The organism is Neobacillus pocheonensis, from assembly GCF_050477905.1.
Classification (GTDB): domain Bacteria; phylum Bacillota; class Bacilli; order Bacillales; family Cytobacillaceae; genus Neobacillus; species Neobacillus pocheonensis_A.
In genome coordinates, this window is record NZ_JBCNAD010000035.1 from 1 (window position 1) to 55,616 (window position 55,616).

A 55,616-nucleotide genomic window follows, 5' to 3' on the forward strand; every position below is an offset into this window, starting at 1 on the left:
TGATTGTTGTTAAACTAACCTGCTACCGTTACTTGAAGAAGAAAAAAGCATTACTGTTGCTCCTGTAATGCCCCGTTAGTTCAATTAAATTAAGATTTAGTCGTTTCCCATAATTAAGATTTGCTTGCTAATATGATGCTCCATATGGTTAAGGTAGTCCTGTATAAGCCATTGTAATGTTTTTTGGGTATTCCCAATATCACAAAGATAGGTTAATTTCTCGGCAGGAATATTCATAATGATATTTATCACTTGCTTATTAAGGATTTGAAAAAGAGTCAGTATTTCATCAAGCGGTCTTTCTTGATAATTCTGAACTGCTACCCATTGTTCTTGATTATACGATTGGATGACATAAGGTTGTTCCGTATATTGAATTTTTACAAACCTCTCAATATTATTTATTGCAGAGTCACAAAGATGTCCTAATATCTCTTTTTTAGACCATTTATTTGGTAATGGGCGATTTGATATTTCTGTATCTGACATAGAGTTGTATTTCTTTGGTAATGCTTGTATCCAGTGGTTTATTGCATTAATTATATCCTCCACACTCATACACCCCTTCAATATGTATCTAAAAATCAATATTAGTCTAAAGTCATTAATATCCCTTCTTAAACTAAACTGCCATTTAGTTGAATAAGAAAAAAAACGCCAACCACGTAAGGTTGACGCAATTCGTAATGTCCGCTTAATTAACGACCTTCACTCCGACAACACTATCAAATGCCACCCGCTCAAACTCTCCGTCACTTACTTCTATCCGCAGTTCCTTAGTCAATGGATCGACGAAGTGTATCCGACCAGTTATCTCCGAAGTGTATCCGTCCTCCCATATCGTCAGCTTTATATTGTGGCCGTATTCCATTGCGTAAGCTATCCGCAAGTCAAACTCCTCCGCCTCATGCTCGTCGATAATCGGCTTCCTCATCCGTTCAGTATCCCGCCAAAAGTCACGCTGAGTCTTCGCCAATTCTGGCAACTGAAAAGCGGCTTGCCATTTCGTCATACCACGATCACGTAACGCCATTTCGAATCATCTCCTTTGTTACTATTATATACGAACAAAAGTTCTGTTTGTATATAAAGAGATTATTAAACCACAATATTAATACAGGACTTCCAGAATTCCTCCTCTGGATTGAAAATCATCCTTCTAAGCTAAGGGTGGTTTTTCGCTTTTCATAAAAAAGAACGCCAACCATAAAGGTGACGCACTGGTTATCGTTATAAATATTTACGTAAGTTCTCCGCAACTTCTTCTTTATCTAGGTGTAGGTATTGCGTTGTAACAGCGAGGTTACTATGACCTAACGCCTTAGATATTTCAGCGATGTTTGCTCCCTTATTTAGCAGAGATTTTGCAAATCCACGTCTGAGAGCATGCGGATTAATATTGCGTAATCCAAATTCTTTAGAATACTTATTTAATCGCTTCTGTATGTTATTATGCGTTGGGCTATTGGATATGACTCCGCCTTGTTTCGTAATAAATACGTAATTATTTACTACACCGTATTCTTGTCTTATCGCATCATTCTGACGCACTAGTACTCTTATTAATCGGTGCAGTGTATCATCAAATGGTAGTAGTAACTGATCGTGATTTTTCATGATAGCACCATCAAGTCTTAGTAATTTTTCGTTAAAGTCTATATGCCTATTCTCCAGGTGAACTATTGTATTTATTCGTATCCCCGTTTTAAACATCAATAGAGCAGCTGTAGCGTCTCGTAATTGTACGAAGTCACCTAAGTCTAGCAAGGACAATAACGTTCGAATTTCACGCTCTGTGGCGCCTTCCTTAACGTTACTATCGACTCGAATTGTAATTGGTTTCCAAAACTGCGTATCAATCCATCCATTACTAAAACAGCGTGACAAAAACGCCTTCAAACATTTTAGGCGAGTTAACTTAGTTTGATTACTTACGTCCATTGCGGCCAACCATTCATAAATGGCATCCGCCGTAATTTCGTTCAGATAGGTAACGCCCATTGTTTCAGTGAAATGATGCACGTAGACAGAATAATCGCTAATAGTTCGTGGACGATTTCCACTGATCTCCATTTGGCGAGTAATCGTTGTGAGAGCCTTTTCGATGGTTAATCGATTGGGCTCCGGTTTCCTATGCGATGGCCGCTCGATAAATAAATCGCTCAGGTCCTCCGTGATGGTTAAAACGTTTTTCTTTTTCGACATAAAAAAATCCTCCTAGCATACGCCTAATTTCGAGTCGTTTTCGGATTTGACCGATGCACTGACCGTTTCATTTGGCGTCCTAGAAGGCTTATATATAGCGATATTTTGGTATGTAGTATGGCGTCCCAGGAGAGATTCGAACTCCCGACCGACGGCTTAGCTTACCACTATGACTTTCGTCACCAACAAACGTTGTTTGTAGTCTGGACTATATCTTCACCATTTCAGGTGCGACACGTGTAGTCTCTACGGAACCTCACGATAATCTTAAAAGATTATTTTTCAAAATTCTTACCACTAACAATTGTCAGTCATTCAGAATTTCTTTTCCTTCGGAAAGGCGTAAGTTTCCTCGGTATTACCATCAGCATTATCTGTTAAGGCTTCACCGATATAGTGTCGTCCACTTTATAGGTTCTTGTTTCCCTATAAAGGCTCCTAATTTACTTGAAGGCCGTTGCTCTATCCTGCTGAGCTACTGGGACGTATTTAATTATCAAAGACAAGATTTATTATATTATCCTAATATCTAAAAGTCAACAGGTTTTGTTTATTTTTTTATTTTAAAATAAATAAATTTGTTTAATGCCCGTGGAACCTCTTTTTCTGGTTCACGGGCATTATGAGCTGCCCATAGTGACCACGGGAGATCCTTCCCCCCAGCACGGGCACTATGAACGGCATGATAGTCATTTTTTCGGCAAATTAAATTCCCTGGATAGATCCACTAACTGCCGACCGCTTAATTCAAACACGGACATTTTAATTTTATCATCCAATAAATCTAGGATAACATATGTTTTTTCCAATCGCTCTCGAGGGAGTCGGACGCTGCCTGGGTTTAAGAATAAGGTTCCGTCAATCACTTCGGCCCCTAATACGTGTGAGTGCCCAAAACAAACGATATCGGCATTAACTTCTTGTGCCTTATACTTCAAGTTCATCAAGGAAGTCTTCACAGAATACCGATGTCCATGAGTGATAAAAAATTTCCTCCCTGCAACCTCCGTGGTCGTATCTAATGGGTACCCGCCGCTAAAATCACAGTTTCCCATTACGGTCAAATACCCGGAAATGGATTTATCATCAGGCATTAATTGTGAATCACCGCAATGAATTAGCAAGTCTACCTCATTTATATGTCTTTCCCGTAACACTCCAAGCTCCTTCGTCAAACCATGACTATCGGATACAATTAACACCCTGCTCATCACTTGTCAGGTCTTTCTAAAATACTATCAAGCACGGCATCTAGTTTCTTCAATGCGTTAGCTCGGTGACTAAGACTATTTTTTTCATCAGAAGATAGCTCAGCCATAGCCAGACCCTTTTCAGGCACATAAAAAACCGGATCATAGCCAAATCCATTCGTACCTCGCTTCTCTTCTAAAATACGACCTTCACAAGTGCCAGACACTGTAAAGGTTTCTTGCCCTGGAACCGCAACAGCTAAAGCACAATAAAAGCGGGCTGTTCGCTCAGCTTCTGGTACACCTTTTAATTCGGAAAGCACTTTGTTCGTATTGTTCTGATCATTCTTTGGCTCACCCGCATAGCGTGCGGAGTAGATTCCTGGCCGTCCTTCTAGGGCATCCACTATTAAGCCAGAATCGTCGCCAATGACCATTTTATTTAATGCCTGCGAAACTGCCTCCGCTTTCAAAATAGCATTTTCCTCAAAAGTTGATCCGGTTTCTTCGACCTCAGGGATTTCTGGAAAATCAAGTAGCGTCCGTACCACAATCCCCCTAGGGGCAAAAATATGCTCAAATTCTTTTGCTTTTCCTGGATTTTTAGTAGCTATTATAACTTCTTTCATCTAAATCTCCTCTTTAACAATAAAATTATCATTATTGATTCAAACTCAGCATTGCTTATCTGCGAAAATTTCCACTTTATCTGCGGAACTAGACATTTTATCTGCGAAAAAACATACTTTATCTGCGAAATAAAAGCCGCTCAATAAATCGGTCTATTTTTTTCTCCGACTTTCAATTTTCTTCGTAATCTCTTCTCCGAGTGCCGCTTTTTGGTGTTCAAACAGTTCCATTAGACCTTCTTGCGCTGCACCCAGCAAGCCTTGTAGCTGTTCATAAGAAAAAGTCGATTCCTCGCCAGTCCCTTGTAATTCCACAAACTCACCGTTGCCTGTCATTACGACATTCATATCGACATGTGCCTTGGAATCTTCAGCATAGTTTAAGTCGAGTACAGTTTTTTCGCCCTGTAAAATTCCTACACTCGTGGCCGCTAAAAAATCGGTAATCGCGAACTTTGAGGAAGACTTTTTCTCGGATAAAGCATTCAAGGCATGTGCCATCGCAACAAATGCACCTGTAATTGAGGCAGTTCGGGTACCACCGTCCGCCTGAATGACATCACAATCAATCCAGACTGTTTTTTCTCCCAGTGCATGGAGGTCAACTACCGCACGCAGTGCCCTTCCAATTAACCGCTGTATTTCCATCGTCCGTCCGGAAACCTTTCCTTTAGAAGACTCCCTGATGTTTCTTGTTTCCGTTGCTCTTGGGAGCATCGAGTATTCGGCGGTAATCCAGCCCTTCCCTTCGCCTCTCATAAAGGGTGGTACACGATCTTCGATGCTGGCCGTACAAATCACCTTTGTATTGCCAACAGAGATAAGAACAGAACCTTCTGGATGCATTAAATAGTTTGTTTCAATATGTATCGGCCTAAGCTGTAATGGCTCCCTGCCATCAACACGCATAATAAACGCCTCCTTCATTTACTACTATACCAAATAAAGAAGAGGCGGCCTAAAAGCCAACCTCTTTCATTGTCACTATATAGTATAACAAAAATTATTTTTTAAAAACTACCTGTATTGACTTTTTCTGGACGAGTTACCGGTTCAGATAATTTTTTGCCTTTATCATTTTTTAATTCTGCCTTGCCTTTAACTTGGATGGCTACTTTTTGAATATTCTTTTGTTCTGTTAAGGAAAGAACGAGCGCATTTAATAGTGATTGTGAAATTTCTTTTTCTTCAAAGCTGCCGTAAATATTTTCATTGAAGTTTAAGGTAACCTGACCATTGACATTTTTAGGATCCTCTAGAAGCTTCACATCAGACATAAATTCAGAAACAAGGTTGGATTTTTCGCTAGGGCCTTGGATCAATTCATTCACAACTGCAACAATATTATTCTTTTCCTTATTGCTAACACGGCGAGTAACCGGAACGTAGTAATAAGAACCTTCTTCCCCGCCAATGTAATAGACAGTTACTGGTTTGGTGTTAGTAATATCTACTACATCTGTTGTATCAATATTAATGCCTGATGCTCTAGAAAGATGCTCACTGATCGGAGTTCCTTTTACAGGCATTTTTGTAAGTGGGGTCCCATTCATCTTAAGCGCAACGGATTTAACATTGTCAAATTGAGTTAGTGTCCAAGTGACTGATTGAAGAATCTTCATTTCATCTTCAGCCTTATAATTCTTAAATTCTTTTGAAAAATTAACCGTTGCGACGCCGTCTTTATCAATATTAACTGAAATATCTGTGTCCTCAGGAATGACAGCCCGGAAATCATTAGGCAGCATGTCAGTTACAGGACCGTTAACGACTAAATATTCAAGCGCCAGCTTGGCCACTCCTGGTTCTTTTGGAAGCGCTAGTGTTTGCGGTACGACATAGCCATTTTTATCAATTAAATATAATTCTGTTTGAACAGTATTTTTCGCATTTTCCTTCTTAGCAGCGGTTGTTTCCTTAGCTTCTTTTTTATCCACAACCGTTGTTGTTTTTGGCGGATCAATTTTCTTTTGTGTTTCTCCGCCAAACAAGCCGCAGCCGGAAAGCAGCACAGTTGAAGTGAGCACAGTTATTCCAAGTATCTTTGCTTTATTTTTAAACAAATAAATTCCCCCCTAAGACTGTTTGTACTAATATGTATACGAGCCTAGGAAAAAATTAGACCGTCTTAGGGCAGAAAAATAGAACATCTATTAAAAATTTTTCATAAAAAAATAGAGTTCTCTAATTGAGAACCCTAAAGTTTGATTTTTTTCACTTCGGTTATTGGGATTCCCAGCCATTGCGAAGCAATTTTTGAAAAAATCCGCCTTGAACCAGTTGTGCAAAATTCATGCTCTGGTTCTTCCTCACTCGTTTCTAGCAAGCCGTTATATTGTAGAATTGCACTTATCTCCCTTGCAGTTTCATCGCCTGAACTAATCACACTTACACTGTCACCCATCACATTTTTAATGAGTGGTTCAAGCAAAGGGTAATGGGTGCACCCTAATATTAACGTGTCTAATTGTTGATTCTGAAGCGGTTTTAAGGCCTCATCGATTATTTTTTCCGCGATGGGTCCGTCAAACTCACTACTCTCAACAAGAGGGACAAATTTTGGGCAAGCCTGACTGGTCACAAAAAGTCGGCTGTTCAGTGATTTTAGTGCTTTTTCATATGCCCCACTTCGGACCGTCCCCTCTGTACCGATAATGCCAACCCGGTAATTTTTCGTTCTCTTGATGGCAGCACGAGCTCCAGGATTAATGACACCTAGAACCGGAATCGATAATTCCTTACGAATTTCATCAAGAGCGGCAGCGGTTGCGGTATTACAAGCGATAACAAGCATTTTAATATTTTTTTGTAATAAAAAGGTGGTCAATTCCCACGTGAATCTTTTTACCTCTCTGGTTGTCCGAGGACCATATGGGCAGCGGGCAGTATCCCCCAAATAGATGATTTTTTCATTAGGAAGCTGCCTCATGACCTCTTTGGCTACGGTTAAGCCTCCCACTCCAGAATCAATGACACCAATTGGTTGTTTCAAATTTCTCGCCTCTTTTAACGCATTTCCTGATGCAGTTTTATCAAGCTTTTGTGAAGGAATTGAATTTCTTCGTTCGAGAAATCAACTAGTACGTCTTCCAAATACACTTGACGCTTTTTAATCACTTCATCGATAATTCTTTTGCCTTCTTCAAGCAAATGAATTCGGACAACGCGGCGATCGCTTGGATCTTTGACCCGTTCAACAAGGAGATTTTTCTCCATGCGGTCAACGAGATCTGTAGTGGTGCTGCAAGCCAGATACATTTTATTCGATAGGTCACCGATGGTCATGTCCCCATCTTCAAACAACCATTGTAAGGCAACAAATTGCGGGGGAGTTATTTTATAATTGCTAAGCATTTCTCTCCCTTTTTGTTTAATGATTCCAGATATATAACGTAAATCCTTTTCGATATTGGCGACAATTTCCCCGTTTATTTTTTCGGTATTTTCGAGTTTCATTATCATACACTCCTATAAAAAAGCTTCTCCTCAAGACAGGATTCTATATATTTACATTTACATAACATAATAACGTTTTAATGCTTGTACTTATTTTCTACTTTTTTTAAAAAAATTTCAAGTTGTAATCATTATGAGACCAATGATTTTCATTTTCTAATAAATAATGAACCGGCCTCCATTACGGATGCCGGTCATTTTTAAAGTTCTAGCTCTCCCATTCGAAGGAGCTCTACAACAGCTTGTGAACGCCCCTTTACACCAAGCTTTTGCATGGCATTCGAAATATGGTTCCGAACCGTTTTTTCGCTTATAAAAAGTTCACCAGCGATTTCCTTAGTGGTTTTGTCCTGTACTAACAGTTCGAATACTTCTCTTTCGCGTTTGGTGAGTAATGGCTTGTGAGTATAATCATTCTCCTTCAAGTAATGTGACCCTCCTTGCCTTCGCCAGTTATGCACCGGGGGTGGGTATATATTTAGTCACCATATCATATGTGCATAGGGCGTATGGAGTGACTATATTTCTTTAAAGGAAAATAAAAATACAAATTTATGATTTTACCTTAGTTTTGCGTAAATTATATACCGTTTAGGAGCATTCCCAACATACCTGAACGGATAACATGTCGTCAGGATCAATTCTTCCTTCTCGTGCTGGAGAGTGATTATGCTGGTATCATCTGACTTAACAATTTTTGTATGGGTAATTTCATAGGTATAGTTGCCATATGGCATTTGCATCTTTAAGGTGTCGCCAATTTTCAAATCACCTAATCGGCGGAAAACCGTGTCTCTGTGTCCGGATAAAACAATTTGCCCGTTATCGCTCGGATAAAAAGAGCCTTTATAATGTCCGACACCCTTCTCTAAATCATCAGGGTCTGTGCCTTCCACAATCGCCAGCTCCGCTTTAATTTTAGGAATGACCAAAAGGCCTGCCGTATCTCCTACCTTTGGTGGAGTATAATTTTTTCGAGCTGCTTCAGCATTATTATCAGGCTGCTCTAGCACCATCTTTTTAGCTTCTTTTAGCGATGCCCCCGTTTGGTATTTTCCATTTATATATTGCCAACCGCCAATTCCTAAAAGAATGAGACCGATAAAAATGATTAGTAGCGGAAACTTTGCTTTCACTTTATATACCTACCTTTTATATTCGGCATTTTAGTCTTGGATATAAGTATATTAAGGAATTCAATTTAAAAAACCAAAAAACCTTCTTCCCATAATAGAAAAGAAGGTTCATTGCAATATTATTGATGGTCGCTTCCAAAGAATCTTCTAAATGATTGGATCGTTGTATCACGATTCAATGCTGCAATAGAGGTAGTCAATGGAATACCTTTCGGACATGATTGAACGCAGTTTTGCGAGTTACCACAGTTTACAAGTCCACCATCACCCATTATCGCTTCTAGACGCTCTGCCTTATTCATTGCCCCTGTTGGATGGGCGTTAAAGAGCCGAACCTGTGATAATGGCTGGGCACCAATAAAGTTTGATTTGCTGTTAACATTCGGGCATGCCTCTAGGCAAACACCGCATGTCATACATTTAGAAAGTTCGTATGCCCACTGGCGCTTATTCTCCGGCATACGTGGACCAGGTCCTAGGTCATATGTTCCATCGATAGGAATCCATGCTTTAACTTTCTTTAACGCATCAAACATACGGCTACGATCAACCTGAAGGTCACGGACAACCGGGAATGTGCGCATTGGCGCTAAGCGGATTGGCTGTTCTAATTGATCAACGAGCGCGGAACAAGATTGGCGCGGCTTTCCATTGATAATCATGGAACAAGCACCACAAACTTCCTCTAAACAGTTCATATCCCAAGTAATTGGGGTAGTAGCTTGTCCATTTGTATTTACAGGATTTTTACGAATTTCCATCAGTGCGGAAATAACATTCATATTCGGACGATAAGGAACTTCAAAGGTCTCCTCATACGGTGCAGCATTTTCGCTATCCTGACGTTGGATAATAAATTTGACTACTTTCTTTTCAGACATTTTTTCCTACTCCCCTTTCTTTAGTGTTTTGTTGTGTAATCGCGCTTCCGCGGCTTAATTAAGGATACATCGATGTCCTCATAATGGAAAGCAGGAGCAGACTTAGAATCAACAAATTTAGCCATCGTCGTTTTCATGAATTCCTCATCATTACGCTCTGGGAAATCAGGCTTGTAATGCGCTCCACGGCTTTCATTACGATTGTAAGCACCAATTGTAATAACGCGAGCCATTTGCAGCATATTTTGTAATTGACGTGTGAAGGCTGCACCTTGGTTGCTCCATTTTGAAGTATCGTTAATATTAATATTTTGATAACGCTCTAATAGCTCTTGGATCTTTTCATCTGTTTTTAACAGCCTATCATTGTAACGAACAACCGTTACATTATCTGTCATCCATTCACCTAGTTCTTTATGAAGAACGTAAGCATTTTCAGTTCCACTTAAGGACATGATGGAGTTCCACTTTTCTTCCTGCTCTTTCACATGGCGGTCAAAGACAGAGGAAGAAACTGCATCGGAGCTCTTTTCAAGTCCATTGATATATTTAACTGCATTTGGTCCTGCAACCATTCCGCCGAATACTGCTGAAAGCAAGGAGTTTGCTCCTAAACGGTTGGCACCGTGCTGTGAATAATCACATTCCCCGGCAGCAAAGAGACCTTTAATATTTGTCATTTGATCATAATCAACCCATAGTCCGCCCATTGAATAGTGAACAGCTGGGAAAATTTTCATTGGAACTTTACGTGGATTATCACCCATGAATTTTTCATAAATCTCGATAATTCCACCAAGTTTAACATCTAATTCATGCGGATCCTTATGGGATAGATCAAGGAATACCATATTTTCGCCGTTGACGCCGAGTTTTTGATTTACACAGACATCAAAGATTTCACGTGTCGCAATATCACGAGGCACAAGGTTTCCATACGCAGGATATTTTTCTTCAAGGAAGTACCATGGCTTACCATCTTTGTAAGTCCAAATACGTCCGCCTTCTCCACGAGCAGATTCACTCATAAGGCGAAGCTTGTCGTCCCCAGGAATGGCTGTAGGATGGATTTGAATCATTTCACCGTTCGCATAATAAGCACCTTGCTGATAAACAATTGACGCAGCAGAGCCAGTGTTAATAACCGAGTTTGTTGATTTTCCAAAAATAATTCCAGGGCCTCCAGATGCCATAATGACAGCATCAGCAGCGAATGAGCGAATTTCCATTGTTTTTAGGTCTTGTGCAACAATACCGCGGCAAGTGCCTTCGTCATCGATAACAGTTCCTAAGAACTCCCAGCCTTCGTACTTTGTTACTAATCCGTCCACTTCATGGCGGCGGACCTGCTCATCCAATGCATAAAGTAATTGCTGACCAGTTGTAGCACCAGCAAAAGCTGTACGGTGGTGCTGTGTACCACCAAAACGACGGAAGTCTAAAAGCCCTTCAGGAGTCCGGTTAAACATAACACCCATCCGGTCAAATAAATTAATGATTCCAGGTGCCGCATCGCACATTGCTTTAACTGGCGGCTGGTTCGCTAAGAAATCTCCGCCATAAATGGTATCGTCAAAGTGAATCCATGGGGAGTCACCTTCACCTTTTGTATTTACTGCTCCATTAATACCGCCTTGGGCACAAACAGAGTGAGAGCGTTTAACGGGAACTAGAGAAAACAATTCTACTGGAGTTCCTGATTCTGCAACCTTAATTGTTGCCATCAAGCCAGCTAATCCGCCGCCGACAATGACCACTTTACCCTTACTCATCTGACTCACTCCCTTAATCCAAAATCCAAAAATTTTTATCCGAACAATTTTAAATGTGAATTATTAAACAAACGCTAATAAAGTAGAAATTCCAATGTAAGATAGTGCTAAGAAAATCACGATTGTCACGTATGTAGTAATGACTTGTGAACGTGGGGATACAGTGATACCCCAGCTAACCAAGAATGACCATAATCCATTCGCAAAGTGGAAAATAGCTGAGATAATCCCCACAATGTAAAAGCCAAACATAAATGGTGAAGATAGAATATCTTGCATCATTTGAAAATTAACTTCATGTCCAAACGCTGAAGCTACACGTGTCTCCCAGATATGCCAAGCGATAAAGATCAGCGTGATGACACCAGTAATACGTTGGAGCAAAAACATCCAGTTTCTGAAGAATCCAAATCTGCTAGTGTTATTTTTCGCTGTAAAAGCAATATAAAGCCCATATATTGCATGAAATAACAATGGTAAATAAATAATAACAGTCTCAAGGACGTAGCGGAAAGGAAGATTCCCCATAAAGTTTGCAGCTTTGTTGAAGGATTCAACTCCCACTGTTGCATAATGATTGACTACCAGGTGCTGCATAAGGAATATCCCAATAGGAATAACCCCAAGCAATGAATGCAATCTCCGATTGAAAAACTCTCGATTACTCGCCATACATTTACCCCCTTTTAATTTGTAAAAATGATGTTAAGCCCTTTTCTTTTTTTCCTTTAAAGAATATGTAACCTAGCACCATTGTGACAATAATGTGACATGTCCATTTTACTCCCATCATCCTAGAGCGTCAAGAAACCGGATACATAAATCTTTGGTTAAAATATAAAATTTTTAAAATATATTGATATTATAATAGAATGTAAGCGCATTCATTTATAGCTTGGTTTTATTTGATAAATAACCTAGATTCTCACATAAAAATTACCAACATCTTACGGTTGGAAATTATTATTTTTAGGAAATGATAATTATGATGGTAAATAAGTTATGATATTGCAAAATAACAAAAAATCCCTTCAAAATGTTAGCACTATTTTATAAAAACGCTACTGAATTGTAACACAGTTTGTATATAATAGAATGGTAGAAAGAGGGGAAACAAGTGAAAGATAGTATCGTCGTTGAGCGTCAGATCCAGACTGATGAACCTAGAAACATATCCATTTTCGGTTATGAACTAGTCAGAGAAATCCTTTTACCTGAGATTTTAGGAAAAGATACTCCCGAAATTTTATATTGGGCCGGAAAAAGGCTTGCACGAAAATTTCCATTATCCGATTATGATCAACTAGTTGAATTTTTTATCAATGCCTCTTGGGGCCAACTTAACATCAAACATGAAAGTAAAAATCAAATTGAGTTTGAACTTGCTAGTCCACTACTAGTATCACGTGTCAAATCAAAAGCAGAAAACTTTTTTCAGTTAGAAGCTGGATTCCTTGCCCAGCAAATCGAGTTGCAAAAAGAAGCTATCGCCGAAACATTTGAACACCCAGCAAAAAAATCCAACATTATCCACTTCACGGTTAAATGGGACAAAAAAGATCAAATATAAAATAGAGTCAGGTACTGTCATTGAAAGTGCCTGACTCTCTTTTTTAGTTTTTCCCTAGTTCAAAAGCATCGTGCAGTACTTCTACTGCTTTTAGCATATTTTTCTCTTCTACCACTGCTGATACTTTGATCTCAGAGGTGCTGACCATTTTAATAGCGATGTTGTTCTCAGCAAGAACGGCAAACATTTTCGCCGCCACACCTGGATTGGAAATCATGCCCGAACCAACAATCGATACTTTTGCTAATTTATTTTCTGCATCAAGTTGCTCATAGCCAAGAACGGACTTATTGTTCTCTAAAACCTTTAATGTTTCAACCCAATCATTGGTATGGAGCGAGAATGACAGATTGGCTGTACCAGCCTCTGTTGTACTTTGAATAATGATATCTACGTTGATGTGATTCTGAGCAAGTGTGGTAAAAATAGTAGATAAACTCGTTAATGAATTCTTAAGACCTAACACGGTTACTTTCGTAATCTCATCTTCGAATGCGACCCCGCGGACAACTAAATTTTGTTCCATTGTTGCTTCCCCCTCAATGACTGTACCTTCAATTTTTTCCATACTTGAGCGAACTTCTAAGCGTACATTGTAGTTCTTTGCAAACTCCACTGCTCTTGGATGCAGCACTCCTGCCCCTAAATTAGCAAGTTCGAGCATTTCATCATAGGAAACGGATAATAATTTACGAGCCTTTTTCACATATCTAGGATCTGTTGTGAATACCCCGGTTACATCGGTATAAATATCACACTTATCGGCTTTTAAAGCGGCAGCTAACGCCACAGCTGTTGTGTCAGATCCACCTCGGCCCAGAGTAGTGATCTCGCCATCCTCAGTAATCCCTTGGAAACCGGCAACAATTACGACTTTCCCCTCATTTAGCCGCGTTTCGATTGATTGTGTATTGATTTTTGAAATCCTTGCATTTCCATGTACAGGCTCGGTAACAATTCCTGCCTGCCATCCTGTATAGGAAACAGCCTCAAGACCTTTTTGATTTAAAGCTATGCTCAATAACGCAATAGTCACCTGCTCCCCAGTCGTAAGCAGCATATCCATTTCCCGCTTATTTGGCTGATCGGAAATTTCCTTTGCTAAGTTAACAAGCTGATCTGTCGATTTGCCCATTGCAGAAACGACGACAACTACCTTATTTCCTCTTTTGGTTTCTTCTCTCACACATTCTGCTACATTTAAAATTCTATCCACACTTCCGACAGAAGTACCTCCGAATTTTTGTACAATAAGCCCCATGTTCGTTTTCCCCTACTTTCAAGTGATTGCTATAGTTTTCCCTATAATTGGTTGTGTTAAAGGTGAATGTTGATTTTGAAACCTTGTTGATTGGAGCGGAAGGCGCAAGACTCCTGCGGGAGTACGGAACAGGGGAGACCCCGCAGGCGCTTCAACGCCGAGGAGGCTCCCCGAACTGCCCGCGAACCGCTCGCGCCTGGGCGGAAATCAACAAGCAAGTTCGACACAGCCAAAAAAATAAAAAAGCAATGAGAGGGTATCTCATTGCTTAATAAACACAAAAAAAACTTGCGCCTACAAGATAAGATAGCTCTCCAAGACCATTCGTCTTGACAATCCAGTATTTATTCAATACAGGACCAGCAAAGAAAGAAATGAGACTTTCTCCACTTCGGCGAACATCCCCTTTCAAGGTTCATCATGGAAGCTCATCCTTCTCAGAACCTTTACTCTTGAAGCTCGCACCTCTACCTTCACTTTAGTACGTAAAAGTGATAGTAAATTAAATTTTCACTTATTATAGCATGATAGTTTTCAGCTGACAATCCTTATGACTGAAGTTTTTTGAGTAATTCTTCAGCAACATCCTTAGGAATTCCAATCGCCCTAAACTCTTCGATGCCAGCTTCTTTCATTTTTTTCACGGAGCCAAACTGCTTTAACAATAATTTTTTTCGCTTCTCGCCAATTCCTGGTATATCATCGAGTAAGGATTGGAAGGCACTTTTTCCACGGATCTGCCGATGGAAGGTAATCGCAAAGCGGTGAACCTCATCTTGAATTCTTTGCAGCAAATAAAACTCCTGGCTGTTTCGCTCTAATGGGACAATTTCTAATGGGTTGCCATACAGTAATTGAGAGGTTCGATGTTTTTCATCCTTTACAAGACCTGAAAGAGGAATATCCAAGCCTAATTCATTTTCTAATACATCACGTACGGCTTCTACATGCCCCTTTCCGCCATCAATTATAATTAAATCGGGCAGTGGCAGTTCTTCTTTAAGTGCCCGTGAATATCTTCTTCGGGTAACTTCCCTCATTGACTCATAATCATCGGGCCCTATGACTGATTTAATCTTATATTTCCGGTATTCTCGTTTGTTTGCTTTCCCATCTGTAAAAACAACCATCGCCGAAACCGGGTCGGTTCCTTGAATATTGGAATTATCGAAAGCCTCGATGCGGTGCGGTGTATAAATTCCGAGGAGTTCCCCCAGGTTCTCCACTGCCTTAATTGTTCGTTCTTCATCTTTTTCAATCAGAGAGAACTTTTCATTCAAGGCAATTTTGGCATTTTTAATGGCCATTTTTACAAGATCCTTTTTTTGCCCTCGCTGCGGCTGTAACACTTTTACCTCAAGAAGCTGCTCCGCCATATTTAAGTCCACTTCGTCTTGAATGAGAATTTCCTTCGGTTTAAAGTGGTTTGTTTTTTGATAAAACTGACCCAAAAATGTGAGGATTTCTTCCTCTGGTTCATTGTAAATTGGGAACATGGATACGTCACGTTCAATTAGCTTTCCCTGTCGTACAAAGAAGACCTGTACGCACATCCAGCCTTTATCGACCGCATAGCCAAACACGTCTCGATCCGTAAAGTCTGTCATTGTAATTTTCTGTTTTTCCATAATCGTCTCAATATGGACGATTTTATCTCTAAAATCCTTTGCCCTCTCAAAATCTAACTCTTCTGCCGCCACCGTCATTTTTTCGGTTAATTCTTTTTTTATTTCCTTATAACCCCCGTTTAAAAAGCGGGTAATTTCATCGGTCATTTCTTTATATTGTTGTTCAGTTACTTCATTGACACATGGTGCAAGGCACTGCCCTAAATGATAATAGAGGCATACCCGGTCAGGAAGTGTCGCACATTTGCGAAGCGGATAAATTCGATCCAGCAGCTTTTTTGTTTCATTTGCTGCAAAAACGTTTGGATAGGGACCGAAATATTTACCTTTATCTTTTTTTACTTTTCGAGTGATGATTAATTTCGGGTGTCTTTCTGCCGTCAGTTTAATAAATGGATAGGTCTTGTCATCCCGCAGCATGACATTATATTTCGGATCATATTTTTTTATTAAATTTAATTCTAGTATTAAGGCTTCAATATTTGAGGAAGTGACGATGTATTCAAAGTCTTCAATCTCTTGGACAAGCCTTAGCGTTTTCCCGTCGTGCGACCCTGTAAAATAGGACCGGACACGGTTCTTTAGTATTTTAGCTTTCCCGACATAGATGATTGTTCCCTGACGGTCTTTCATTAAGTAGCAGCCAGGCTGGTCAGGCAGCAGTGTCAGTTTTTGCTTAATCATTTCATTCATTCCGGCCACTCCACTCCGTTCGTTTTCTTTATCTATCTTTAAAATTTTAAAACAATCGCACCATAAAGGAAAGTGGAGACTCCTGTAAAAAAATAAAAACCCTAGCCAGGATATTCTGGCTAGGGTCGTAAATTCTTAAACGTGCTTTTGTAACACGCCTGCTAGAGCATCTTTTGGTTGGAAGCCGACCACTTTATCGACAACTTCACCATCTTTGAAAACAAGTAATGTTGGAATGCTCATAACGCCGAAATTAGCAGCTGTTTGAGGATTCTCATCGACATCAAGCTTCGTAATTTTTACTTTATCGCCCATATCTAGGTCAAGTTCCTCTAATACAGGAGCGATCATTTTACAAGGTCCGCACCATGGTGCCCAAAAATCTACAAGAACAAGGCCTGAGCCTGTTTCAGTCGTGAAGTTTTGATCTGTTACATGTGAAATAGCCATTTTTATATTGACCTCCTAATTAATAATGAAATACTACGGAAAGTATAACATCGTTTGTTTGCTCATGCTAATAATCTGTTTCGCAAATAAAAGCGAGCGGAACATTCCGCTCGCCCGCTTTTTTATTGGCAAGCTCCAGCGCCTAGGGGCTCTTTGGTCTAAGCCAATCGGCAAGAAGGTTAAAAAGCAACCTTCACACCGGATCGTCTTATGCTTGTCGCCCCTGGACAAGGCGCTTCCGCTCTTCTTATTATGAGTGAACTTTAAGCTTTTTAAACTCTTCAGTTAATAATGGCACAACTTCGAACAAGTCGCCAACGATTCCGTAATCTGCTACTTTAAAGATGTTTGCTTCAGGATCTTTGTTGATTGCCACGATTACTTTTGAGTTAGACATACCTGCTAAGTGCTGGATAGCACCAGAAATTCCGCAAGCGATGTACAGGTCAGGAGTTACAACCTTACCAGTTTGACCAATTTGTAAGGAGTAATCGCAATATTCGGCATCACATGCACCGCGGGAAGCTCCAACTGCTCCGCCTAAGACTTGAGCTAATTCTTTCAGTGGTGCAAAGCCTTCTTCACTCTTTACACCGCGTCCACCTGAAATAACTACTTTGGCTTCACTTAGGTCAACACCTTCGCTTGCTTTACGAACTACTTCTTTAATAATCGCACGAAGGTCTTTGATTTCTACAGATAGAGAGGATACCTCACCGCTTCTGCTTTCATCCTTTGCTAATGGAGCAATGTTATTTGGACGAACCGTAGCAAAAATTAAACCGTCGGTTACAATTTTCTTTTCAAAGGCTTTACCGGAGTAAATCGGTCTTGTAAAAACAACATTGCCGCCAGCCACTTCAACAGCTGTAGCATCCGAGATTAAACCGGATTGAAGTTTACCAGCGATTCTTGGTGAAAGGTCTTTTCCAAGCGCAGTATGACCAAATACCAAGCCTTCTGGTTTTTCTTGGTCAAGCACTGCTAAAAGTGCTTGAGCATAACCATCAGATGTATATTGCTTTAATTTTTCGTCTTCCACAACCACAACGCGGTCAGCACCGTATTGAACTAATTCAGCACCTAAAGCGCTTACAGCATCGCCAACTAAAACACCAACAACTTCTCCGCCCTCTGCGACTGTTTTCGCTGCAGCTACCGCTTCGAAAGATACGTTACGTAATGAACCGTCACGAACTTCTCCTAATACCAATACTTTTCTAGACATTCCATTTCCCTCCTGCAAACAATTTTTATGAAATTTCGATTAAATTACTTTTGCTTCTGTATGAAGTAGGTGAACAAGTTCTTTAACCTGATCATTCAAATCGCCGGATAAAACCTTTCCTGCTTCTTTTTTCGCAGGCAGGTAGATTTCGATTGTTTTTGTTTTTGCTTCTACATCGTCTTCTTCAAGATCAAGGTCATCCAATTCCAATTCATCAAGCGGCTTCTTTTTCGCTTTCATAATTCCTGGTAAGGAAGGATAACGCGGTTCGTTAAGACCTTGTTGTGCTGTAACTAATAGAGGAAGGCTTGTTTCGATAATTTCTGAATCACCTTCAACATCACGGGTAACGGTTACATTTGTGCCGTCGATTTCAAGCTTGGTAATGGTAGTAACGTAAGGAATGTTTAACAGTTCAGCAACACGCGGGCCAACTTGACCAGAACCGCCGTCAATTGCCACATTGCCGCCTAAAATTAAATCAGCATTTTTATCTTTTAAGTATTCAGCAAGGATTTTAGCTGTTGTAAATTGATCGCCGTTTTCAACATCGTCTTCAGTATTAATTAGGACAGCTTTATCAGCACCCATCGCAAGAGCTGTGCGCAACTGCTTTTCTGCTTCTTCAGTGCCAACAGAGATAACCGTTACTTCTCCGCCATTCGCATCGCGAACTTGGATTGCTTCTTCAATCGCATATTCATCGTAAGGATTGATGATAAATTCAGCGCCATCCTCATTGATTTTTCCACCGGAGATCGCAATTTTTTCTTCAGTATCAAAGGTTCTTTTCATTAATACATAAATGTTCATGGTTACCCTCCTAATAAAATTTCGAGCATTCGCTCAGTTTGAAAGATTAAGAAAATTTTTTCGAAAAAAATTTTTTAGAAAACCTTCTTGAGCAGAATGACCACTCAAAGAAGTTTATTCACCTTTAAATTGAGGCTCACGTTTTTCAATGAAGGCTTTAATTCCTTCTTGAGCATCCTTGGATACAAAAACTTCACCAAAAAGTTCAGCTTCTCGTTTGGTACCTTCGTAGAATTCTTCCGTTTTGGCATAATTTAAAAGTTCGATTGCTGCTTTAATAGAACCAGGGCTTTTCTTGGCGATTTTTTTAGCCAGCTTATAGGCATTTTCTAAAACTTCATTTTCAGGAAAAGCACGAGTTGCCAAGCCAAATTGAACCGCTTCCAAACCTGTAATTGGCTCCGAGGTAAACAGCATTTCTGCCGCTCTGTCAACACCTACATATTTCGGTAAACGCTGCGTGCCTGCAAATCCAGGTATTAAACCAAGTTGAAGTTCTGGGAGACCAAGTTTTGCTGTTTCACTTACATAGCGGATATGACAAGCCATTGCAAGCTCTAAACCGCCACCAAGGGCTGCACCGTGAATCGCAGCAATAATTGGTTTTGGAAACTTTTCCATCCGATCAAACAAATCTTGCCCGAACTGGCCAAGGTTTGTAAAGCCTTCAGATGTAGAAACTGTTGTAAATTCTTTAATATCAGCACCTGCTGAGAAAAAACGTCCCTCCCCATGAATCACAATGACTTTAATTTCACGGTTCGGTTCAATTTCATCCAGTACGGCCGACAATTCCCTTAATAATCCTGATGATAGGGCATTTGCCGGAGGACGTTCAATGGTAATTGTTGCTAATCCATCCTCATAAGACCATTTTAAATACTCCATTTTTTCCCCTCCTTAACCTTAACTACCGGCTTCCGCAGCCATTAATTAATAGACGATGGACTGGGGCCGCCAATGCCTTCAAATCATATCTTACCTCATTCATCACCCAGGATGTAACAGTTTCATCAATCGTACCGAAAATCATCTGCCGGGCGAGACGCACATCGAGGTCGCTTGAAAACTCACCTGTTTCTTTCCCTTCAATAAGGATCTTATCAATTAAATGCAAATATCCTTTTAGAACATCATTTATTCGTAAACGAAGCTCTTTATTGGATTGACGTAATTCCAATTGGGTTACGATTGCCATGTGATAGTCATCCGATAAGAGTTGGAAATGAGTTTCAACCATCATTAATAACTTCTCTGCCGCTGTCTGTTTTCCTGCTATTTTTTCTTCAATTTTTTCAACGAAATAACCCATTTTTTCTTCAAAGAGAGAGATAAGGATATCTTCCTTGTTCTTAAAATAAAGATAAATAGTACCATCAGCCACTCCTGCCTGTTTCGCAATTTTTGAAACCTGAGCCTGGTGGTAACCATTTTCAGCAATGGCAATAACAGCGGCATCAATAATTTGCATATACTTTGGCTTACTTTTTTTCATAGCTATCCCTCCTTTGAAGAAAACTGATATACTTTAATAAAGTCAATAGAAAAATATGAATGAATCATCATTCATATTTCCATAATAGATTTTATATTTTGTTCTGTCAAGGAATCTATAGTAATTTTTAGACAAGCCTTTTTTTACAAAAAAAATAATGAAAGATTGCTGCTAGGCGTGTTTTTGGCCTTCTTCTATTTTTTGTTTTTCTTCTTCGACAAGCATTCTTCTTAGAATTTTTCCAACTGCTGATTTCGGCAATTCTTTCCTAAATTCGTACAGCCTTGGCGCTTTATAGGCCGCTAAAAATTTTCTTGCGAATTGGTTCATTTCTTCAGGTGTAGCTGTTGAGCCTTCTTTTAAAACAATATAAGCCTTAACGGTTTCTCCGCGATACTGATCAGGGATTCCTGCTGCGACAGCTTCGAGTACATCGGGATGTTCATACAACACCTCTTCGATCTCACGAGGATAAATATTAAAGCCGCCTGCAATAATCATATCCTTTTTACGATCCACTATATAAAAATAGCCTTGTTCGTCCATATAACCGAGGTCACCTGTATAGAGCCAGCCATCCTTCAAGACTTCGGCTGTTTCTTCAGGACGATTCCAGTATCCCTTCATGATTTGCGGCCCTTTGATGACGATTTCACCAATTTCCTTTACTGGCACCGGTTCGCCGGTATCAGTGGAAAGAATTTTTGCATCTGTATCAGGATAAGGGACACCTATACTTCCTTTTATTCTCTCTACATCCCACAAGAAGTTGGAGTGGGTAACTGGGGATGCTTCCGATAAACCATATCCTTCAACCAGCTTTCCTCCAGTAATCTTCTCGAAATTTTCCTGTACTTCAAGTGGAAGTGGAGCAGAACCGCTGATACACGCATCAATGGAGGATAAATCATATTTTTTCAAATCAGGATGGTTTAATAAGCCAATATAAATCGTCGGTGCACCTGGGAAAAGAGTTGGGCGTGTTTTTTGAATTGTTTTTAACGTTGTCAGTGCATCAAATTTAGGAAGTAAAATCAATTTACACCCCATTTTAATCGATAACAGCATACATACCGTCATCCCATAGACATGAAAAAAAGGAACAATAGCCAGAACACGTTCTTCTCCGGGCTTACACTTGTATATCCACTTCTCGCTCATGGTTGTATTGGAGATTAAATTTTTATGGGTTAGCATGACGCCCTTAGGTGAACCTGTGGTACCACCTGTATATTGTAATAAAGCAAGGTCCTCTTCTAGATTGACCTCATTGTCAATGAGTTTATGAGGCTTCCTTTTTATAATTTCTGAAAATCGATGGGTACTTCCTTCATGCTTTACTTTTACAACAATCCCATATTGTTTTTTCTGAATGAAAGGATAGACTAGATTTTTTGGAAAAGGAAGGTAGTCTTTAATAGCGGTTACAATAATATGCTGTAATTCAGTCTGCGGCTTTACTTTAGACACACGCGGGTAGAGGATATCTAGGGTGATGATTGCTGTTGTTCCGGAGTCATTCATTTGATATTCAAGCTCTCGTTCTGTATATAATGGGTTGGTTTGAACGACTATTCCACCAGATATTAATATACCAAAATAACAAATGACCGCTTGTGGTGTATTTGGCAGCATGATGGCTACGCGGTCACCTTTTTTTATTCCAAGGCATTCTTGCAGGTATCCGGCAAAATACAGAGCCTCATTATAAAGCTGTTTATAAGTCATTTCTTTTCCCATAAAATGAACGGCAATCTTGTCAGGATACTGCTTGGCTGCATTTATCAAATATGTTTGTACTGGTTCTGAGGAGTATTCAATACTGGAAGGAATTTCTTTTGGATAAATTTCCAACCATGGTTTGGACTCCAACATAATTAACCCCCTTTTTGAAAAAATATTTGAAAATTTTCTGATTTCTTATTCTATTATAATACAGTCCTTCACAATTAACAATTGAAGGTAGGTCAAAAAAAATCATCGCTGAATCTTATTCAGCGATGATTTTTTATGAAGCGAAAAATACCATATACACAATGCCGATTAGCAAAAACAAGCCGCATAATCCTAGAAGTATCTTAGCTAATTTCTCCACTGGTTCATTCTCCCCTTACGAAATTCCTGCACCAATTACATAGGATAATCCAATTGAGATTACCATTGAAATCAAACCGACTGCCCGATTATCGTGTTGGATTTCGTCGTCAATTTTAAATTTAGGTGTTAAAAATTCAAAGATAAAATAGCCAACTAAAAGAAGTACAAAACCATAAATTCCCCAGCCAACCATGGTGAGTACGGAGGTGTGATGTTCAATCGTGTGGCGAAAAATATTAGCTACCCCAAATATTTTTCCTCCCGTCGCCATAGCCACCGCTATATTCCCCTTTTTAATCTCTTCCCAATTTTTATATTTCGTTACTGCTTCAAAAATGGCTAAAAAGACAACCATACACAAAATGACTACACTATAATAGGCCGCTATTTGAATATACTGGTTTTCCCAAAACTGGTCCATTGCCATTCTCCCCGAACTTTATTTAAATTCAACGACGGTTACTCCTGAACCGCCTTCTCCAGCTTCTCCAAAGCGGATTTTCTTAACAGATCGATGGTTTCTTAAATATTCCTGAACACCTTGCCTTAGAGCCCCCGTACCCTTACCGTGAATAATCGAAACACGCGGATAACTTGCCAGCAGTGCATCATCAATATATTTTTCCACCTTCAGCAGTGCATCCTCATATCTTTCTCCGCGAAGGTCTAATTCTAGTTTAACATGTGATTCTCTGCCTTTAACAATTGCCATCGGTCTTGTTTCAACCTGTTTCGGGGTACCCAAATATTCCATATCTTTTTCTTTAACTTTCATCTTTAAAATGCCAATTTGAACCTGCCATTCGTTGTTCGTCACTTTTTCGACCAAAATCCCTTTTTGATCAAAGGTCAAAACTTTCACTTCATCCCCAGGCGTATAAGAGTGTTTTTTCGTTTTTTTATTGATAAGTTTCTCAGATTTTTTTATCTCAGGAGCAGCTTCCTCCAGTCGCCTTTTTGCATCAATTAATTCATGCTCTTTTATTTCCGCATTCTTTTCTGTTCTCATTTTTCGAAGATCGCGAATAACCTTCTCAGCCTCACTCTTTGCTTCATCCACAATATCTCCAGCTTTTTCGGCTGCTTTCTCAAGCATCGCGTCTTTTTTCTCATAAAACTCCATCATTTGCTTTTGCAAATCTTGATGAAGCTTTTCTGCCTGCTTTAAATAGTCCCGTGCTTCCTGCTGCTCAATTTCGGCCCTCCGTTTGCTTTCTTCCAATGAGGCAATCATTTTATCAATTTGGTTTGTATCCTCACTGACATGAGAGCGGGCAGCCTGGATCACCCTGTCGTTAAGCCCGAGTCGCTTAGAGATTTCAAACGCATTACTTCGTCCAGGTACACCTAACAGGAGTTTATAAGTTGGACTTAAAGTCTCGACATTAAACTCGACGCTAGCGTTAAGGACACCCTCCCGGTTATAGCCATATGCCTTTAATTCCGGATAATGGGTAGTGGCAATGACTCTTGCTCCCCTTCTATGGACTTCATCTAAGATCGAGATGGCGAGGGCAGCCCCTTCCTGCGGGTCTGTTCCTGCTCCTAGCTCGTCAAACAATACAAGGCTATTAAAGTCGACTCTATTTAAGATCTCAACAATATTAACCATATGGGATGAAAACGTACTCAAGCTCTGTTCAATGGACTGTTCGTCGCCAATATCCGCATACACTGCGTCAAAAACGGCAAGCTCAGAGCCATCTTGAGCCGGTACCTGCAAACCTGCTTGTGCCATTAAGGAGCACAAGCCCAGCGTTTTTAAGGTGACCGTTTTACCTCCGGTGTTTGGTCCTGTAATCACGATAGTCGTAAAATCTTTCCCAAGCATGATGTCATTCGCCACCACACCATCGATGGGGATTAGCGGATGTCTCGCTTTATATAAAGCAATTCTTCCCTCATGATTCATGTTTGGCATAGTAGCCTTTATTTTTTTTCCATATCTTGCTTTGGCAAAAATAAAATCTAAATTAGCTAAAATTTTTACGATTACCTGAAGCTCACTTTCCTGCTCCGCGGTTTTAGCGGAAAGCTCGGTCAGAATTCGTTCAATCTCCAGCTGTTCCTTAACGCGGATATCCTGCAGTTGATTATTCAATTGAACAATTACCTGTGGCTCAATAAAAAGTGTTTGGCCTGATGAACTTTGATCATGGATGATCCCGCCATAGTGACCGCGGTATTCTTGTTTTACCGGAATAACAAAGCGGTCATTACGGATGGTAACGATGGCATCAGACAACATTTTTTGTGCATTTGAAGATCGAATCATGCTTTCTAATTTTTCCCGAACCCGTGCTTCATTGGAACGGAGCTGATGTCGTAAGGTACGCAAAAGCTCACTCGCCCCATCTAAAACTTCACCACTTTCATCAATGGCATATTTAATCGCTTGCTCAAGGTTCGTAAGCGGAATGATTCTGTCCACTTGTTCTAATAAAATAGGGATTTCGGTTCTTTCTTCAGCTAATTCCTCAATGAAACGCTTCATTTGCCGGCTGGCATGAATCGTGCTGGCAATCTGCACTAATTCATGCGGGCTTAAAACGCCACCAATAACGGAGCGTTTGATATGGGCACGGATATCATGAATCCCAGATAACGGGACATTTCCTTTAATCCGAAAAACGGTTGCCGCTTCATCCGTTTCAGCCTGAAGCTTGACAACTTCTTCAAAATCAGTAGACGGCACTAAGTGCTTTATTTTCTCTTTCCCAAGTGAAGACGCAGCATGTTCTAATAGCTGCTCTCTCACCTTGGTAAATTCTAATACTTTTAAAACTCTATCTTGCATGAGGTCGAGCCACCTTTTTTATCTATTATGCAAAAATTCAAGTAAGTCATTTTTATCAAGTGCGTTGATGACAGAGGACTTTTTAATCCAGCCCTTCTTCGCTGCCGATACACCGATTTCCATATGCTTTAATGTATCAACCATGTGAGCATCTGTGTTGATGAGGATTTTCACTCCTGCATCCTGGGCTTTTCTTAGGTATTCTGCTGCCAAGTCTAGACGGTTTGGGTTTGCGTTTAATTCTAACGCGGTGTTGGTTTCCTTTGCCAGTTCGATTAACATATCAATATCAACATCGTAACCTTCGCGGCGGCCAATTTTTCTGCCGGTTGGATGGGCAATCAAATCGACATGTGCATTCATTAAAGCCGTTTTAAGGCGCTCCATGATTTTTTCTCTTGGCTGGGAAAAAGCAGAATGGATGGACGCGATAACGAAGTCCATTTCTGCTAATAATTCATCATCATAATCGAGAGTACCATCTGGTAAAATATCCATCTCAACACCGGCAAGAATTAGAAAATCATCATATTTTTCATTTAATTTCCTAACTTCTTCTCTTTGTTTTAATAATCTTTCAGCGGTCAGCCCATTCGCCACTTTTAAATATTGCGAGTGATCAGTGATTGCCATATATTGATAGCCTCTTGCCCGGCAGGCTTCGGCCATTTCTTCAATCGTATGAGCACCATCACTCCAGGTGGAGTGCATATGAAGATCACCTTTAATATCTTCATGCGCAATTAGCTCTTCATTGTGTGAAAAAGTTTCGACTTCTTTTCCTTCTTCTCTTATTTCTGGTGGAATAAAAGGAAGGTCAAAATGCTTGAAAAATTCCTCTTCTGATGAGAATGTGAGGATTTCTCCTGTTTCTACGTTTTCCACACCATATTCGCTTATTTTTTCACCGCGTTCCTTTGCGAGTTGTCTCATCCGGACATTATGTTCTTTAGAACCAGTGAAGTGATGCAAGGTTGTGATAAACTCCTCGGGTTTCACTAAGCGAAAATCGACAGAAATATCATATTCGAATTCAAAAACTAACGATACCTTCGTGTCACCTGCACCAATTACTTCTTTAATAGAAGGCAAGTCTAGTAACTGCTGTCGAACCGTTTCAGGTTGATTGGTTGCGATAATAAAATCTAGGTCCTTTATCGTCTCTCTCATTCGGCGCAGGCTGCCAGCCCTTGAAAAACGAACGATGGCTTGAATTTCAGCAATTCTTGCCTCAATTTGCTCGGCAACCGGGAGCATATAAGCAAGCGGAAGACGCTCTGGTCTTGAGCCAACATTTGCAATCGCACTTAGGATTTTTTCTTCTGTTTTCTTTCCAAATCCCGCGAGCACCTGAACCTTGCCTGCCTCGCAGGCCTCTTTTAAAGCTGTGACATCTTCTATTCCGAGCTCTTGATATAGTTTCGCAATCTTTTTCCCGCCAAGGCCCGGAAGCTGCAATAAAGGAATTAGTCCGGCTGGAACCTCTTCCTTAAGCTCTTTTAATACGGAGGAAGAGCCTTCTTTTATGTATTCATCAATTACTGCGGCTGTACCCTTTCCGATTCCAGAAATCGAGGTAAAGTCTTCAATCTCCGTTAAGCTGCGTTCATCTGTTTCTAATGCATTTGCAGCTTTACGAAAGGCCGAAACCTTAAAAGTGTTTTCTCCTTTTAATTCCATATAAATAGCAATCATTTCTAATAATCGAATGATTTCTTTCTTATTTACTTTCATCAAATCCACCCACCTTGAATACATTTTACCCTTTTTTCACACATAAAGAAAAACTTCTCTGCTACAGAGAAGTTCGTGCTGCAGTCTATTCAATCTACAAGCTCTTTATCTGCTGTGAAAGAATTGGCGTGTGATTTACAATCGTATCCGCCAAAAAGGAGTTGTCCAAATAATTTTGGATAAGTTCCATTGGAATTAAGGCTGCAATATATAATACAATGAAAATAATTAAATAGATTTCTAAGAAGCCTAGTATGCCTCCTGCCCAAACATTTAACTGCCTTAGGATAGGAAGATGGGAAATAAAGTCGAGCATCGAACCAATGATTTGCATGAGGATTTTTACGGCAAAAAAGATAATCACAAATGCGATTGCACGGTAAAAAGCTGTTTCCATATTGCTTGAATCGGTAAGTATTTTTAAAGCTGTCCCTTCACCGCCAAAGTTTGGATAAGGAACCCATAATGTTAGCTTTGGAGCAAGCTCATCGTAGTATAAATATGCGACAATGTATGCAACAATAAATCCAGCTAAATGAACAATCTGCATAATAAAGCCTCTTTTAAGGCCCACAAAAAATCCGATAATAAGAAATAATAAAATGGCTAAATCTAACATAATTCTTAGTCCTTTTCTTTTTGTAGTTCTGCTTGCAGCCGTTCCAGCTCGTCTTTAATTTTAATATAATCATTCACTGCATTGACGGCAGTTAAAACAGCAAGCTTACTTGCGTCTAACAGTGGATTCTTGGAGCTGATTTCGCGCATTTTGTCATCAACTAATGATGCAACATACTTAACATGGCTCGAATTTTCCATACCTACAATAACGTATCGTTGTCCGTAAATATCTACGGTTGTTCGATTTTTTTCTGTATTTGACAACGCTAATGCCTCCATTCAAAGAATCCTACACTATATCATAACACGAACAGATATAAGTGGAAAAGTCAAACCAATTAACAAAGAATATATTTAATAGAAATGTGGTGCTTTTTTTGGGTAATGTTGTAATTATTGCCGGCATGAAAGAAATTTTAGAAATGAAAAACCATTATGGAAATTTCCTTGTTGATAAAACTCCACCTGGAAGTGTGTTTGCGGCAAAAACGCCTGCCTGTATGGTTACTGCCTATAAATCTGGAAAGGTAATGTTCCAGGGGAAAGATAGTGAAAAGGAAGCTGGTCGATGGGGTGGAACCACAGCTACTGCGCCGCCGGCAACTGCGAAAGGTAAACCGTCCGCTGCTAAAGGAGATCTTCCAGCCGGCATTGGAGGGATGTCTGTCATCGGTTCTGATGAAGTAGGCACTGGCGACTTTTTTGGTCCGATTACCGTTGTTGCTGCATATGTAAAAAAGGAACAGATCCCCTTATTAAAAGAGTTAGGCGTTCGGGATTCGAAGGATTTAAACGACGAAAAAATCGTTGAGATCGCTAAGGTGATCAAAGATGTTGTTCCTTTCAGCTTGATAACTCTTAAAAATGAAAAATACAATCAAGTGCAGCAATCAGGCATGTCGCAGGGCAAAATGAAAGCAATCCTACATAATCAGGCTATTTTAAATGTGTTAGGGAAAATTGCCCCATCGAAACCAGAGGCGATACTTATCGACCAATTTGTGCAGGCTAGCACCTATTTTCAGCATGTTAAAGGTCAAAAAGCGATCGCGAAGGAAAACGTATATTTTAGCACGAAAGCGGAAGGAATTCATTTGGCGGTCGCTGCTGCAAGCATTCTTGCCCGATATGCGTTTATTCAATATATCGATAAGCTTAGCGAGGCAGCTGGTTTTAAGATTCCTAAGGGTGCCGGGGCGCAGGTGGATGTTGCTGCTGCTAAACTGATTTTGAATAAAGGCCGTGAAGTTTTACCTTCCTTTGTAAAGCTACATTTTGCAAATACGGATAAAGCGATGGCGATCGTTAATAAAAAGCGATAATTTCTTTTGTTAAAGAATAAATTTTATTGGAGAGAGAGGGGATATTGTGGTGAATAGACTTACTGACGAAGAAATAACTTCAGCTGTTGCCGAGTTAACCGGATGGAAATTGGATGGAAAATTCATTGTGAAAAAATATCGATTTAAGGAGTTTTTAAAAGGTATTGGGTTTGTGAATGAAATTGCACAGCTTTCTGAGGAAAAAAATCATCACCCATTTATTGCGATCGATTATAAATTAGTGACATTGCGGTTAACATCATGGAATGCTGGGGGATTGACGGATCTGGATATCGCGTTAGCGAAAAATTATGATGCAATTTATCAAAATTTTAAAGGGGAATCATGATAAAACACCTCCACGAGTTGGGAGATGTTCTTTCTAATGATGGCCATTTAATTTTGAAGCTGATTTTTCAAATTGGGATCTGCTGATGGGGTATACAGAGGAGGATATTAAAAGAATTGCGAAGTCCGTTAAAACATTGGCTGAAAAACCCAGTGGCACCAATCAGGTAACCCATAGTACAAATTTTTCCTAGTCAATAAAGATGGTGTGGTTGTGAAAGGCTATGACGGCGTAAAGCCGCCTTTTGAAGAGATTATGAAAGCCAACAAAAAAAGAGTATCACTTCAGAAGAATGATACTCTTTTTTGATTGATTTTTTACCCTCTTAAAACTGCACCTGCTTTTTCTTTTAAAGCCTCAAGCACTTGTTCATGTACCTTCGTTACTTCTTCATCTGTCAAAGTACGCTCAGGATCTACATATTTTAATGAGAATGCAATCGACTTCTTGCCTTCTTCCATTTTATCGCCTTCATACAAGTCAAACACCTGAACCTCTTTCAGAAGAGGCGCACCTGCCGTCAGGATAATTTCTTTCAGCGTGCCTGACACAGTTTCTTTGTTTACCACAAGGGCAATGTCTCTTGTGATTGATGGGAAACGTGGAATGGCTTCGTACTGTAATACCGGTGCGTCTGCCTCAAGAACAGCTTTTAATGAAAGTTCGAATACATACGTATCTTTCAAATCGAGATCTTTCTGAACGCTTGGGTGTACTTGGCCAACAAAGCCGATTTTCACACCGTTCAATAAAATTTCTGCTGTACGGCCTGGATGCATGCCTTCCACTTGTGCCTGAACATACCCAACGCGTTCTGCAAGGCCAAGTTTCGCAAACATTCCTTCTAAAATTCCTTTAACAACGAAGAAGTCTACTGCCTTCTTCTCTCCTTGCCAAGAATGGGAATGCCAAAGACCGGTAACCGCTCCAGCTAAATGCTCTTTTTCTTCCGGTAATACATCCGTACCATTCGCTAAGAAAACTGCCCCAGTTTCATATACTGCTAAGCTATCGTTTTGACGGGCACTATTATATTTTAAAACCTCTAATAACTGCGGCAGGATGCTTAAACGAAGGATGCTGCGCTCTTCACTCATTGGCATTGCTAAGCGGATTGTATCACGCTTTTCAATCGCAAATTGACTAGCTTTCTCTTCACTAGTTAAGGAATACGTTACGGCTTGATATAGGCCTGCTCCCTCAAGGTATTGACGCACAATCCGTCGTTTCTTCTGGTAAGCAGATAAGCGGCCAGGAGTTGAAGAACCTATTGGCAATGTTTTGGGAATGTTGTCGTATCCGTATAGACGGGCTACTTCCTCAACAAGATCTTCTTCAATTCTGATATCGCCGCGACGTGTTGGTGCCGTTACTGTAACTAGGTCTCCCTCAATTGAAACCTCAAATTGCAGACGGTCGAAGATTTCCTTTACGTCCTTCATCACAAGGTCTGTTCCAAGTACACGATTGATTTTTTCAAGCGTAATTGAAACAACCGCTGGTTCAACAGTAAGTGTATCAACTTCTGACGTACCTTCTAAAACTTCCCCGCCTGCGTACTTCGCCATTAAGTAAGCGGCACGGTCACCCGCAGCACTAACACGGTTAGGATCGACACCTTTTTCAAAACGGGCGCTTGCTTCACTTCGTAAACCGTGGTCTTTAGATGATTTTCTCACAGCACCCCCGCTGAAGTATGCTGCCTCTAGTAGCACAGTAGTTGTATCTGAAGTAACCTCTGAATTGGCTCCACCCATTACACCTGCTAGAGCAACAGGCTCTACACCGTTGGTAATCACAAGATGTTCGGAAGTTAATGTTCGTTCAACATCGTCAAGAGTAACAAACTTTTCACCATCAACAGCACGACGTACAAGTATTTCTTTTGACCCTAAACGATCATAGTCAAACGCATGAAGCGGCTGGCCGTATTCTAAAAGAATATAGTTCGTAATATCGACCACATTATTATGTGGACGGATTCCCGCTGACATTAAGCGTGTTTGCATCCAAAGCGGTGATGGGCCAATTTTTACATTTTTGATCATTTTTGCTACATATAAAGGGTTATCTTCTTTTGCTTCTACAACAACTTTCACATAGTCAGATGCTTTTTCAGAAGATGCCTGCAGGTCAGTTTCTGGTAACTTTACGTCCCGGCCCAAAATCGCAGCCACTTCATATGCAACACCCAGCATACTTAATGCATCGGCGCGATTAGGAGTTAAGCTTAACTCAAGAACTTCATCATCACGATTTAATTGTGCAAGTGCATCAATACCAACTTCAGTATCCGCAGGGAAAACAAAGATTCCCTCAGAATACTCTTTTGGTACAACCTTACCTTCCATTCCAAGCTCAGTAAGTGAGCAAATCATGCCGTTCGATTCTTCACCGCGAAGTTTCGCCCGTTTAATTTTAAAATTACCTGGAAGCACTGCTCCAACTTTTGCTACCGCAACCTTTTGTCCTTGGGCTACATTCGGCGCTCCGCAAATGATTTGCACAGGCTCTCCTTCACCAACATCAACAAGACATTTGCTTAATTTATCAGCATTTGGGTGCTGTTCACGCTCCACCACATGGCCGACAACAACACCTTTTATGCCGTTGTTAAGGATTTCTACACCCTCAACTTCAATCCCGCTTTTAGTAATTTTTTCAGCTAATTCAGCTGCTGACACTCCAGTTAAATCTACATAATCCTGAAGCCATTTATATGAAACGAACATGTCGTCATCTCCTCCTATTATCTAGCTACAGCGCCTAGGGGCTTCCGCTTTTAGTATTATTCGTGTTTCGAGAATTGCTTTAAGAATCTTACATCGTTTGTATAGAAGTGTCTAATATCATCGACACCATATTTCAACATGGCAATTCGCTCTGGTCCCATCCCGAAGGCAAAGCCAGTGTATTTTTTAGAATCATAGCCCGCCATTTCAAGGACGTTTGGATGAACCATGCCAGCGCCAAGAATCTCTATCCAGCCTGTTTGCTTACATACGCTGCATCCAGAGCCGCCGCAAATTTTACAAGAAATATCCATTTCAACAGATGGCTCTGTGAATGGGAAGAAGCTTGGGCGTAAGCGGATTTCACGGTCCTCACCGAACATTTTCTTCGCAAATACTTCTAAGGTTCCTTTAAGATCGCTCATGCGAATATTTTCGCCGACCACAAGTCCTTCAATTTGCATGAATTGATGTGAGTGTGTCGCATCATCATTATCACGGCGATAAACTTTTCCTGGGCAGATAATTTTTATTGGACCTTTGCCTTGGTGCTTTTCCATTGTCCGTGCTTGAACTGGTGATGTGTGTGTACGCATCAAAATTTCTTCTGTAATATAGAAGGAATCCTGCATGTCTCGGGCTGGGTGGCCTTTCGGTAAATTCAGCGCTTCGAAGTTATAATAGTCCTGTTCCACTTCTGGACCTTCTGCAACCTCGTATCCCATACCGATGAATAAATCTTCAATTTCTTCAATGATTCTAGTCAGCGGGTGGTGGTTTCCAACCTTTACAGGGCGTCCTGGTAGAGTTACGTCAATGCTTTCGGATGCTAGTTTTTCAAGGACTGCTGCTTCCTCTAATCCTTTTTGTTTTGCTTCGATTTTGACCGCAATCGCTTCGCGAACTTCATTCGCAAGTGCTCCCATAACCGGGCGCTCTTCTGCTGAAAGCTTGCCCATTCCGCGCAATACTTCAGTGATAGGACCTTTTTTTCCTAAATAAGCAACACGGATGTCATTCAATTCTTTTAAGTCTGCAGACTGTTCAATTTTCTGAATAGCCTCTTCCTGCAATTCCTTTAAACGTTCTTGCATGTCTTTTCCTCCTTAACATTTTGGAAATATGATAATGGGTCGAATGAGCTTTTTTAAAAAATTGGCTCTGTTAAATTGGCTGTTGATTTCCGCTCCAGGCGCTCAGCAAACCCGCGGGCGTGCCAGGGAGCCTCCTCGGCGCATTAGCGCCTGTGGGGTCTCCCCTGCCCCGTACTCCCGCAGGAGTCGAGCGCCTTCCGCTCCAATCAACAGAGTATAAAAAAACAAAATCGTTTAACAGAGCCAAAAAAATAAAAAAACCCCATCCCTGGAAAGGGACGAGGTTTTGAATTCGCGGTACCACCCTTGTAAACACCATATGTATAACACACTAGTGTTCGCTTCATTCGGATAACGGCATGTGCCGGTGCATCTTTACATTTTATAAAAAATGGTCCCGATGCCGACTCGGGAGGTGAATTCTCTTGTCATTTCCATAAAAGTGCTTTCAGTCACGGCACTTTCTCCCTAAATGAATAACAGGCAAGATACTATTCTCCGTCATTGTCTTTAAAATTATCAACATTGTTAAATATTATATAATAATTTTTCTGGCGTTTCAAACAAGTTTGTAGTTATTTTTTTAAATAGTATAAAAGAATACCGGTAGCAACAGCCACATTGAGTGATTCGCTTTTACCGTAAATCGGAATATAAAGGTTAGCGGTGGTGTTTGCGAGCAGTTCGTTGTTCACTCCGCTGCCTTCGTTCCCGACAATGAGTGCAAAGGATTCATTGGTTGAAGTATCAGTATATGCAGAGGCTCCTTCAAGTGCTGTTCCGAATAAAGGAATATTTTTTTCTTTCAGCTTAGAGGTCCATTCGTGCAGGTCACCTCTGATGATCGGCAGGTGAAAATGGCTTCCCTGTGCCGACCTTAAAACTTTTGAGTTGAAAATATCGACGCTGCCTCGGCCGACGATGACCGCATCAATTCCCGCTGCATCGGCTGTGCGAATCATTGTGCCGAGATTGCCTGGATCCTGAACCGCATCAATGAGCAGGTAAGTTTTTGCATCTAAAGCCCCTTGATCAGGCTGGCGGCACACTGCATAAATTCCTTGTGGTGCTTCCGTCTCCGAAAGTGAATTTGAAATTTCTTCGGTTACAAGGGTAACTGGCGTACCGGCAGTGTCCCAACGCGGCGGCACACCTACTTTTTCGGAAACAATAATTTCTAACACTTGCTCCCCCTGTTTGAGAGCTTCTTCCACTAAATGAAAGCCTTCTACTAAGAATGTACCGGACCGATCCCGCTCTTTTTTCGTTAAAAGCTTTTTCCATTGTTTTACTTTAGGATTATTGACTGATTCAATGTGTTTCAAAACTGGATCTCCTTACTTTATTGATTTTCTCATTATAGCCCAATTAGGATACATAATAAAACCAAAAAATAGAAATGATATTAAAGAATAGGTTAATAAAGGAGTGTTGTTTATGAATTTAAATTTGCGAAATGCCATTATTCACAATGTTTCCGGAAATTCACAAGATCAGTTAGAAGATACAATCGTTGATGCCATTCAAAATGGTGAAGAAAAAATGCTTCCTGGTCTTGGTGTATTGTTCGAAGTCATTTGGAAAAATTCATCTGAAGAAGAGAAAAAAGAGATGCTTGCAACCCTGGAAAGCGGGTTAAAGTAATAATTTTTTTACAAAGCTGTCGATCGAGTCCGGTTGACGGCTATTTTTATGGGAAAATTTGATTTATCTGCGGAAAAATACAGTTTATCTGTGAAAATCCGTGATTTATCTGCGATAATTACCAATTTATCTGCGAAACTACAGCATTTATCTGCGAAACAAATAAAATCCCCGGCTAAACCTCAGCCGGGGATCTCACATTTAATATTATTCAAACGTAATCTTATCAACAGTTTCACGATCTAAACGCTTAATCACTTCAACAATCAACTTAACGGCATTTTCATAGTCATCACGGTGAAGCATTGCCGCGTGAGTATGGATATATCGAGTCGCGATCGTAATCGCCAACGCCGGAACACCATTATGTGTAATATGAATTGGACCTGCATCGGTTCCACCGCCAGGGATGGCATCAAATTGATATGGGATGTTCAGTTCATCGGCAAGGTCTGTGATAAAGTCACGCAAGCCTTTATGGGAAACAAGGGTTGCATCATATAAAATAATTTGCGGACCTTTGCCCATTTTGCTCATGGCTTCTTTTTCAGTAATTCCTGGCGTATCGCCAGCAATACCGACATCCACCGCGAAACCGATATCCGGCTCAATTTGAGATGCTGAAGTGCGCGCACCACGAGTACCCACTTCCTCTTGAATCGTTCCTACTCCATACACTTCGTTTGGATGGTCAACACCCTTAAGCTGCTTCAAGACATCAATCGCAATCGCACAGCCGATTCGGTTATCCCAAGCTTTTGCTAAAAGCATTTTTTCATTGTTCATTACGGTAAACTCAAAATATGGAACGACCATATCACCAGGACGTACGCCCCACTCCATCACTTCTTCACGGCTTGAGGCACCAATATCGATAAACATGTCTTTGATTTCAACTGGCTTCTTGCGGGCTTCCGGTGATAAAATATGTGGAGGTTTTGAGCCAATAACCCCTGTCACATCACCTTTTCTCGTAACAATTGTCACGCGCTGTGCAAGCATAACCTGTCCCCACCAGCCGCCGACGGTTTGAAATCGAAGGAAGCCTTTATCATCAATTTGAGTAATCATAAAACCGACTTCGTCAAGGTGACCAGCTACCATGATTCGCGGCCCGCCCTCTTTACCTACTTTTTTCGCAATTAAACTGCCGAGACCATCCGTTGTGACTTCATCGGCATAAGGAGCTATGTATTTTTTCATGACTTCGCGTACTGCACGCTCATTGCCGGGAATACCATTGGCATCAGTTAATTCTTTTAACATCGACAATGTTTCATCTAATTTTGCCATTTGTTTCGACCCCCTTTTATGTATGTACAGCATTCATTATACCGAATCCACTAGTAAATTAACAAATTTTCAGCTAATAGTTATTTTGCTGTCTTTGATAATTTACTTCATTTTTATGAAAATATGCCTGCTCCATTTCTTCATAGCTGATTCCAAGCAATGAAGCCAATTTCAGGTATGCTTCAAATAGTGTTTTATAATCTTCAAAGCTCTTGCTGGTTTGAAAAAGACTTATTCCTTCATAGACCTTCAAAAATTGATCTGTAGGACTCAACGATGATGGCTTCATAGACAAATTTAAATCCTTCTGGTCAAATCCACATTCAATTCCCAGTGATAAAATAAAATGAATACCGTCGACAAACTCCTCAAGGATGACGTCCTTTGGCGAGGAAGGTTTCACACTCCAAAACTTAAAACATCTCGTTTCATTCGCCAATTCTCCGATTTCTACGAGTAAGGCAAGAACTTTCCTGCTAAATAAATTTTCTTTTTGCAACTGATGGTTTTCTTGAATATGGGTATCCAAAGCTTTTTGCATTTGAAACAGTTTTTCAAGTTTCATTACGAAATCACTCCTAGGACTTTTATAAGCAGAACTATTTCTAGTATTGCAAGAATGGGAAAACCAAGTTTAAACGATAAATGCTTCGTTTTATGACGATAAAACTGCATTCCTGCTGTCGTACCAACCGCTCCTCCAAACAGTGCCACTAGCCATAACGTCCTCTCGCGGATTCTGTACTCATGCTTTTTAGCACGCCTCTTATCTTCCCACATGATCACAAGACCAGCGATATTTATGATTAAATAGGCTGCTATCAAAATTGCCATTCAGCAATTTCCCCCCTTTATAGAAAAAGCCATCCTCATCAAAGAGAATGGCATTTATAAAAATTACTTATTAAAAGATTGTTTTGCAACGTTTGCTAATTCAGCAAATGCGTTTGCATCGCTAACTGCTAATTCAGCAAGCATTTTGCGGTTTACTTCAATACCAGCAAGCTTTAAGCCATGCATTAAACGGCTGTAAGAAAGACCGTTCATACGAGCTGCTGCGTTGATACGAGTAATCCAAAGTTTGCGGAAGTCGCGCTTCTTTTGACGACGATCGCGGAATGCATACATTAATGATTTCATAACCTGTTGGTTAGCAACTTTATATAATGTATGTTTTGAACCGAAATAACCTTTAGCTAATTTAAGAACTCTTTTACGACGTTTGCGAGTAACAGTACCGCCTTTTACACGTGGCATGTAATTTCCCTCCTAGATATATCAATCAATCGATATTTTACTTCATGTTAGTTAATAATTGACGAATGCGTTTGAAATCACCTTTAGAAACAAGTGATGCTTTGCGAAGCTTACGCTTTGCTTTTGTAGATTTGTTAGCGAATAAGTGGCTTGTATAAGCGTGGTCACGCTTTAATTGTCCAGATCCAGTCTTTTTGAAACGCTTTGCAGCGCCGCGGTGAGTTTTCATTTTTGGCATTGGGATATCCTCCTTATTACTTATCTGCTTTAGGTGCTAAAACCAAGAACATGCTTCGGCCATCCATTTTTGGATGTGACTCAATAGTCGCTACTTCCTTGCATGCTTCTGAGAAACGGTCTAAAACGCGTTGACCAATTTCTTTATGTGTAATCGCCCGGCCCTTGAAACGGATTGAAGCTTTTACCTTGTCGCCTTTTTCCAAGAACTTAATAGCATTGCGAAGCTTTGTATTAAAGTCATGCTCATCAATCGTTGGGCTTAGACGAACTTCTTTAGTAGTGATGATTTTTTGATTCTTTCGAGCTTCTTTTTCTTTCTTTTGATTCTCGAATTTAAATTTGCCATAGTCCATAATTCGGGCTACTGGAGGCTTTGCATTTGGTGCAACAAGTACCAAATCAAGATTTACTCTTCCAGCAATTTCAAGCGCCTCGTTTTTGGATTTAATTCCTAATTGCTCGCCATTTTGATCAATTAAGCGAACTTCACGAGCGCGAATACCCTCATTTAACAACATGTCTTTGCTAATAGTTAGCCACCTCCAAGGTTTTATCAAGAATACTTTCATCAGGTTTAAGAAGACTAGAAAGGCTCACCGTTCAAACCATGATTTGTGACACCGTGTAGAATCGACAGGATCAAGCAGTGCTTTTCATTAAGTACACAAATAAAAAAGTGCGGATGAACACACCCACACTTTACGAGACATAAGTAATAAACAAAAAAGTTCACGTAAAACCTGTCAACAGCTTTAACAGCGTCAAATCAGGTGAGAAGCGGGTGCTTCTTCTTTTCCCAAAAACAAGTATTCAATTTTTACCTTAGTAACTATAACATAAGCAAAGTACTCATGTCAAACAAACTATTTTCATGACAACGAAATTTATTTTAGCAAGAAACCAAAAATTATTCAATAGTTTTTTTTCAAAAGAAAAAGAGAGGAGAGCCTCTCTTCATCATTTATCCTCTTTTTACTTCAGCATTAAGTGAAGCAAGAAACTCTGCAAATGGCTTTGTTTCTGAGTTTTGCTCACCATATTTACGGACGTTAACAGCTCCGTCCTCGACTTCTTTGTCACCAACAACCAGCATATATGGTATTTTTTGCATTTGGGCTTCACGGATTTTGTAGCCGATTTTTTCGTCGCGGCCATCCAATTCAACGCGGAATCCTTCAGCCTGCAGCTGCTCCTGAACCTTGCGAGCATAGTCATAGTGTGCGCCTGGTGAAACAGGAATCACTTGTACCTGTACTGGTGCGAGCCAAGTTGGGAATGCTCCCTTGTATTCTTCAATCAAGAAGGCTACAAAACGTTCCATTGTTGAGACGACACCGCGGTGGATAACAACTGGGCGGTGCTGTTTGCCATCTTCGCCGACATAGTTTAAATCGAATCGTTCAGGAAGCAAGAAATCTAATTGAACTGTAGATAAAGTTTCGTCTTTACCCAACGCAGTCTTAACTTGAACATCTAGCTTAGGTCCGTAGAAGGCTGCTTCTCCTTCTGCCTCGTAATAATCAAGACCTAAGTCATCCATCGCTTCCTTCAGCATACCTTGTGCTTTTTCCCACATAGCATCATCATCAAAATACTTTTCAGTATCTTGCGGGTCACGGTAGGAAAGGCGGAAGGAATAATCATTGAGATTAAAGTCTTTATAAACATCCAAAACCAGGTTCACAACCCGCTTGAATTCATCTTTAATTTGGTCTGGACGAACAAAAATGTGAGCATCATTTAATGTCATCCCGCGAACACGCTGCAATCCTGATAAGGCGCCGGACATTTCATAGCGATGCATTGTACCAAGTTCAGCTACTCGAATCGGAAGTTCACGATAGCTGTGAATGCTGTTCTTATAAACCATCATATGATGCGGGCAGTTCATTGGACGAAGAACTAATTGCTCGTTATCCATGTCCATTACCGGGAACATGTCTTCTTGGTAATGATCCCAGTGACCAGAAGTTTTATAAAGATTAACACTTCCCATTACCGGAGTATAGACATGGTCATAACCTAAACGTACTTCTTTATCAACTATATAGCGCTCAACGATGCGGCGAATAGTTGCACCTTTCGGAAGCCATAACGGTAAACCCTGCCCAACTAATTGAGAATTAGTGAAAAGATTTAATTCTTTCCCGATTTTACGGTGGTCACGCTCCTTTGCCTCTTCTAACAGGCGAAGGTGCTCAGCCAAATCTTCTTTCTTAAAAAAGGCAGTTCCATACACACGCTGCAGCATTTTATTGTTGCTGTCGCCGCGCCAGTAAGCTCCTGCAATACTCAGTAGTTTGAACTCTTTTATTTTTCCAGTGGATGGGACATGGACACCACGGCAAAGGTCTAAAAATTCTCCTTGCTGATAAATTGTAACAGTCTCTTCATCCGGTATGGCTTCAATTAATTCAAGCTTATAGGGATCATCCATTTCTTTAAAAATCTGAACGGCTTCAGTACGGCTTACTTCCTTGCGGACAATTTCAATATTTTCGTTGACGATTTTTGCCATTTCTTTTTCAATCTTTGGAAGGTCTTCAGGTGTTAAGGATTCCTCAAGATCCATGTCATAATAGAATCCACCTTCAATAACCGGACCGACACCGAGATTAACATTTGGGAATAGTCTATTTACAGCCTGTGCCATTAAGTGTGCAGTACTATGACGCAACACCTCTAAAGCATCTTTGTGTTCTGGTGTAACAATTTCTATTGAACCATCCTCAAGGATTGGGCGGCGAAGATCATACATTTGTCCGTTCCATTTACCCGCAATTGCCTTTTTCTTAAGACCTGGGCTGATGGATGCGGCAATATCTTCCGTTGTTGTTCCTTTTGGGAACTCCTTTACTGCCCCATCAGGAAACGAAATCTTCACAACGTCTGACATAACAATTCCTCCATTCATTTTGAGCGCCAGATTTGGTCGCTTTTAAAAATAAGGCTGTGTTAAATAGGTTGTTGATTTCCGCTCCGGGCACTCGCTTTCCGCGGGGAGGTCCTGGAGCCTCCTCGGCGCTTTGCGCCTGTGGGGTCTCCAGTGACCTCTCTACCCCGCAGGAGTCGAGTGCCCTCCACTCCAATCAACAAGGTGCAAAATCAACACTGTCCTTTAACACAGCCAAAAATAAAAAAACCCGTCCCTGGAAAAGGGACGAGTTTTGATTAACACGTGGTTCCACCCAATTTTTCATAATAAACATGCACATTATTATGACTTTAGGATTGGGTAACGGTTTTGGCCGTCAGCGATTACTTCCTTTAACAAAAATAAAGGGTTCACTGCTGAAGTTTAAAGGTGGTAAGTATTTATTCCGTGTTGGGAGACTTTCAGCCAGCGGACTCCCTCTCTAGTAAACCGTAAAGAAATACTATTATCCTTATCATTACTTTTACTGTGATAATTTACTATGTAGGTTATTATAATGATTTATTTTTGAAAAATCAAGGTACATAAAACTAAATATTGACAAAATTTTATTTCTCTATGCATGATGTTCTGAAGAATTTGTATCTATGGCACGATTCTTTGTTTCACGGAGGACTTCATATGAATGAATGGATACTCTTTCTTCAAAAATATTTTTGATGGTTCTGACTAAAGGTTCATCCGCATTTTTTGTATAAATAAAAATAGATGTTGGCGCAATGGATAAAAGCGGTGCTATTGAAGCAGAATCCACATAAACAGGATGATTAACCAGTAATTTTCGGTCAATCATTCTCGTTAATTCGCCCCGTTTCATTTCCACCAATTGCTCATTGTAAAAAGTGATTTCGTCATCAAACAAGATGTGAAGAATCTCCATTTTCGGTTCACGGTTTGCCAAAAACCCTCTAAGCATATGCACAAACATTTGATATTCCTGCTCCATTTTATACTCATCTATCGCAATTTCCACATAGGTTTCAAGCAACTGGAGATAAGAACGCAAGCGGAATTTTAACAATGAATCAATTGAAAACGAAACATTGTCTTGAAAAATATGGTCAATCGCAGCCCTGATATTAGGCTCCTCAACTGTTTCCTTCAATAAGCCTTTTATTTCCTCTCGCTGCCCTTCAAGAACGGAATAAATAATCTCCAATATTTGTTGCTGTTCTTCCTGATCCTCATAAAAATAATGATCCTTTAAAATATCACAAAACCAATCATCCCGCTTAATAATGGTTATAAATTCAAAAAATGCACTTTTTACTTTGGAAAAAAAATCATCGCTAAAAAAGCCATTTAAGATTTTTACTATATGACGATCTTCAAAAAGAAGAATATTTTCACTATCTAATTTATTATTTAAACACTTCAGTAAGTGGTTATAAAACTTCATTGCATCCATCTTACTTTGGAAGATGATTTCTACCAACCAAATCCCCCCTTTAACCAAATGTCTGTTTTAATATATATGGGGGACTTGGCCAAAATAGAAGTTAGCAGTTGGATAAAAAAAGGACTGCCCGCATCTTTCTAGGCAATCCATTTTATAAATTATTATCGTCGGTTCGGTCCGTCAACGAGAACCGGCTCGCTTAAAGAACGAATCCGTTCCATAATCCGCCGCGCTTTCATTTTCTCTTCTTCTCCGCGTTGACTGTATGTCAAATGATGCTCGAGCCCCGCAAAATCAAAGTTCGAAGTAAAAAATGTCGGCAGGCTTTCAAGCATTCGAAACTGGAGAATCGGCCCTAATACTTCATCTCTTGTCCAGCTTGAAACGGCTTCAGCACCAATATCATCAAGCATTAAGATTGGTTCTTTTTTTAGTGCTTCGATTTTTTCGTTTAAGGTGGAATCGGCAATAGAGCTTTTCATTTCCCGGAGCAGCTCTGGAACATAAACAATCATGGAGGAAATTTGCTTTTTAGCAAGTTCGTTGGCAACAGCTCCTAACAAATAAGATTTTCCAACGCCAAATTTTCCGTAAAAATATAATCCTTTTTGTTTTTTACCCTTTTCATAATTCATTAAAAAGGTAGCCGCTTTATCGACCGCATCCAGTCTGCCTGAATCACCTTCAAAGTCCTCGAAGGATGCTTGCAAAATATCTCGAGGCACATAAAGGCTTTTAATGAGCTGTTCATTTTTCCTCTTGTCATCGGCGATTACTTTTCTCGGACATCTTTTATAAACAACATCTATAGAGCCTCGGTTAATCACTAATTCCGGGTGATACCCCTGCATCATATTGACACAGCCATCAAGGCTTGGACATTTATTACATCCTATACTTTGCTTCGTGTATTCAAATAATTTAATAAGGCCTTTATTAATCATATCATGCGTCACTTCATCCTGATGCTCCATTAAAAAAGCCCTCACATCCGGATTTTGGAGAACCTCCTGCCGCTGTGCTTCAAACCGTTTTTGAAAGTTTTCATTCGAAGCGAGTCTCTGCAGTGTTTTATTAATTCTCTCCATAGTCTGTCACCCCCTATTTTCGAAAAGCCTTTAATTTTTCCTCGATGGCACGCTTTTTCGCTTCGTTATCAGAGCTGTTATCCTGTGAACTATCTTTAGCGGGATTATTAGAGCTTTCATCAAACCAGTCGGGAATTAATTCTGTCCGAATCGGCTTTTTATTTGCTCCTTTGCCGCTTGATTTTTTACTATCCGTCCAGCCAATATACGTGCGATGCTCTTTCTTGGCTAATTCCATTGCGTCTTTGACCGTCTTTATTTGTTTCCTTGCCCAGTGGCCTGCAATTTTTTCCACATAACCCTTTGTCAGCTTCATATCCGTTTTCAGCATCACAAATTGAACAAGGACATTAATCACGCCTGGAAGAAGCTTTTGTTTAAACATCACTTCCTCAATAATTTGTAAATCTGATTTTGAAGGCTCTCCCCCTCCGGAGAGGTCCTTTAAAACCTGTAAAGGTGAAGTCGTTTCAAGATAACGGATTAGTTTTTCTTCTTGAGTCTTGGGCTCCGTTACTTGAACTTGCTGAACAGCCGGCTGAGTCCGTTCAATTAGGTTAGGGAGCTGATCATGATTCACATATTGATACCAATCACGGGCACCTTTTCGTAATTCTTCAATATCGATTTCATTTGATTCATTTAGTGCGCTAAAAATAATGTTTTTCATTTGCAGAGGATCAATCATATATAAGAATGCCAAATTGCTAATCACTTCTTTTACCTTCTGGGTTAACGCTTTCCTTGGAACAAGCGATTCATTTAGTCCAGCCAACAGCATTTCAAAATCAAATGTATCACCATTGACTTGAATCCCACTTGGCTCATAACGGCCAATAAATTGTTTATTATCTTCAACATCCAGTTCGGCAGAATGGTCCTGTAAATATTGCATACTTCCAGGCAGGGAGGAGGCAAACACTTCCTGGAAAGCTTTCGTCACTTCCAAATACTCTTTCTCGTCCGGCTTCTTATGATCAGAAAAAAACCGCTTCAGGCGAGCATAATGGTTTTTTCCAATTTTTCGATAAAGATAAATATTTAACATCCCATCTAAAAAGAACTGTTCGGGATTTAAAGGCGGATGAAGCTCATAAATAAATGACCGTTCACCTTCATCCATTTGCATATATGTTTTTAATAAACCAATACCCTCCAGCTTTAATCGAGCTTCATAAATTTCTTTTAAATTCATGCCTGTCAAATTCATTAATAGGTGATGGGTGGAGGATTCCGACCAAAGTCTATTTTCCTCTAACTCCGCCCAAAGTGTCATATATACACTAAAACAGGCCGAACCAATCAAAGGCTGATATAAAAACGTCAGCACTTTTCTGTCATAATCATGCAAGAGCCCATTCGCTCCTACAATATAACGGTCGATAGGAAGAATTTCCTGCCAATGCTGCGCCATACCATTCAACTCTCCTTTAATTTAAAAAGAGAGCTACTGCTCCCTCAAGATTTCTCTTTATTAATCAGTTCCTTTAATTCCTGAATAAACACATTTATATCTTTAAATTGACGATATACAGAAGCAAAGCGGACATAGGCAACTTCGTCGACATGCGCCAATCTGTCCATGACCATTTCGCCAATCTCTTCACTTTTAATTTCTGAAATACCCTGGCTACGAAGTGCTTTTTCCACTCCATGCGTAATATCCTCTAATTCCTTAAGGGCAACAGGGCGCTTCTCACAGGCTTTTATAAGTCCACGCAGAATTTTATCGCGGCTAAATTCTTCCCTTGTACCTTCCTTCTTCACGACAATTAAAGGAATCTCTTCGATTTTCTCAAAGGTAGTAAAGCGATATCCGCATTCTTCACACTCGCGTCTTCTTCTTGTCGCCCGACCCTCATCAACAGGGCGAGAATCGAGCACACGAGTACCATAATTTTGACATGAAGGGCATTTCATTTGCTAATCAACTCCAACTCTCCACAATAAATCCGTACAATATTCATACTATTATCTTATAAAAAAGAATACCTTTTCACAAGTAGAAGTATTAGGAGTTTTTAATACTTGTATGTAATTGATTCATTCGCTCGTAATAAGAGTTGATTCGTTTTTTCAAGCTTGGATAGCTACCAAACAGTGAGAATTTCTCGGTGGAAATATTAAAATCAATCGCTGTTTGCATTGGCTTTACAGTCACAATAGTCGCTATAAGGAAGCACGAAAAGGGTTTACTGATTTCAACTGCAATCTCCCCATGTTCTTTCGAAACAGTCATAATCCGGCAATCAGCGTCTTCTCGAAACATTTTTTCGACTGAATCAAATAATTGATTAAGCGTAGCCTTATAATAATGTGTTTTCAGTGAAGCATCTGTGTTTCTTTCAGATGTTTCAATTTCTCTTTTAAACCGAGTAAATAAATTAGCCATAAAAACCCCCTGCAATTATACACATTTTATTATAGTGTACAACATTACAGTAAAAATATAAAAAGAGGTGTATTGAAATATACACCTCTTACGCTGTTTATTTTTATTAGGATTTAAAGAACTCGTGCTTGTTTTACTTGAACAGGACCCATTCCGCGTGGAATTTCAATATTCTCACGTGTTTCGGCATTTAACGCTTCAGCAATATAATCAGCCGCAATATTCGGGTTTAAATCACCGCAAGTATATACATCAATGCTGGCATATCCGTGTTCAGGGAAGCTGTGGATGGTTAGGTGTGATTCAGAAATAATAACAACACCGCTAACACCTTGCGGAGCGAATTTATGAAAAGCTACTTCGCGAATTTCCGCACCTGACTTAAGAGCTGCTTCTACAAAAGTTTGTTCAATAAAGTCCATGTCATTCAATTTTTCAAAGTCGCATCCCCATAATTCAGAGATTACGTGACGTCCCATTGTTTCCATATTCATTTTCCCCCTCTAACCTTTTTCAGATCCTCTCTTGAAATCCTTTAATGACGGTACTGAGTAACTACCACGGGGGAAAGTTAGTCCAGAGAGGTCCTAACCCTTTAAGTAATTATTCGCTACCTAATTTCAAGAAGTTCACGATGACTAGTATACTTTGTTTATATTTTTTTTGCAACCTATCAAAATAAATTTTTTACAAGTATCAAATTATTCCATGTAATGATATTCAAAAGAGAATAAAAAGCAACAAAAAAGCTGTCAATCGACAGCTTTTTTATCCAACCTTGACCTTCGATAGATTCGCAATTTCATCTGCAACAAATAATGTGAGGTCAACGACGCGCGAAGAGTAGCCCCATTCATTATCATACCAAGCTAGTACCTTTACTTTTCTTGTTCCCATCACCATGGTTGAGAGACCATCTATAATGGCAGAATGCTCATTTGTGTTAAAATCAACCGATACCAATGGCTCCATTGTGATGTCTAAAATTCCTTTTAACGGACCGTCAGTCGCTTCCATAAACGCATCATTAATATCGTCAACGGTCACGTCTTGATTTAAATCGACAACTAAATCCACAAGGGAAACGTTTGGTGTTGGTACTCGGAGTGCCATACCATGTAATTTACCCTTTAACTGCGGCAACACAAGCGATAAAGCCTTGGCAGCCCCAGTTGTAGTTGGAATGATAGATTGTCCACAAGCACGCGCTCTTCGTAAATCTTTATGTGGATTATCGATATTTTTCTGGTCATTAGTATAAGCATGGATGGTTGTCATTAATCCGCTTTCAATCCCAAACTTTTCGTCTAATACCTTTGCAACAGGTGCAAGGCAGTTTGTTGTACAAGATGCATTTGAAATAATATCATGTTTGGTAATATCGAGCATTTCATCATTAACGCCCATTACGATTGTTATATCTTCATCTTTACCAGGTGCAGTTAATATCACCTTTTTGGCTCCTGCTTCTAAATGCAGAGCAGCTTTTTCTCTTGAATTGAATTTCCCTGTGGCTTCAATCACAATATCAATTCCAAGCTCTTTCCAAGGCAGTTCCTCAGGATTACGACTACTTAACAGTTTAATTCTTTTGCCATTAACAACTAATTCATTATCTAAAGGGATAACATCGCCCTGAAATTGTCCATGTGTTGTATCATATTTAAGTAAATGTGCTAACGTTTCTGCAGGATAGCTCGCATTAATCGCTACTATATCAAATTTTTTTTCAAGGATCGCTTTTCTAAAAACCATCCTTCCAATTCTTCCAAACCCATTTATTGCAATTCTCGCCTTCATTGTACGGCCCCTTCCGTATTAATGTTATACTTATAAGTCCCTTTGATGTAATTAGTATAACATATTTAAACTTAATTGTGCTGAATAAACTGCGGAATTTTAAATGTTTTATTTTTCAGACAATTAAATAAGCGGAAGTTCTCGTTTAGCAACGTATGGCTGCAATGAAAAAGAGAAGGGGGACTCCCTTCTCCTGCTATTTTTGGTCGATGCCCCATCGAGCTAAAATCTCGACTAGTTGTGCTTTTGTCTCAGCGATTGAGCCATTATTGTCAATGACAGCGTCGGCTAATTTCACTTTGTCAATAAGCGGCATTTGCGATTGAATTCTTGCTTCTGCATCTTCTGATGATAGGTTATTTCTCTCGATTAACCGATGCAATTGTGTTGCACGATCTACATACACAAGGATAGTTTTTTCCACCATGAAGGTTAGTTTACTTTCAAAAAGGAGCGGAATATCGAGCACCACTACTTGTTCCTGACGGTTTTGGGCTGTTTCGATTTGTTCGCTCATTCTTTTTCTTACCTCTGGATGAACAATTTGATTTAGCATTTGTCTTTTTTCGGTTTGGTGAAAAATAATCGAACCTAATTTTTGTCTATCGATTTCTTCATCCTCTAGCAGAATGCCCTGACCGAACTCTTCGATAATTTTAAAGTAAGCTGATTCACCCTTCATGACCGCTAGGCGGGCCTCTACATCTGCATCGACCACTGTTATATCCATTTCTTTAAACATATTTGATACGGTGCTTTTTCCACTGGCAATTCCGCCTGTTAAACCGATAATTAGTGTCATGCCTGTTTCCTTTCCCAATTTTTATAATTTCCATATTCCAATGATAATTAAGAGGATACCTGGTAAAAAGGTGAACTTTTGGATCCAATCAAATTTATGAAAAAAGGTTCCACTTTTTATACCCAAAAGAACAAAGAGTGAACTCATAATCGCCACAGTAAAGGCTAAGATAAATGGGGAGAATCCCAACATGGCTGCCCCGATCCCTGCCCCGAATGAGTCAAGCGACAAAGCAAAGCCTAACATAAACGCTTCAATCCCCGTTATCGTTCCGGATTGGTCAAAGTCAGCTGACATTGGTTTTTTCAATATATTAATAGCCAAACCAAGAGAGCGAATTTCAAAATTGACAATTGTCTTTTCATGCTCAAGGATTTCTTTTTCTTTCTCCGGCCGGAAATACTGATAAAGCACCCCAGCTCCAAGAGCAATCAGAATCACTCCTCCCAGGCCTGCCGTGATACTTGGCGATAAAACCCTTGCAAGGCCATGTCCGATGGTGATCGCTAATAGTAAGGAAGCAAATGAGCATGTTGCAATAATGAGAATTGACTTGAGCGGCATTACCATTTTCCTCAATCCATAGGTAAACCCTACACTAAAGCTGTCAAGGCTTAAGGCAAATGCCAGTATAAGAAGTGAGAACAACTGAACCATGATGTCTAGGACTCCTTCCTCCAAAATCACTAAGATAGTATATGGCAGGAGCCCATCCAATGTTATTCAATTATTCTCCGCTCTTATAAACTTATAGTCTCTGGCAATTAGGGCAATAGTGGGTGCCCCTGCCCCCAACTGTTGTTTTCTCTAGGGGGGTTCCGCATCTTTTACATTCTTCTCCCTTTCGTCCATAGGCATATAATTCAAGCTGAAACATGCCAATTTCACCTTGTGAGTTTACATATGAACGAATCGTGCTACCGCCTTTTTTAACAGCCTCGCTTAACGTTGCCACGATTTCACGATGAAGAATGGATATTTCATTTTCATTAAGACTGCTTGCAAGTCGTTCCGGATGTATCCCAGACCGAAAAAGCGCCTCATCGACATAGATATTTCCAAGGCCAACAAAAACCTTTTGATCTAAAAGGGTCGGTTTTACTTTTCGATTGGTTTTTCGCAGCTTCTCTGCTAAATACTCTTTGGTAAAGTCCTCAGAAAAAGGTTCCGGACCAAGCTCTAGGAGCGGAGGCTTGAGGAATTCTTCCCCTTTTTTATAAAGATGCATGGTTCCAAATTTACGAACATCTCGATACCTTAATTCTGTTTCATCTGTAAAATGAAAAATCACATGTGTATGCTTATCAAACGGTTCGTCTTTTGGGAATAGACCGTATTTACCTTCCATCCGCAAATGAGAGACCATGGCAAAGTGGTCTGTATAAAGTATTAAAAATTTCCCTCTTCTGCCGACATCCAAGATCGTCTCACCCTTTAAAGCATCAATAAATTGCTCCACCTCGACAGGGTTTTTGATGATTTTGGGCCAGTAGACAGTGATATTCTCAATTGTTTTCTTAACTACAAGTTTTTTTAATGTTTTTCTGACTGTTTCTACTTCTGGAAGCTCTGGCAAAACAAGGGGCCCCCTTTTTTATTTAGCGTCAAACCAGGTCGGGCCATAAGCGTAATCTACTTTTAATGGCACTTTTAATTCGAGCGCATTTTCCATTACTAACGGAACTAAGTTTTTCAAAATTTCCACTTCCTCTTCTGGCGCCTCAAAAATCAATTCATCGTGCACCTGAAGCAGAAGTCGGGTATTTAAGCCTTTATCCTTTAAGGCTTCGGCCATATCAATCATTGCTTTTTTTATAATATCAGCGGCCGTTCCCTGGATTGGTGTATTCATCGCTGTTCTTTCAGCAAAGCTTCTGAGATTAAAATTACGTGCCGTAATTTCTGGAAGATACCTTCTTCGATGCAATAAGGTAGTTACATAACCTTTTTGTCTGGCCGAATGGATGATGTCGTCCATATATTCTTTCACACCTGGATATGTTTCAAGGTATCGCTCTATGAATTCGCCCGCTTCTTTCCTTGTAATCCCTAAAGATTGTGATAGACCATAATCGCTAATTCCATAAACAATTCCAAAGTTTACTGCCTTGGCCTGACGTCTCATGTTGGAGGTTACATCGTCTTTGCCGACGTGGAAGACCTCCATCGCAGTTTTTGTATGAATATCATGGTCTTCTTTAAAGGCTTGAATCAACTTTTCATCACCAGCAATGTCAGCAAGGACGCGGAGCTCAATCTGCGAATAGTCGGCCGCAAAAATAACCCAGCCTGGTTCTGATGGGACAAAGGCTTGTCGAATCTTTCGGCCTTCCTCCAGACGAATCGGAATGTTTTGCAGATTGGGGTCAATCGAGCTTAGACGACCTGTTGCGGTTAAGGTTTGCTGATATCTTGTATGAACCTTGTCTGTTTTTGGATTGATAAATTTGAGCAACCCCTCAATATAGGTGGATTGAAGCTTACTTAATTGTCTGTAAAGAAGAATATGCTCAATAATTTCATGGTCACCCGCTAATTTTTCTAAAACATCAGCCGAAGTGGAATGCCCCGTTTTCGTTTTCTTATAGGAATAGAGACCTAATTTTTCAAATAAAATTACACCTAACTGTTTTGGCGAATTGATATTAAATTTTTCACCAGCTAATTCACATATCTTTTCTTCAATCTCAATTAGCCGTTCAATCAGGTCCTTGCCCATCAGTTCAAGGCGTTCCCGCTCTACCTTAATACCGCACGATTCCATATCTGCTAAAATAAGTGATAATGGCATTTCAAGCTCTGTGAACAATTCATATTGTTCATTACTTCTTAATTCATCTTCCAATCTTGCTTTTAAGTCTGACATTGCCAAGCTTTTGCGAACGAGATGTTCAGCAAGCTTAGTGTCTTCAGGAACCTTCCGTTTTACCCCTCTTCCATAAAACGATTCATCTGATTGAATATTATGGAGGTCGTATCTTTTCGCTATGGCTGCGAGATCTTCAATATTATCCGAAGGATTTATGAGATAAGAAGCCATTAAAATATCAAAATCTGCACCTTTTAAATGAATATCATGTCTCCTTAAGGAAACCTCAGAACGTTTAACATCATAAACCGTCTTTTTCTTACCTTCATCTTCAGCCCATTTTTTAAAGACTTCGGAATTTAATGCTTGCTCAGTTGGCAAATAGAAATGGCCCTTCTCATTCACAATCGAAAAACCAATAATATCGGCATAGTGATAATTATCATCAAGCATTTCAACGTAAAAATAATTATCGTCTGCAAAAATCTCTTCAGTTATTCCCTGAACGATCTTATATTCAACATCCTCGAGTTCCTGTACCTCAGTGGCGGATGAATCTTCTCCAAGCTTGTCTAACAAAGAATGAAAGCCTAATTCTTTAAATAAAGGGACTAGTTTTTCGCGAATAAACCCTTCGTAATGGATGGTTTCAATGTCAACTTCCACAGGCGCCTGCCTTTCAATTGTTGCAAGCTCTTTACTCATTAACGCCTGGTCCTTGAATTCCTCGAGTTTCTCCTTTAACTTGTTTCCGCTAACCTGGCCTATGGAGTTTAAAAGGTTTTCGAGTGTGGAAAACTCTTTAAGAAGCTTAATCGCTGTCTTTTCCCCTACCCCAGGAACTCCAGGAATATTATCGGAAGTATCGCCCATTAAGCCCTTCATATCAATAATTTGCTCTGGAGTCAGTCCGTATTTTTCCGCAACGTGCTGCGGAGTGTATTCTTCAATATCTGTGATCCCTTTTCTTGTAATTCCAACTGTCGTATGGGCCGAGGAAAGCTGTGTTAAATCCTTGTCACCTGAAATAACCTTTACTTCGTAGCCTTCCTTTTCAGCAGTAAGAGAGAGTGTTCCAATTATATCGTCTGCTTCATAATTTTCTAGTTCATATCTGGAAATACCGTAGGCATCGAGAAGTTCACGAATAAACGGAAATTGCTCCGATAATTCCGGAGGTGTTTTTTGCCTGCCGCCTTTATACTCCACAAAAGTTTTATGACGAAAGGTAGTTTTACCGGCATCAAAGGCGACAAGCATATGTGTCGGCTTTTCATCCTCTAGAATTTTCATCAGCATCATCGTAAAACCGTATACCGCATTGGTATGGATTCCCTTGTCATTATTAAGAAGTGGGAGTGCAAAAAAGGCACGGTAGGCGATACTATTGCCGTCAATTAGCACCAGCTTTTTCTTTTCCAAACTAGTTCACCTTCTATTATTTTTTTAGTTCAATGATAAATTCGCTTCCTTCACCAAGCTCACTGCGGACACTGATTTGACCATGATGAGCTTCGATTAGATGTTTTACGATGGCAAGGCCCAGTCCGGTTCCGCCTGAATTTCGGCTTCTGGCTCGATCGACGCGGTAAAAGCGCTCAAAAATACGAGGAATTTCTTCTTTTTTTATTCCTACACCTGAGTCTTTCACATGAACTCGAACATTTTTCCCATGATCAAGCAGGACAACTTTTACTTCCCCTTCAGGAGGCGTGTATGTAATGGCATTGGCAATTAAATTGATAAATACCTGTTTCAGCCGATCTACATCTCCTTTTACTAACACATGCTGCTGCTTACTGTAAAGTTCTAAGCGAATATTCTTGGCCTGTGCTTTCCCATTAAGGAGAGTAATCACTTCTTCTAGTAATGTATGTAAATTTAGCTCTTGAATGGCTAATTGAAACCCTTGCTGCTCCATTTTTGAAAGGTCTAACAAGTCTTGTATCAGTGTTTGCAGCCTGTCGCTTTCTTTTAAAATGATGGAAAGAAAAGCTTCTAATGTTTCTTTATTATGCATCGCGCCATCTAGTAATGTCTCAGAAAATCCCTTAATAGATGTGACAGGGGTCTTTAACTCATGTGAAACATTTGCTACAAAATCCTTCCGCACTTGCTCAAGTTTTTTCAGTTCTGTTATATCGTGAAAAACGAGCAATACCCCTTTCCAAACATTATTTGTCCCTATAATTGGTACTCCATAAACCACGAAATATTTTCTTTCAATAAATAATGGAATTAAAATTTGTTTATTGACCTTTTTTTCAGTCCGAAATACTTCAGCAATTAGATCACTAATTTCCGGCTGCTCTATTACTTCATAATAAAGTTTATATAGGTAATCAGTAGGGCTAACTTGAAAGATATCAATAAACCCTTTATTAATTAGACTTATGTACCCACGACTATCGATGAAAACTAATCCAGCACCCATATTTTCAATCAATACTTTCAAACGGTCCTGTTGCATTTCTTGAGTTTTTACAAGCTCTTGAAGGTTTTGGGCAAGCCTGTTTATGGCTGAACCTAGCATACCGGTCTCATCGAGTTTGTCAACCTTTGTCCGAGCCCGGTAGTTTCCTTTTGTCAACTCAATCGCGACATTCGTCGCTTCGACGATCGGTTTTGTATATCTAGAGGTAATTCTTAGTCCAAGAAGGATGATGATAATTAAAACGATCCCAAGTCCAATCGAGGTGCTCCACAAGATGACTATTTTTAAGTGATCATTTAGTGATTCTAAAAAATAGCTTTTAAATAACTGACCCAGTAATAATCCTATACCCACTAATACGAAAATGATTAACGTGATTAAGGCGATGATCAGCTTTGTCCGAAATTTGGTCATTCTCCTTTTGGCTCCTCTAATTTATAGCCAAGACCCCGGATTGTTTTAATATAGGCTGGCTTTTTTGTGTCTTCCTCAATTTTTTCACGTAAATGTGAGATGTGGACATCCACAATTCTAGTATCGCCAGCAAAGTCATAATTCCAAACAGCACTGAGTAATTGATCTCTCGTCAGCACACGCCCCTTATTTTGTGCCAGAAAAAGAAGCAATTCAAATTCTTTAAGGGTTAATTCGATAAGATTTTCATTATAATAGGCTTCATATTTTTCTGGATATATCGTTAATTTTCCAATCAGTATTAGCGATTCATCATTGCCAGTCTCTTCGGAAGTTTCTGCTTGGGCCTGTGTTCTTCTCAGGATAGCTTTTACCCTTGCAATTACTTCTCTTGGGCTGAATGGTTTGACCATATAATCATCTGCGCCCAGTTCAAGTCCTAATATTTTTTCAAACTCATCTTCTTTGGCTGTCAGCATTAATATTGGGATCTGGATTTTTTCCTGACGGAGCTGCTTACATACTTCCATTCCATCCAGCTTTGGAAGCATTAAATCCAAAATAATGATATCAGGTGACTCTGTTTCAGCTAAACGTTTTCCTTCTTCTCCATCCATGGCTGTAATGACTTCGAATCCTGACTGTTCCAAATTATACTGAAGCAAGGTAACAATTGACTGTTCATCATCGACAACAAGTATTTTATTTTTCATAATATCCTCCGCCTATACAAGTTACCTTCATTATAATAATAAATAATGCTGATTATCTAGTTTTATGGGTTGATATAAAAAAGTGCTGTCTCAACCAATAAACCCTAAAACCATAGGACTTTACAAAGTGTGGTTAATTGCAGAGGGCTATCTTTACAAAAACTTAACAAAATAGCCATGAATATAAAGTGCCAAAGTTGTATTATTTTGTAAAATTAATATTGAAAGGATGTGAAATATGGTTTTTAAACCTCGTTTTGAATCAAAAGAACTAAAAATCTTAAGAATTTTAAACAACAGAATGGCATTAACTGAGGATGAGAAAAAGCATTATCATAACCTAAAGAAAGGATTTGAAGGAGAAGTTCAATTTGATTTCCTGACCGAGCAACTTAAAAGTAATTGTTACATTTTAAAAGACTTGCTTTTAAAGGTTAACAGCAATAGTTTTCAAAATCATACTGTAATTATTTACCAAGATATACTTAATCTTTTCGAGGTAAAGAAGTTTGAAAACGAACTGATTTACAAAACAGATAAATTGGAATCACTTTCTGGAAAGGAATATCAGAATCCTTTGTATCAGCTGAGAAAAAATACTTTATACCTCCGTCAATTACTCCAAGATTTGGGATTTAATTTACCCATTAAGGGTTATGTTGTTTTTATTAACCCAGAATTCACTTTATATCAATCACCCCCAAATGAGCCGATTATATTTCCAACTCAGTTAAAAAAGTTCATGAAAAAATTAAATTCTCGCCCGTCAAAATTAACTAACAAGCATAAGATTCTTGCAGAGAAGTTAGTTTCATTGCACAATGATGTTCACCATATATGGTTCTGCCTAAGTATAAATTTGAGAATTTGCGTAAAGGACCAACTTGTGGGACTTGTAACTCATTCGCTCTTTCTTTATGTGATAAAAAATTTGTTTGTGATGATTGTGGGTCCGTGGAGTGGATCGACGCTGTTGTTTTGCGAAGTGTGTTAGAAATTAATCTTTTGTTTCCTGAAATAAAAATCTCAACTAATTGTGTTTATGAGTGGCGTGGTGGGATTGTTTGTAAGAAAAAAATAAATAGGGTATTGACCAAGATGTATAAGCGTGTTGGACAAGGTAAGTATTCCTATTATGTTACTAATTAATTTTTCTTTAGTTAGGTGAGAACTTGGCTTATGAATCACTTATGAGGACAGTTTTGGCTTTTGTTGAACGAAGTTTGTCCTCATGAACAACTCA

General features: G+C 39.7%; 55 protein-coding genes, 1 riboswitch and 3 other annotated features. Of the genes, 5 read left to right on the top strand and 50 right to left on the bottom strand.

What is annotated here, in order from left to right:
- Positions 1-96: 96 nt before the first annotated feature.
- The 14 genes from ABES02_RS19530 to ABES02_RS19595 form a co-directional block, all read right to left on the bottom strand.
- Positions 97-552: a DinB family protein gene (locus tag ABES02_RS19530; RefSeq protein ID WP_430138597.1), complete on the bottom strand. Its 456-nt coding sequence runs from the start codon at positions 550-552 to the stop codon at positions 97-99.
- A gap of 142 nt (positions 553-694) precedes the next feature.
- Entirely contained in the window at positions 695-1,033 is a 339-nt protein-coding gene (locus ABES02_RS19535) for a YolD-like family protein (protein WP_430138599.1), read from the bottom strand.
- A gap of 197 nt (positions 1,034-1,230) precedes the next feature.
- Entirely contained in the window at positions 1,231-2,205 is a 975-nt protein-coding gene (locus ABES02_RS19540; RefSeq protein WP_430138602.1) for a tyrosine-type recombinase/integrase, read from the bottom strand.
- Between the two features lie 689 nt (positions 2,206-2,894).
- The gene (locus ABES02_RS19545; RefSeq protein WP_430138605.1) at positions 2,895-3,416 is read right to left on the bottom strand and encodes a metallophosphoesterase family protein; all 522 of its coding nucleotides are present in this window, start codon (positions 3,414-3,416) and stop codon (positions 2,895-2,897) included.
- Entirely contained in the window at positions 3,416-4,024 is a 609-nt protein-coding gene (locus ABES02_RS19550) for an XTP/dITP diphosphatase (protein ID WP_430138608.1), read from the bottom strand. The genes ABES02_RS19545 and ABES02_RS19550 overlap by 1 nt, the downstream gene beginning before the upstream one ends.
- Before the next feature lie 153 nt (positions 4,025-4,177).
- Positions 4,178-4,933, bottom strand: coding sequence for a ribonuclease PH (gene rph, locus ABES02_RS19555; RefSeq protein WP_430138610.1), 756 nt, complete (start codon positions 4,931-4,933; stop codon positions 4,178-4,180).
- A gap of 101 nt (positions 4,934-5,034) precedes the next feature.
- Positions 5,035-6,087 (bottom strand): GerMN domain-containing protein, encoded by a 1,053-nt coding sequence (locus ABES02_RS19560; protein WP_430138613.1) that lies wholly within the window; start codon positions 6,085-6,087, stop codon positions 5,035-5,037.
- 134 nt (positions 6,088-6,221) lie between these two features.
- Positions 6,222-7,016, bottom strand: a complete 795-nt coding sequence (racE, locus tag ABES02_RS19565; protein WP_430138616.1) for a glutamate racemase — start codon at positions 7,014-7,016, stop codon at positions 6,222-6,224.
- Positions 7,017-7,030: 14 nt separating this feature from the next.
- Positions 7,031-7,480 carry a MarR family winged helix-turn-helix transcriptional regulator gene (locus ABES02_RS19570; RefSeq protein WP_430138618.1) on the bottom strand — a complete coding sequence of 150 codons (450 nt, stop codon included), beginning with the start codon at positions 7,478-7,480 and terminating at the stop codon, positions 7,031-7,033.
- A gap of 200 nt (positions 7,481-7,680) precedes the next feature.
- Complete coding sequence (gene gerE, locus ABES02_RS19575) at positions 7,681-7,905, bottom strand: spore germination transcription factor GerE (RefSeq protein ID WP_026572264.1); 225 nt, start codon at positions 7,903-7,905, stop codon at positions 7,681-7,683.
- Between the two features lie 135 nt (positions 7,906-8,040).
- Positions 8,041-8,616, bottom strand: coding sequence for a class D sortase (locus tag ABES02_RS19580; RefSeq protein WP_430138621.1), 576 nt, complete (start codon positions 8,614-8,616; stop codon positions 8,041-8,043).
- Positions 8,617-8,735: 119 nt separating this feature from the next.
- The gene (gene sdhB, locus ABES02_RS19585) at positions 8,736-9,497 is read right to left on the bottom strand and encodes a succinate dehydrogenase iron-sulfur subunit (protein WP_430138624.1); all 762 of its coding nucleotides are present in this window, start codon (positions 9,495-9,497) and stop codon (positions 8,736-8,738) included.
- Between the two features lie 20 nt (positions 9,498-9,517).
- Complete coding sequence (sdhA, locus tag ABES02_RS19590; RefSeq protein WP_430138626.1) at positions 9,518-11,269, bottom strand: succinate dehydrogenase flavoprotein subunit; 1,752 nt, start codon at positions 11,267-11,269, stop codon at positions 9,518-9,520.
- Positions 11,270-11,332: 63 nt separating this feature from the next.
- Positions 11,333-11,941, bottom strand: coding sequence for a succinate dehydrogenase cytochrome b558 subunit (locus tag ABES02_RS19595; protein WP_430138628.1), 609 nt, complete (start codon positions 11,939-11,941; stop codon positions 11,333-11,335).
- A 445-nt stretch (positions 11,942-12,386) separates the two neighbouring features.
- On the opposite strand from ABES02_RS19595, the gene ABES02_RS19600 reads away from it, so the two are divergent.
- Entirely contained in the window at positions 12,387-12,839 is a 453-nt protein-coding gene (locus tag ABES02_RS19600; RefSeq protein WP_430138631.1) for a YslB family protein, read from the top strand.
- 43 nt (positions 12,840-12,882) lie between these two features.
- Here ABES02_RS19600 and ABES02_RS19605 read toward each other — a convergent pair whose 3' ends face one another.
- The 13 genes from ABES02_RS19605 to zapA form a co-directional block, all read right to left on the bottom strand.
- Positions 12,883-14,100, bottom strand: a complete 1,218-nt coding sequence (locus tag ABES02_RS19605; protein ID WP_430138633.1) for an aspartate kinase — start codon at positions 14,098-14,100, stop codon at positions 12,883-12,885.
- Positions 14,101-14,399: 299 nt separating this feature from the next.
- A riboswitch (Lysine riboswitch) is annotated at positions 14,400-14,578 on the bottom strand.
- 70 nt (positions 14,579-14,648) lie between these two features.
- On the bottom strand, positions 14,649-16,421 hold the full coding sequence (uvrC, locus tag ABES02_RS19610; protein WP_430138636.1) for an excinuclease ABC subunit UvrC: 1,773 nt from the start codon (positions 16,419-16,421) through the stop codon (positions 14,649-14,651).
- A gap of 135 nt (positions 16,422-16,556) precedes the next feature.
- Entirely contained in the window at positions 16,557-16,871 is a 315-nt protein-coding gene (gene trxA, locus ABES02_RS19615) for a thioredoxin (RefSeq protein WP_430138639.1), read from the bottom strand.
- A 250-nt stretch (positions 16,872-17,121) separates the two neighbouring features.
- A complete protein-coding gene (locus ABES02_RS19620) occupies positions 17,122-18,099 on the bottom strand; it encodes an electron transfer flavoprotein subunit alpha/FixB family protein (RefSeq protein ID WP_430138641.1) in 978 nt (325 codons plus the stop codon).
- A gap of 39 nt (positions 18,100-18,138) precedes the next feature.
- Positions 18,139-18,912, bottom strand: coding sequence for an electron transfer flavoprotein subunit beta/FixA family protein (locus tag ABES02_RS19625; protein ID WP_430138644.1), 774 nt, complete (start codon positions 18,910-18,912; stop codon positions 18,139-18,141).
- A 114-nt stretch (positions 18,913-19,026) separates the two neighbouring features.
- Positions 19,027-19,800 (bottom strand): enoyl-CoA hydratase, encoded by a 774-nt coding sequence (locus ABES02_RS19630; RefSeq protein WP_430138647.1) that lies wholly within the window; start codon positions 19,798-19,800, stop codon positions 19,027-19,029.
- Between the two features lie 22 nt (positions 19,801-19,822).
- A complete protein-coding gene (locus ABES02_RS19635) occupies positions 19,823-20,407 on the bottom strand; it encodes a TetR/AcrR family transcriptional regulator (RefSeq protein ID WP_430138649.1) in 585 nt (194 codons plus the stop codon).
- Between the two features lie 171 nt (positions 20,408-20,578).
- The gene (locus ABES02_RS19640) at positions 20,579-22,282 is read right to left on the bottom strand and encodes an AMP-binding protein (protein ID WP_430138651.1); all 1,704 of its coding nucleotides are present in this window, start codon (positions 22,280-22,282) and stop codon (positions 20,579-20,581) included.
- Between the two features lie 235 nt (positions 22,283-22,517).
- On the bottom strand, positions 22,518-22,925 hold the full coding sequence (locus ABES02_RS19645; protein WP_430138654.1) for a DUF350 domain-containing protein: 408 nt from the start codon (positions 22,923-22,925) through the stop codon (positions 22,518-22,520).
- Between the two features lie 18 nt (positions 22,926-22,943).
- Positions 22,944-25,301 carry an endonuclease MutS2 gene (locus tag ABES02_RS19650; protein ID WP_430138656.1) on the bottom strand — a complete coding sequence of 786 codons (2,358 nt, stop codon included), beginning with the start codon at positions 25,299-25,301 and terminating at the stop codon, positions 22,944-22,946.
- Positions 25,302-25,319: 18 nt separating this feature from the next.
- Positions 25,320-27,035 carry a DNA polymerase/3'-5' exonuclease PolX gene (polX, locus tag ABES02_RS19655; RefSeq protein WP_430138658.1) on the bottom strand — a complete coding sequence of 572 codons (1,716 nt, stop codon included), beginning with the start codon at positions 27,033-27,035 and terminating at the stop codon, positions 25,320-25,322.
- Positions 27,036-27,129: 94 nt separating this feature from the next.
- Positions 27,130-27,654 (bottom strand): CvpA family protein, encoded by a 525-nt coding sequence (locus ABES02_RS19660; protein WP_430138660.1) that lies wholly within the window; start codon positions 27,652-27,654, stop codon positions 27,130-27,132.
- 5 nt (positions 27,655-27,659) lie between these two features.
- Positions 27,660-27,920 (bottom strand): cell division protein ZapA, encoded by a 261-nt coding sequence (zapA, locus tag ABES02_RS19665; RefSeq protein WP_430138663.1) that lies wholly within the window; start codon positions 27,918-27,920, stop codon positions 27,660-27,662.
- Between the two features lie 113 nt (positions 27,921-28,033).
- On the opposite strand from zapA, the gene rnhC reads away from it, so the two are divergent.
- Both rnhC and ABES02_RS19675 read left to right on the top strand, forming a co-directional pair.
- On the top strand, positions 28,034-28,978 hold the full coding sequence (rnhC, locus tag ABES02_RS19670; RefSeq protein WP_430138666.1) for a ribonuclease HIII: 945 nt from the start codon (positions 28,034-28,036) through the stop codon (positions 28,976-28,978).
- A gap of 46 nt (positions 28,979-29,024) precedes the next feature.
- Positions 29,025-29,327, top strand: a complete 303-nt coding sequence (locus ABES02_RS19675; RefSeq protein ID WP_430138669.1) for a 4a-hydroxytetrahydrobiopterin dehydratase — start codon at positions 29,025-29,027, stop codon at positions 29,325-29,327.
- 317 nt (positions 29,328-29,644) lie between these two features.
- Here ABES02_RS19675 and pheT read toward each other — a convergent pair whose 3' ends face one another.
- The 3 genes from pheT to ABES02_RS19690 form a co-directional block, all read right to left on the bottom strand.
- A complete protein-coding gene (pheT, locus tag ABES02_RS19680; RefSeq protein WP_430138671.1) occupies positions 29,645-32,059 on the bottom strand; it encodes a phenylalanine--tRNA ligase subunit beta in 2,415 nt (804 codons plus the stop codon).
- A gap of 56 nt (positions 32,060-32,115) precedes the next feature.
- A complete protein-coding gene (gene pheS / locus ABES02_RS19685) occupies positions 32,116-33,153 on the bottom strand; it encodes a phenylalanine--tRNA ligase subunit alpha (RefSeq protein WP_430138674.1) in 1,038 nt (345 codons plus the stop codon).
- Positions 33,154-33,424: 271 nt separating this feature from the next.
- Positions 33,425-33,667, bottom strand: a binding site (T-box leader).
- Between the two features lie 61 nt (positions 33,668-33,728).
- The gene (locus ABES02_RS19690; RefSeq protein ID WP_430138677.1) at positions 33,729-34,478 is read right to left on the bottom strand and encodes a TrmH family RNA methyltransferase; all 750 of its coding nucleotides are present in this window, start codon (positions 34,476-34,478) and stop codon (positions 33,729-33,731) included.
- Positions 34,479-34,590: 112 nt separating this feature from the next.
- Between ABES02_RS19690 and sspI the strand changes: the two genes are divergently transcribed.
- A complete protein-coding gene (sspI, locus tag ABES02_RS19695; RefSeq protein ID WP_430138680.1) occupies positions 34,591-34,797 on the top strand; it encodes a small acid-soluble spore protein SspI in 207 nt (68 codons plus the stop codon).
- Positions 34,798-35,004: 207 nt separating this feature from the next.
- Here sspI and ABES02_RS19700 read toward each other — a convergent pair whose 3' ends face one another.
- From ABES02_RS19700 to ABES02_RS19795, 20 genes are all read right to left on the bottom strand, one after another.
- Positions 35,005-36,090 carry a M42 family metallopeptidase gene (locus ABES02_RS19700; protein ID WP_430138682.1) on the bottom strand — a complete coding sequence of 362 codons (1,086 nt, stop codon included), beginning with the start codon at positions 36,088-36,090 and terminating at the stop codon, positions 35,005-35,007.
- Between the two features lie 73 nt (positions 36,091-36,163).
- Entirely contained in the window at positions 36,164-36,655 is a 492-nt protein-coding gene (locus ABES02_RS19705; protein WP_430138685.1) for a dUTP diphosphatase, read from the bottom strand.
- Positions 36,655-36,924: a DUF1294 domain-containing protein gene (locus ABES02_RS19710; RefSeq protein WP_430138688.1), complete on the bottom strand. Its 270-nt coding sequence runs from the start codon at positions 36,922-36,924 to the stop codon at positions 36,655-36,657. Before ABES02_RS19710 ends, ABES02_RS19705 begins: the two co-directional genes overlap by 1 nt.
- A 63-nt stretch (positions 36,925-36,987) precedes the next feature.
- Positions 36,988-37,347, bottom strand: coding sequence for a 50S ribosomal protein L20 (rplT, locus tag ABES02_RS19715; protein ID WP_430138691.1), 360 nt, complete (start codon positions 37,345-37,347; stop codon positions 36,988-36,990).
- Between the two features lie 37 nt (positions 37,348-37,384).
- On the bottom strand, positions 37,385-37,585 hold the full coding sequence (gene rpmI / locus ABES02_RS19720) for a 50S ribosomal protein L35 (RefSeq protein WP_430138694.1): 201 nt from the start codon (positions 37,583-37,585) through the stop codon (positions 37,385-37,387).
- 16 nt (positions 37,586-37,601) lie between these two features.
- A complete protein-coding gene (gene infC / locus ABES02_RS19725) occupies positions 37,602-38,105 on the bottom strand; it encodes a translation initiation factor IF-3 (protein ID WP_308084118.1) in 504 nt (167 codons plus the stop codon).
- 146 nt (positions 38,106-38,251) lie between these two features.
- Positions 38,252-38,386, bottom strand: a sequence feature (ribosomal protein L20 leader region).
- A 162-nt stretch (positions 38,387-38,548) separates the two neighbouring features.
- Entirely contained in the window at positions 38,549-40,483 is a 1,935-nt protein-coding gene (gene thrS, locus ABES02_RS19730) for a threonine--tRNA ligase (protein ID WP_430138697.1), read from the bottom strand.
- 257 nt (positions 40,484-40,740) lie between these two features.
- Positions 40,741-40,989, bottom strand: a binding site (T-box leader).
- 89 nt (positions 40,990-41,078) lie between these two features.
- Positions 41,079-41,957, bottom strand: a complete 879-nt coding sequence (locus ABES02_RS19735; protein WP_430138699.1) for a putative sporulation protein YtxC — start codon at positions 41,955-41,957, stop codon at positions 41,079-41,081.
- A gap of 125 nt (positions 41,958-42,082) precedes the next feature.
- On the bottom strand, positions 42,083-43,009 hold the full coding sequence (gene dnaI, locus ABES02_RS19740) for a primosomal protein DnaI (RefSeq protein WP_430138702.1): 927 nt from the start codon (positions 43,007-43,009) through the stop codon (positions 42,083-42,085).
- A gap of 13 nt (positions 43,010-43,022) precedes the next feature.
- The gene (locus ABES02_RS19745; RefSeq protein WP_430138705.1) at positions 43,023-44,423 is read right to left on the bottom strand and encodes a replication initiation and membrane attachment family protein; all 1,401 of its coding nucleotides are present in this window, start codon (positions 44,421-44,423) and stop codon (positions 43,023-43,025) included.
- Between the two features lie 44 nt (positions 44,424-44,467).
- Complete coding sequence (gene nrdR, locus ABES02_RS19750) at positions 44,468-44,929, bottom strand: transcriptional regulator NrdR (RefSeq protein WP_430138709.1); 462 nt, start codon at positions 44,927-44,929, stop codon at positions 44,468-44,470.
- A 91-nt stretch (positions 44,930-45,020) separates the two neighbouring features.
- The gene (locus tag ABES02_RS19755) at positions 45,021-45,401 is read right to left on the bottom strand and encodes a hypothetical protein (protein WP_430138712.1); all 381 of its coding nucleotides are present in this window, start codon (positions 45,399-45,401) and stop codon (positions 45,021-45,023) included.
- 113 nt (positions 45,402-45,514) lie between these two features.
- Complete coding sequence (gene speD, locus ABES02_RS19760) at positions 45,515-45,889, bottom strand: adenosylmethionine decarboxylase (protein ID WP_430138714.1); 375 nt, start codon at positions 45,887-45,889, stop codon at positions 45,515-45,517.
- A 280-nt stretch (positions 45,890-46,169) separates the two neighbouring features.
- On the bottom strand, positions 46,170-47,201 hold the full coding sequence (locus ABES02_RS19765; protein WP_430138717.1) for a glyceraldehyde-3-phosphate dehydrogenase: 1,032 nt from the start codon (positions 47,199-47,201) through the stop codon (positions 46,170-46,172).
- A 196-nt stretch (positions 47,202-47,397) separates the two neighbouring features.
- Positions 47,398-48,003, bottom strand: coding sequence for a dephospho-CoA kinase (gene coaE, locus ABES02_RS19770; protein WP_430138719.1), 606 nt, complete (start codon positions 48,001-48,003; stop codon positions 47,398-47,400).
- Between the two features lie 21 nt (positions 48,004-48,024).
- Positions 48,025-48,660, bottom strand: a complete 636-nt coding sequence (ytaF, locus tag ABES02_RS19775) for a sporulation membrane protein YtaF (protein ID WP_430138722.1) — start codon at positions 48,658-48,660, stop codon at positions 48,025-48,027.
- Between the two features lie 91 nt (positions 48,661-48,751).
- Positions 48,752-49,579 (bottom strand): DNA-formamidopyrimidine glycosylase, encoded by an 828-nt coding sequence (gene mutM, locus ABES02_RS19780; RefSeq protein ID WP_430138725.1) that lies wholly within the window; start codon positions 49,577-49,579, stop codon positions 48,752-48,754.
- 18 nt (positions 49,580-49,597) lie between these two features.
- On the bottom strand, positions 49,598-52,234 hold the full coding sequence (gene polA / locus ABES02_RS19785) for a DNA polymerase I (protein ID WP_430138727.1): 2,637 nt from the start codon (positions 52,232-52,234) through the stop codon (positions 49,598-49,600).
- A gap of 16 nt (positions 52,235-52,250) precedes the next feature.
- The gene (gene pnpS / locus ABES02_RS19790; protein ID WP_430138730.1) at positions 52,251-53,660 is read right to left on the bottom strand and encodes a two-component system histidine kinase PnpS; all 1,410 of its coding nucleotides are present in this window, start codon (positions 53,658-53,660) and stop codon (positions 52,251-52,253) included.
- Positions 53,657-54,373: a response regulator gene (locus tag ABES02_RS19795; RefSeq protein ID WP_430138733.1), complete on the bottom strand. Its 717-nt coding sequence runs from the start codon at positions 54,371-54,373 to the stop codon at positions 53,657-53,659. Before ABES02_RS19795 ends, pnpS begins: the two co-directional genes overlap by 4 nt.
- 238 nt (positions 54,374-54,611) lie before the next feature.
- On the opposite strand from ABES02_RS19795, the gene ABES02_RS19800 reads away from it, so the two are divergent.
- Positions 54,612-55,367 (top strand): nuclease-related domain-containing protein, encoded by a 756-nt coding sequence (locus ABES02_RS19800; RefSeq protein ID WP_430138737.1) that lies wholly within the window; start codon positions 54,612-54,614, stop codon positions 55,365-55,367.
- Positions 55,368-55,616 lie beyond the last annotated feature (249 nt).

Bases quoted from the DNA above. Each gene is read 5' to 3' on its own strand.
- ABES02_RS19535 (WP_430138599.1), bottom strand. From the start codon at position 1,033: ATGGCGTTACGTGATCGTGGTATGACGAAATGGCAAGCCGCTTTTCAG.
- ABES02_RS19540 (WP_430138602.1), bottom strand. From the start codon at position 2,205: ATGTCGAAAAAGAAAAACGTTTTAACCATCACGGAGGACCTGAGCGAT.
- ABES02_RS19545 (WP_430138605.1), bottom strand. From the start codon at position 3,416: ATGAGCAGGGTGTTAATTGTATCCGATAGTCATGGTTTGACGAAGGAG.
- ABES02_RS19550 (WP_430138608.1), bottom strand. From the start codon at position 4,024: ATGAAAGAAGTTATAATAGCTACTAAAAATCCAGGAAAAGCAAAAGAA.
- rph (WP_430138610.1), bottom strand. From the start codon at position 4,933: ATGCGTGTTGATGGCAGGGAGCCATTACAGCTTAGGCCGATACATATT.
- ABES02_RS19570 (WP_430138618.1), bottom strand. From the start codon at position 7,480: ATGAAACTCGAAAATACCGAAAAAATAAACGGGGAAATTGTCGCCAAT.
- sdhB (WP_430138624.1), bottom strand. From the start codon at position 9,497: ATGTCTGAAAAGAAAGTAGTCAAATTTATTATCCAACGTCAGGATAGC.
- sdhA (WP_430138626.1), bottom strand. From the start codon at position 11,269: ATGAGTAAGGGTAAAGTGGTCATTGTCGGCGGCGGATTAGCTGGCTTG.
- ABES02_RS19595 (WP_430138628.1), bottom strand. From the start codon at position 11,941: ATGGCGAGTAATCGAGAGTTTTTCAATCGGAGATTGCATTCATTGCTT.
- ABES02_RS19605 (WP_430138633.1), bottom strand. From the start codon at position 14,100: ATGGGGCTTATTGTACAAAAATTCGGAGGTACTTCTGTCGGAAGTGTG.
- uvrC (WP_430138636.1), bottom strand. From the start codon at position 16,421: ATGAATGAAATGATTAAGCAAAAACTGACACTGCTGCCTGACCAGCCT.
- trxA (WP_430138639.1), bottom strand. From the start codon at position 16,871: ATGGCTATTTCACATGTAACAGATCAAAACTTCACGACTGAAACAGGC.
- ABES02_RS19620 (WP_430138641.1), bottom strand. From the start codon at position 18,099: ATGTCTAGAAAAGTATTGGTATTAGGAGAAGTTCGTGACGGTTCATTA.
- ABES02_RS19625 (WP_430138644.1), bottom strand. From the start codon at position 18,912: ATGAACATTTATGTATTAATGAAAAGAACCTTTGATACTGAAGAAAAA.
- ABES02_RS19630 (WP_430138647.1), bottom strand. From the start codon at position 19,800: ATGGAGTATTTAAAATGGTCTTATGAGGATGGATTAGCAACAATTACC.
- ABES02_RS19635 (WP_430138649.1), bottom strand. From the start codon at position 20,407: ATGAAAAAAAGTAAGCCAAAGTATATGCAAATTATTGATGCCGCTGTT.
- ABES02_RS19640 (WP_430138651.1), bottom strand. From the start codon at position 22,282: ATGTTGGAGTCCAAACCATGGTTGGAAATTTATCCAAAAGAAATTCCT.
- ABES02_RS19645 (WP_430138654.1), bottom strand. From the start codon at position 22,925: ATGGACCAGTTTTGGGAAAACCAGTATATTCAAATAGCGGCCTATTAT.
- ABES02_RS19650 (WP_430138656.1), bottom strand. From the start codon at position 25,301: ATGCAAGATAGAGTTTTAAAAGTATTAGAATTTACCAAGGTGAGAGAG.
- polX (WP_430138658.1), bottom strand. From the start codon at position 27,035: ATGAAAGTAAATAAGAAAGAAATCATTCGATTATTAGAAATGATTGCT.
- ABES02_RS19660 (WP_430138660.1), bottom strand. From the start codon at position 27,654: ATGTTAGATTTAGCCATTTTATTATTTCTTATTATCGGATTTTTTGTG.
- pheT (WP_430138671.1), bottom strand. From the start codon at position 32,059: ATGTTCGTTTCATATAAATGGCTTCAGGATTATGTAGATTTAACTGGA.
- pheS (WP_430138674.1), bottom strand. From the start codon at position 33,153: ATGCAAGAACGTTTAAAGGAATTGCAGGAAGAGGCTATTCAGAAAATT.
- sspI (WP_430138680.1), top strand. From the start codon at position 34,591: ATGAATTTAAATTTGCGAAATGCCATTATTCACAATGTTTCCGGAAAT.
- ABES02_RS19700 (WP_430138682.1), bottom strand. From the start codon at position 36,090: ATGGCAAAATTAGATGAAACATTGTCGATGTTAAAAGAATTAACTGAT.
- ABES02_RS19705 (WP_430138685.1), bottom strand. From the start codon at position 36,655: ATGAAACTTGAAAAACTGTTTCAAATGCAAAAAGCTTTGGATACCCAT.
- ABES02_RS19710 (WP_430138688.1), bottom strand. From the start codon at position 36,924: ATGGCAATTTTGATAGCAGCCTATTTAATCATAAATATCGCTGGTCTT.
- rplT (WP_430138691.1), bottom strand. From the start codon at position 37,347: ATGCCACGTGTAAAAGGCGGTACTGTTACTCGCAAACGTCGTAAAAGA.
- rpmI (WP_430138694.1), bottom strand. From the start codon at position 37,585: ATGCCAAAAATGAAAACTCACCGCGGCGCTGCAAAGCGTTTCAAAAAG.
- infC (WP_308084118.1), bottom strand. From the start codon at position 38,105: ATGTTGTTAAATGAGGGTATTCGCGCTCGTGAAGTTCGCTTAATTGAT.
- thrS (WP_430138697.1), bottom strand. From the start codon at position 40,483: ATGTCAGACGTTGTGAAGATTTCGTTTCCTGATGGGGCAGTAAAGGAG.
- dnaI (WP_430138702.1), bottom strand. From the start codon at position 43,009: ATGGAGAGAATTAATAAAACACTGCAGAGACTCGCTTCGAATGAAAAC.
- ABES02_RS19745 (WP_430138705.1), bottom strand. From the start codon at position 44,423: ATGGCGCAGCATTGGCAGGAAATTCTTCCTATCGACCGTTATATTGTA.
- nrdR (WP_430138709.1), bottom strand. From the start codon at position 44,929: ATGAAATGCCCTTCATGTCAAAATTATGGTACTCGTGTGCTCGATTCT.
- ABES02_RS19755 (WP_430138712.1), bottom strand. From the start codon at position 45,401: ATGGCTAATTTATTTACTCGGTTTAAAAGAGAAATTGAAACATCTGAA.
- speD (WP_430138714.1), bottom strand. From the start codon at position 45,889: ATGGAAACAATGGGACGTCACGTAATCTCTGAATTATGGGGATGCGAC.
- ABES02_RS19765 (WP_430138717.1), bottom strand. From the start codon at position 47,201: ATGAAGGCGAGAATTGCAATAAATGGGTTTGGAAGAATTGGAAGGATG.
- coaE (WP_430138719.1), bottom strand. From the start codon at position 48,003: ATGACACTAATTATCGGTTTAACAGGCGGAATTGCCAGTGGAAAAAGC.
- ytaF (WP_430138722.1), bottom strand. From the start codon at position 48,660: ATGGTTCAGTTGTTCTCACTTCTTATACTGGCATTTGCCTTAAGCCTT.
- pnpS (WP_430138730.1), bottom strand. From the start codon at position 53,660: ATGACCAAATTTCGGACAAAGCTGATCATCGCCTTAATCACGTTAATC.
- ABES02_RS19795 (WP_430138733.1), bottom strand. From the start codon at position 54,373: ATGAAAAATAAAATACTTGTTGTCGATGATGAACAGTCAATTGTTACC.
- ABES02_RS19800 (WP_430138737.1), top strand. From the start codon at position 54,612: ATGGTTTTTAAACCTCGTTTTGAATCAAAAGAACTAAAAATCTTAAGA.